Raw genomic sequence first — 56547 nt, forward strand, 5'->3', positions numbered from 1 at the left:
CGACGCCGACCGGTCGGCCGTCCTCGAGCACCACCAGGGCGCCGTGCGCGCGCTTGGGCAGCAGCGCCAGCGCGTCGGCGACGGAGTCGTCGGGACCGAGGGTGACGGGGGTGTCGGCGACCAGGTGCCGGCTCTTGACGAAGGTCACGATCTCGGCGACCGCCGCCGCGGGCACGTCCTGCGGGATCACCGTGAGGCCGCCGCGGCGCGCGACGGTCTCGGCCATCCGCCGGCCCGCGACCGCGGTCATGTTGGCCACCACCAGCGGAATGGTGGTACCGGACCCGTCGGCGCTCGCCAGGTCCACGTCGAACCGCGAGGTGACGTCGGTGCGGCTGGGCACCAGGAAGACGTCGTCGTAGGTCAGGTCGTACGGGGGCTGCCGATCTTCGAGGAATCGCACCTTCAGGACGCTACCGGGTCCGGGGTGACCGCGCCCTCGGACGCGCGGGCCTGCGAGCGGGACAGCGCGACGGTGGTGACCAGCATGACCGCGACCGCGACGGCGATCACCACCAGGCCCGGGCCCGCCACCCGCAGTCGCTCGCCGAGCACCGCGAAACCGAGGTAGGCGGCGACCAGCGGCTCGGCGATGGTGATCGCGGGCAGCGAGGCCGCCAGCGACCCGGCGTGGAAGGCCCGCTGCTGCAGGTAGAAGCCGGTGACGCCGGCCGCCGCCAGCGCCCACAGCGGCCAGTTCGAGAGCACTGCCGCGGGGCCGCGGTCCAGCAGCCCGAGGACCGGCTTGGTCAGCGCGACGGCGACGCCGTACATCGCGCCGCTGGCGAAGCCGAGCAGCAGCGCGCGCGGGCCGGGCGAGGCGGTGACCGCGGCCGCCGCGACGGCCCCGACGCACGACCCGACGACCAGCGCCAGCGGGACCAGCCAGTGCCCGAACGTGGCGTCCTCGAAGCCCTCGGTCGGGTTGCCGACGGTCAGGAAGACCACCAACGACAGTGCGAGCAGGCCCGCGGTCGCCCAGGTGCGGGCGGTCATCCGGGTGCCCGAGTACCGGGCCGAGAGCGGCAGCGCGAACAACAGGGTGGTCACGATCAGCGGCTGCACCACCAGCACCGAACCGAGCCCCAGTGCGATCACCTGGAAGGCGTAGCCGCCGAGGTCGCCGAGCAGGCCTGCCCACCAGCGGGGGCTGCGGGCCAGTTCCCGTAGCAGCGCGTCCTCGTCGGCGACGTCGGCCGCGGCCCGTTGCTGCGCCACCGACCCGACCGCGAACAGCAGCGCCCCGATCAGCGCGCAGACGACGGACAGCAGCGGCAGGTCGGTCATGACCGTCAGCGTGCGCCGCGGCGCCGGTGTCCGGGGGTCGCCACGCCGGAGCTCCGCCGGGAACCTCCGCGGACGGTGGTCGCGCCGGGTCGCTGCCTGCGGTCCCGCCCGCCGCCGGCCTTGGCCGCCGTCGGCGCGGTGGTCACCGGCTCCGGTGCGGGGACCGGGACCCCGCTCGGGGCGCTCGCGCCGGTGAGGGCGACGAGCTCGCGGTCCCCGGGCCGGACCTCGACGCCGACCGGTTCGACGCCGGCCTTGCGGGTCAGCCGGGCGACGGCGTCGCGCTCGTCCTCGGTCACCAGGGTCACGACGGTGCCGGACTCGCCGGCGCGGCCGGTGCGGCCCGCGCGGTGCAGGTAGTCCTTGGCCTCCGACGGCGGGTCGACGTGCACCACCAGGGAGATGTCGTCGACGTGGATGCCGCGGGCGGCGACGTCGGTGGCCACCAGCACCGGTGTCTGGCCGTCGGCGAAGGCGGCCAGCGTGCGGGTGCGCAGGTTCTGGGTCTTGCCGCCGTGCAGCGCGCCGGCGACCACGCCCACGGACCGCAACTGCTCGACCACCGCGTCGACGCCCTCCTTGGTGCGCACGAACATGATCGTGCGGCCGGTGCGGGAGGCGATCTCCGCGACGACGGCGGCCTTGTCCGCGCCGGTGACGAAGAGCAGGTGGTGCTCGGTGGTCGCGACCGGGGCGACCGCCGACGCCGTCGCGTGGGTGGCGGGATCGCGCAGGTACCGGTGGACCAGTTCGTCCACCTGGCCGTCGAGGGTGGCCGAGAACAGCAGCCGCTGACCGTCCTTCGGGGTCCGGTCCAGCAGGGTGGTGACCTGCGGGAGGAATCCGATCGCGGCCATGTGGTCGGCCTCGTCGATGGTGGTGACCCGCACGTCCTCGAGCGAGACGGCGCCCTGGTCGAGCAGGTCGGCGAGCCGGCCGGGAGTGGCCACCAGCAGGTCCACGCCGCGGGCCAGGCGTTCGGCCTGCTTCTTGGTCGGCACGCCACCGAACACGCAGGCCAGGCGCAGCCCCAGCGAGAGCGCCGACTCGTCGAGCGCCCGCTCGATCTGTGCGGCCAGCTCCCGGGTCGGGGCCAGGATCAACGCGCGGGGGCGTTTCGGCTTGCTGGGCGCTCCGGTCAGCCGGACCAGCATGGGCAGCCCGAACGCCAGTGTCTTGCCGGAGCCGGTGGGGCCGCGGCCGAGCACGTCGCGGCCGGCGAGCACGTCGGGGATGGCGGCGGTCTGGATCGGGAACGGGGCGGTGATCTTCTCCCGGTTCAGCGACTGCACCAACATCGGGGGGAGGCCGAGGTCGGCGAAGGTGGGCCCGGTCGTGGCGGGGGTGGACATGTGGCGGTGGCCTCCGATGATCTACCCGCTCCGCGGCGCCGCACGTCGTCCGTGCGGCACCCGCTCGGCGTATGCAGTGAGGCTACCGCCCGTCCGGGGCCGACACGGCATCCGCCGTGGCCGGTCGGGTGCCGGCCACGGCGGATGCGTGGTGCTTCGTGGGTCGGGGAGAGCGCCGTCAGTCGGCGATCCGCGGCAGCGTCACGACCTGTCCCGCGTAGGCGAGGCCGGCGCCGAATCCCATCAGGAGGGCGGTGTCGCCGGGCTTGGCGGCACCGGAGCGGAGCACCTGCTCCATCGCGAGCGGGATCGAGGCGGCCGACGTGTTGCCGGTCTCGACGATGTCCTCGGCGACGACGATGCCTGCCGGCATCTTCAGCGCGCGGGTCAGCGCCTGGGTGATCCGGATGTTGGCCTGGTGCGGGATGAAGACGTCGAGGTCCTCCATCGCGACGCCGGACTTGTCGATCGCGGCGCGGCAGGCCTTCTCGATGAACGTGGCCGCCCACCGGAAGACCGCGGTGCCCTGCATGCGGATGTACGGCCGGACGGACGTGCCGCCGGTGGCCTCGGCCTTGGCGACCTCGGCGAAGTAGGCCTGGAAGTCCTTGTCCTGCTGGATCGCGGCGGTCTGGCTGCCGTCCGATCCCCACGCGACCGGGCCGATGCCCTCGACGTCGGACGGGCCCACCACGGCCGCGCCTGCGCCGTCGGCGAAGATGAAGGCGGTGGACCGGTCGGCGGGATCGAGGAGGTCGCTCAGTCGCTCGACGCCGACGACCAGGACGTACTGCGCGGTGCCGGCCCGGACCATGTCCGAGGCCGTCGCGAGGGCGTGGCAGAAGCCCGCGCAGCCGGCGGACACGTCGAACGCGGGGCAGTCGGTCATGCCCAGCTCCGATGCGACCACGGCGCCGGCGGACGGTCCGAGCACCATCATCGACGACGTCGCGAGGACCACGGCGCTGATCTGGTCCGTGCTGATGTCCGCCGCCGCGAGTGCCTTTCGGCTGGCCTCGACGCTCATGCTGACGATCGTCTCGTCGTCGCTCGCGAACCGCCTGTTCTTGATGCCCGACCGGGTCTGGATCCACTCGTCGCTCGAGTCGATCGGCCCGATGATCTCCGAGTTCGGGACGACGCGTCGCGGCCGGTATGCGCCGATGCCGAGGATCTGGGTGTGGGCGGCGCCGACTGCGGTGCGAATGCGTGCGGGCATGTGTGGCTCCCTTTGTTTCGTGGCGTTTCTTGTCTTCGTCGTGCTTCCAGCATGGCCCGGCGTCGGGCTGCGTGGATGTCGGGCTGCCTGGAATGGGGACTGCCAGGTCCGGTGACCGGCGGTGGTGCGGCCAGATCACGGGGCCGGGCCGTGGGCCCGAGCGGTGCGTGGGTACCGCTAGGGCGCGACGTCGCTCCGACCGGCAACCGGCGTCGGCCGGTCCGGCATTCGGGAGTCCGGCGGGGCGGAGGACGTTCGCGTCGAGATCACTCCTGAACGCTCCAAGTAGGGCATGTCGCGAGACTACCGCGCGGGCGTGGCTGCGCCGGGCGAATGGCGCCACCGCGCGCGGGCAGCGTGGCGCGGACAGTCGCCCCCGGGTGATCGGTCGGATGCCGAGGCGGCGGTGCCGCCGCCCGGCAGAGCTGATTCCAATCGGAAACGGTCGTGGTCACGGCGCTCCGGGCGGCGCCGCCCCGCCCGGCGCATCGTGTCGGACGTGACTTGTCGGTGGCCCGGTGCATGATGGCTATCGAACATATCTTCGACCATTTCGGGAGGGACGATCATGTGCGACATCTGCAACGGAAAGACGCCGCGACAGGCGCGGCGCGACCTCGAGCTCAGCATCGAGGAGTACGGCTGGGCGCTGCAGTACGTGGAGTCGGCGGTGGACGAGCGTGGGGTGCACCCGGCGTTCTGCTACACCGTCGGACTGACCGCGCTCGGGTGCGAGGAGCTCGTGATCACCGGTCGGGTGATGGAGCAGTCCGCCGAGGTGCTCAACACCCTGGCCGAAAGGATCTGGGACGGACGCGAGTTCACGGCGGGCGAGCGGGTCGACGCGGGCGGACTGGACCTGTGCATGGTCCCGGTCCGGGAATGCGAGGGCTGGCTGTTGACGGCGAAGCGCCTCTACGGCGCCGGCAACGTCCGGGCCGTGCAGGCGGTGTGGGCGGACTGCGACGGCCTGCTGCCGTGGGAGGGGGCGATCACCTCGACCATCGTCCAGCCGCTGCTGGGGTTGCCGCCGGGCGGGCGGATCGCGTCCTGACCACCCGGGTGCGGGAACAATCGCTCCCGCACCCGGGCGGCCGGGGCCGTGGGCCCTGGGGTCAGGCCTCGACCTCGGAGCGGTCACCGCTCCAGAGGGTGTGGAACTTGCCGGGGCGATCGGTGCGCTCGTAGGTGTGCGCACCGAAGAAGTCGCGCTGGCCCTGGGTCAGCGCGGCGGGCAGACGCTCGGCGCGCAGGCCGTCGTAGTACGACAGCGAGGAGGCGAAACCGGGGACCGGGATGCCCAGCATGGTCGCGGTCGCGACCACCCGACGCCAGCTGTCGATGCCGGTCTCGATGGCCTCGCGGAAGTACGGCGCCAGGATCAGGCTCGGCAGGGTGGGGTCGGCGTCGTACGCCTCCTTGATCCGGTTCAGGAACTGGGCCCGGATGATGCAGCCGCCGCGCCAGATGGTGGCCAGGTCGGCGGGCTTGAGGTCCCAGTTGTACTCGGCGCTGCCGGCGGCGATCTGGTCGAAGCCCTGGGCGTAGGCGACGATCTTCGACGCGTAGAGGGCGGCCCGGATGTCCTCGGTGAACTGGGCGACGTCGGTCGGCTTGTCGCCGAGCGTGCCGGCGGCCAGGCCCTGCGCCTGCGCGGCCGCCCGCTGGGTCCGCGAGCCGGACAGCGCGCGGGCGAAGACGGCCTCGGCGATGCCGGTGACGGGCACGCCGAGGTCGAGCGCGGACTTGACCGTCCAGCGGCCGGTGCCCTTCTGCTCCGCGGCGTCGACGATGACGTCGACGAGGGCCTGACCGGTCTTCGCGTCCTTCTGCTTGAGCACCTCGGCGGTGATCTCGATCAGGTAGGACTCGAGGGTGCCGGTGTTCCACTCGGTGAAGACGTCGGCGACCTGGCCCGCGTCCAGTCCCAGCGCGTCGCGGAACAGGTTGTAGGCCTCGCCGATCAGCTGCATGTCGGCGTACTCGATGCCGTTGTGCACCATCTTCACGAAGTGGCCGGCGCCGTCGGGCCCGATGTGGGTGCAGCACGGCGTGCCGTCGACGACGGCCGAGACCGACTCGAGCAGCGGGCCGAGGGACTCGTAGGACTCCTTCGGGCCGCCGGGCATGATCGACGGGCCGTTGAGTGCGCCCTCCTCGCCGCCGGAGATGCCGGCGCCGACGAAGTGCAGGCCGCGCTCGCGCAGCGACGCCTCACGGCGAATCGTGTCCGTGTACAGCGCGTTTCCGCCGTCGATGATGATGTCGCCGGTCTCCATGGCGGCGGCCAGCTCCTCGATCACGGCGTCGGTGGCCTCGCCGGCCTTGACCATGATCAGCACCCGGCGCGGCTTCTCCAACGCGGCGACGAACTCCTCGACGGTCTCGGTGCGGACGAAGTCGCCGTCACCGCCGTGTTCGGCGATCAGGGCGTCGGTCTTGGCGACGCTGCGGTTGTGCAGTGCCACCGTGTGGCCGTGGCGGGCGAAGTTCCGGGCGATGTTCGAACCCATCACCGCGAGTCCGGTGACGCCGATCTGGGCGCGGGCTGTCGAGTTGTTGTCGGTCATGGCCTACAGCTTTCCCTGCCGCCCTCACGAAAAAAAGTTGAGGTCTCGCCTCGTGGTCCGGAGCGGCGCGCAATTACCGGGCCGCACAACGGCAAACGCCGCCGCCTGCACGGGGCAGGCGGCGGCGTTCACTGTCGGTCAGTGGTGCTCGAGGAGGTCAGCTGTTGCGCTGCGGACCGTCGAAGCCGTCGTACGAGCGACGCTCGGTGCGGCTGCGGAACCCACCGGACTGGCCGGCACCGCTCGCGGCGCGCTGCGGGCGGTCGCCGTAGCTGCTGTTGCTGCTGCGGTTGTCGCTGTTGCCGCGGTAGCCGCCGCCCTCGGACGAGCGCTGGGGGCGGTCGCCGTAGCTGCTGCCGCCGTTGCTGTTGCCGCGGTAGCCACCCTCGGTGCGCTGCGGGCGGTCGCCGTAGCTGCTGCCGCCGCTGTTGCTGTTGCCGCGGTAGCCGCCGCCCTCGGACGAGCGCTGCGGGCGGTCGTTGTAGGACCGCTGCGGGCGGTCGCCGTAGCTGCTGCCGCCGCCGTTGCTGTTGCCGCGGTAGCCACCGCCCTCGGACGAGCGCTGCGGACGGTCGCTGCTGCCGCGGTAGCCGCCGCCCTCGGACGAGCGCTGGGGGCGGTCGCCGTAGCTGCTGCCGCCGTTGCTGTTGCCGCGGTAGCCACCCTCGGTGCGCTGGGGGCGGTCGCCGTAGCTGCTGCCGCCGTTGCTGTTGCCGCGGTAGCCACCCTCGGTGCGCTGGGGGCGGTCGCCGTAGCTGCTGCCGCCGTTGCTGTTGCCGCGGTAGCCACCCTCGGACCGCTGCGGGCGGTCGCCGAAGCTGCGCTGCGGGCGGTCGCCGCGGTAGCCGCCGCTGTCGTTGCTGCCGCGGTAGCCGCCGCCGTCACGACGCGGGCGGTCGCCGAACGAACGCTCACGGCGGTCGTTCTTGAAGGCGGGCTCGCGCACCGGCTCGCCGCTCGGTGCCTTCGCGCCGGTGATGCTGGCCAGCTCCTCCGAGCCCGGGGCGACGTTCACCGCGGTCGCGTCGACGCCTGCCATGCCGGTGAGCTTGCGGACCAGGCGACGCTGGTTCGGCAGCACGATCGCGACGACGGTGCCCTTCTCGCCGGCGCGCGCGGTGCGACCTGCGCGGTGCAGGTAGTCCTTGTGGTCGGCAGGCGGGTCGACGTGCACAACCAGGTCGATGCCGTCGACGTGGATGCCGCGGGCCGCGACGTCGGTGGCGACCAGCACCGGGGTGCGCCCGGTCTTGAACCGCTCGAGGACCCGGGTGCGCTGGTTCTGGGCCTTGCCGCCGTGCAGCGCCTCGGCCGGGATGCCAACGGCGCGAAGGCGATCGGTGATGCCCTCGCAGCCGAGCTTGGTCCGCGCGAACATGATGGTGCGTCCCTCGCGGGCGCCGATCTCGGCGAGGACGACGTCCTTCTGGCCGCGCTCGACCAGCAGCACGTAATGCTCCATGGTGTCGACGCTGGCCTTGCCGTCCTCGGTGGAGTGCGTGACGTGGTCGGACAGGAACTGCCGGACCAGCGACTGCACCTCACGGTCGAGGGTCGCCGAGAACAGCAGGCGCTGGCCGTCGGTGCGGGTGGCGTCGAGGATGGACCGGACCTCGGGCAGGAAGCCCATGTCGGCCATCTGGTCGGCCTCGTCGAGCGCGGTGATCTCGACGGCGTCGAGGATGCAGGTGCCCTGCCGCAGGTGGTCGCCGAGGCGGCCGGGGGTGGCGACGAGGATGTCGACGCCGCGGCGGAGCTGCTCGACCTGCTTGGTGAACGGCATACCGCCGACGGCGGCGCGCACGGTCAGGCCGACGGCCGACGCGTACGGATACAGCGAGTCGACGACCTGGATGGCGAGCTCGCGGGTGGGGACCAGGACCAGGGCGCGGGGGCGCTTGGCGGCGGGACGGTCCTCGTGCTGGGAGAGGCGGGCCAGCATGGGGAGGCCGAAGGCGAGGGTCTTGCCGGAACCGGTCTGCGCGCGGCCGAGCACGTTACGGCCCGCGATGGCGTCCGGAACGGCCATGGCCTGGATGGGGGACGGCACGGTGATGCCGCTCTTGGCCAGCGCGGCGACGACGGCGGCGGGCAGGCCGATCTCGGCGAAGGTGACGGTGGGGGCCTCGTCTGCGGCAGCCTCGGGGGCTACGACGACGGCCTCGTCGATGGTGGGAACTGCGGCCTCGTCAAGGGCAGCAGAAGACATTTGGACAGCGTTGGTCACGCGGATACCTCTCCGGACATCGGGCGCGTCGCGGAGCGCGAGCTGTCATGCAGCACGCAAAGAGACGAGCCTGGCACGTATGCCTGCCGAACCTGGCTGAAAATGCGGGGCTCGGCGTGGGTGGCGAAGTGCCTGAAAATTAACGGATTCGATGAATTTTCGAATCGGGCTACGTGTGCAGCCGTTGTCCACTGTACGGCAGGAACGGAAAAACTACACGTCAGAGCCGTTGTGACGTGGACTACTGCCGGGTCGGTGGGGTGTTCACGCGTTGAAAAGTCGGCTTACCTCGGTAAGCCACGGGGCTGCCACCGCGATGGTCGGAACCACCAGGATTGCCACCGAGGCGACGTACGCCGCGAGCGAGACAACGAGGGTCGGTTCGGTGTCGGAGAGCCGCTGGATCCGGGTGAGGGTGTGCGGTCCGCCGGCCGCCATCGCGCCCATCGGGGCGCTGGACCCCGCGCACGCGACCAGGGCGCGGGCCAGGGGAGTCGGGCCGGTGACCCGCACCGCGGAGTCGTCGGCGAGCATCTCCACCAGCAGCTGCACGGAGCCGAGCGCCGACTTGCTGCGCACCACCCGCGGGAAGGCCGTGTTCACGGCCGTGAAGGCCTCGAGGACCAGGTCGTGCCGGGCCCGCAGGTGCGAGCGCTCGTGCATAAGGATCGCCGTGACCTCGTCGTGGCTGAGGTTGGCCAGCGTGCCCTCGCTCAGCACCACCCGCTGCCGCAGGCCGGGCAGGCAGTACGCGATGGGTTCCGCGGAGTCGAGCACCCGCAGGTTCGAGGTGCGGCTGCGGTGCGGTTCCCGCCGGTCCAGCAGGTCGACCAGCATCCGGTGCCGGGCCCGGCGCCGTCGGGTGCGCACCGCCACCGAGGCGATCGAGAAGATCAGCCGGGCGCCGATGAACAGGGTGATCGCCAGGACCACCACGTATGCGACCCACAGCGGCAGACCGAGGGCGTCGATCTCGGCGAGCGGCGCGGTGGTCGGTCGACCGTCCGGCCCCGGGACCAGCAACTGCGTCGCGATCGCCAGTCCGGAGCTGAACGCGGACAGCACGGCCGCCAGTGCGATCGCCTGCCACAGCACCAGGGCGGCACGGGGTGCGCGGTGTGGCCAGGTGGCACGGGAGAGGACGGCGGGCACCGGTCCCGCCAGCAGCAGGGCCATCAGCGCAAACGCCAGCGCGGTGAGGTTCATGACCTACCCATCATCGGACACGGACGTCTAGCTCGCGCGCTTGGCGGCGTCCGTGGCCTCGAGAGCGGCAAGGGCCTGCCGCAGCGCGGCGGCCTCGTCGGCGTTGACCTGTCCGACGAAGCGCACCAGCGCCGCGGCGCGGCCCTGGGACTCGTCGGCCTGCTTGAGTGCGTCGACCATCAGGCTGGCGACCAGTTCGTCGCGGCCGTGGACGGGCAGGTACCGGTGTGCGCGGTCGTCGCGCTGCTGGGTGACCAGGTTCTTCTTCGCGAGACGCTGCAGCACCGTCATGATCGTCGTGTACGCCAGTTCGCGCCGGGCGGCGAGGGCCTCGTGCACCTGACGCACGGTCTGGGGTTCGGTGCTGGACCAGAGATGGTCCATCACTGCGCGTTCGAGTTCGCCAAGTCCAGCCATGGGATCAGTCTACGGACCGTCCGACGCGGGTGCGTACTACCCTCCGTCGTAGTCGTTGCGGTGTAAAGGTGGTTGCGGGGCGCCGGTCGCGGTGGGGTGCCATTATTTGCAGGTCATGCGCCGAAAAGGGGGCCGACAGGTGGACTGGTTGTGGCGCTGGTCACTGATCGACGGTCCCATACCGTGGGCGCTGACGGCGCTCGGCCTCGCGGGCGGGCTGTGGTTGCTGTTCGCGGGGACCGCCGACACCCGCGGCTATCGGCGGCGGGCGGTCCCGCTGTGCGCCGCCGGCGCACTGGTACTGACCGGCGTCGGCTGGGTGGTCGTGGAGAAGTGGTGGCGGCCCTTCCCGGACCCGATCGAGACGCGGATCTACGCCTGGATCGGCCTCGGTGTGTTCGCGGTGCTGCTGCTCGGGGTCCGGCTGGCCGCCGACCGGCGGGTGCGTCGGGGCCTGGTCTCGGCCCTGGCCGCCGTCGCGGTGGTCGCCGCCGCCGCGGCCCAGGTGAACCTCGTGTTCGACGCGTACCCGACTGTGCGGGACGTGCTGGGCCTGCCCGACCCCAGCCGGATCGCGTTCGCGGACGTGCCGCCCCCCACCGCCACCACGGTCACCGGGTCACCGCTGGAATCGGCGTGGCATCCGCCCGCGGAGCTGCCGGCGGGCGGCCGGGTCGCCACGGTCGCGATCCCCGGCACCGCCTCGGGTTTCGCGGCCCGCGACGCCGTCGTCTACCTGCCGCCGGCCTACTTCGCCGACCCCCGGCCCGAACTGCCGGTGCTGGTGCTGCTCGCCGGGCAGCCGGGATCGCCGCAGGACTGGCTCGGCGGGGGCAAGCTGGTCTCGACCATGGACGCCTTCGCCGCCACCCACGGGGGTCTCGCGCCGGTGGTGGTGGTGGCCGACGGCACCGGTTCCCAGTTCGCCAACCCGCTCTGTCTCGACTCGGCGCTGGGCAATGTCGCGACCTACCTCGCTCGGGACGTGCCGGACTGGGTCGTCGCCAACCTGCAGGTCGACGCGGATCCGCGCGCCTGGGCGATCGGCGGGCTGTCCTACGGCGGCACCTGCGCGCTGCAGATGGCCACCAACCACCCCGAGCGGTACCCGACCTTCCTCGACCTGTCCGGTCAGGAGGAACCCACCCTCGGCGACCGGACTCGCACCGTCGACGCCGCTTTCGGCGGCGACGAGGCGAGGTTCGTCGCGGTGAATCCGGCGGACCTGATGGCGGGCCGGCGGTACCCGGGCTCCGCGGGGGTGTTCGTGGTGGGCAAGGACGACCGGGACTTCAAGCCCGGCCAGCAGAAGATGTACGACGCGGCAGGAAAGGCCGGCATGGACGTGCGATACGTCGAGCTACCCGGAGGGCACAGCTTCTCCGTCTGGTCCGCCGGGCTCGAGGGTGAACTCGGCTGGCTCGCCCAGCGGCTGGGGCTGACGGCATGACCGCGGCGGCGTCCGAGGTCGGCCGGCAGACCCGGCGACTGGTCGACCTGGCTCGGTCCGGGGCGTCCGGCGCGCCGGTGAGCCTGGGCCTGCTCGTGGTGATCTGGGTGCTCGGCCTCGCCACGTCGAGCGTCCTGTCTGGGCCGTCGAAGTTCGTCGAGCGGCACTTCGCGGCGGGCGTGGTGCCGGTCGAGCACGGCCGGCTGTGGGTGGTGCTGACTTCAGGGCTGTGGGCGGGCGGCCTGGTCGGCTACCTGGTGGCAACGCTGCTGGTGGTGTTCGTGGCCGCGCCCGTGGAACACCGGATCGGGTCGCGGCGGTTCGCGGTGGCGGCCGCGGCCACCCAGCTGCTCGGCACGACGGCGGCGCTGATGGCGGCGGTGCTGGTGCGGGAGCTGGACTGGGGGTGGGGCTTCCGGCTGCACATCGGCGTCGCGGTGAGCCCGACCACCTGGGTGGTGGGCGCGGCGATGGTGGCCAGCTCGGCGATGGACACGCTGTGGCGGCGCCGGATCCGGGTCGGTGTGCTCGCGCTGTTGCTCACCCTGGCGCTGTTCAGCGGGCACCTCCAGGACCTGGTGGTGCTGGCTTCGGCGGTGGCGGGCCTTCTGCTCGGACCGTCGATCGTCGGGCGGTCCGCGCGCGGGGAGCACCTGGCCGGCAGTCGCCGTGAGGGCCGGGTGCTGGTGGCGCTGGTGGTCGCCGCCGCCGCGATCGGACCGGCACTGGCCGCGTTGTCCCCGAACGCGGTCGGGCCGCTGGCGGTGCTGCGGGACCTGTTCCGCGGGGCGGGCGTCTCGCCGGCGGAGGTCCGGGAGATCTGTGCGCAGTCCCGCGGCGCCGAGGACTGCCGCAGGGGGCTGCTGGCGCTGCGCCTCGGCGGGGTCGGTCCGACGGTGCTGATGCTCATGCCGTCGGTGCTGCTGCTGGTGCTCGCCGACGGCCTGCGCCGCGGCCGACGGTTCGCGTGGTGGGCCGCCGTGGTGGCGCAGGTGCTGCTGCTGGGGCTCTCGCTCGCCAACTTCGCCGTCCGCTACCTCGGCCTGGACGGGACGCAGTCGCTGTTCTACGGGCTGCACTCGCCGAACCTCTACCGGACGTTGGCGCCGTTCCTCACCCCGCTGGCCGTCCTGCTGGTGCTGCTGGCCACCCGGCGATTCTTCGACGTCGCCGCCCCCGCGGGCACCTATCGCCGCTGCGCCGCGGTGGTGCTGGGCACCGTCCTCGGGCTCGGCTCCGGGTACCTGGCCGTCGGCTACCTGGTGCGTGGTCAGTTCGACCGGGAGCCGACGGCGGCGGCGCTGCTCGCGGACTTCCCGCAGCGGCTGGTCCCGCCGGTGTACCTGCAGTGGCTCGACCCGCAGTTCCTGCCGGACAGTCGCGTCACCACCGCGCTGTACGAGTGGACCGGGGTGGTGTTCTGGCTGGTGCTGTGCGTCGCCGTGGCCGCGACCTTCCTCGCCGCGGACCGCGCCGCGACCGACGACACCGACCGGGCTCGCAGGCTGCTGACGGCCAGCGGCGGCAGCGCGCTGTCGTGGATGACCACCTGGGCCGGCAACCGGTACTGGTTCAGCCCCGACGGCACCGGCTACGTCGCCTACCGGGTGATCGGCGGCGTCGCCCTGACCACCGGCGACCCCGTCGGACCGCCGGAGACGGTGCGCGCGCACGTCACCGAGTTCGCCGAGTTCGCCTCCGCCAACGGCTGGACGCCGTGCTTCTACTCGGTGACCGGGGAACTGCGCGCGGTCACCGACGCGCTCGGCTGGGGCGGGTTCCAGGTCGCCGAGGAGACGGTGCTGCGCCTGGACGGGCTGGCCTTCACCGGCAAGCGGTTCCAGGACGTCCGCACCGCACTCAACCGCGCGAAGAAGTCGGGCATCCGCGCCGAGTGGATCGAGTTCCCGCACGCCCCGCTCGCGCTGACCGACCAGATCAACGCGATCTCCGAGGAGTGGGTGGCCGACAAGGGAATGCCGGAGATGGGCTTCACCCTCGGCGGCACCGATCAGCTCGACGACCCGCAGGTGCGCTGCCTGATCGCCGTCGACGACGACCGCACCGTGCACGGGGTCACCTCGTGGATGCCGGTGTACCGCGACGGCGAGGTGGTCGGCTGGACGCTGGACTTCATGCGCAGGCGCACCGAGGGCTTCCGGCCTGCGATGGAGTTCCTGATCGCCTCGGCGGCGCTGCTGCTGGCGGAGGAGGGCGCGGAGTTCGTCAGCCTGTCGGGGGCGCCGCTGGCGAAGGTCGAGGCGGCCGACGCGGACGACATCGACGAGACCGGGGACGACGACGAGGAGCGCTGGGAGCGTTCGGTGTTCGGCGCGGTGATGGACCGGGTGCTCGACGTGCTCGGGCGGACGCTGGAGCCGGTCTACGGGTTCCGGTCCCTGCTCGCGTTCAAGTCGAAGTTCCAGCCGGAGTACGTGCCGATGTACATGACCTTCCCGGACCCGGCGGCGCTGCCGAGCATCGGGAACGCGATCGGCCGGGCGTACCTGCCGGACGTCTCGCTGGGTCAGGGTCTCCGGTTGGTGCGCACCGTGATCGGGCGTGGGTAGGACCGAAAACCTCGGACCGCGGCCGCGGGAGGTGCTCCGTCGCTATGGTTGTTCCCATGCCCGACAACCCCATGGCGGACGAGCGGCTACTCCTTCGAAATGTCCGGGTGTTCGACGGAGTGCGGGATACCCTGACCGACGGCGACGTGCTGATCGAGGGCCGGAGAATCTCCGCGGTTTCTACGTCTCCGATCGGGGACGCGCCGGGTTGGCGAACCACCGTGATCGACGGCGGCGGGAGATTCCTGATGCCCGGCATGAGCGACGCCCACGTACACCTGGTGGGCAACGCCAACACCTTTGTCGACCTGCTGAGCGAATCGCAGAGCATGCTCGCGGCGAACACCCTGGCCGAGGCCGGCCGGATGCTGTTGCGCGGCTTCACCACCGTCCGCGACATGGCCGGCGACACCGCCGGGCTGAAGAAAGCCATCGACCGGGGAGACTTTCCCGGCCCGCGCATTTACCCGAGCCAGGCCGCCGTCTCGCAGACCGGAGGTCACGGTGACTTCGGTTTCGTGTACGACGCGCCGACCGCGCTGGGTGGCAACGAGTCCCGCGCCGAGACGATCGGCTTCATGCGGGTGGCCGACGGGCCGGAACGGATGCTCGCCGCCGTCCGGGAACAGCTCAAGAAGGGCGCGTCCCAGATCAAGCTGATGGTCGGCGGCGGGGCTGCGTCCATGTACGACCCGCTCTACACCCTGCAGTTCACGCCCGCCGAGCTGCGCGCCGCGACGGCCGCGGCCGAGGACTACGGCACGTACACGGCCGCGCACGTCTACAACGTCGCGGGGATCCGGCGGGCGGTGGAGGCCGGGGTCCGGTCGATCGAGCACGGTCACCTCGCCGACGAGGAGACCGTCGCGATGCTGGCCGAGCGGGGTGTCTGGCTGTCGATGCAGCCGTTCGCCGAGGCCGACCACCACTACCCGGACCCGGATCGCAGCGAGAAGAACCGGCAGATCTGCGGCGGGGTGGACCAGGTCTACGGCTGGGCCCGCAGTCACGGCGTGAACGTGGCGTTCGGCACCGACCTGCTGCTGGAGCCGCAGTTCGCGGCCCGGCAGAGCGAGATGGTGACGCGGCTCGGCGACTTCTACAGCAACGTCGAGTCCCTGAAGATGGTGACCTCGGGCAACGCGGCGCTGTTCCGCCTGGCCGGCGAACGTGACCCCTACCGGGACGCCGACCTGGGTGTGATCGCCGACGGCGCCTGGGCCGACGTGCTGCTCGTCGAGGGAAACCCCGTCGAGGACCTGACGGTGCTCGGTGACCCCGACCGGAATCTCGCCGTCATCGTCAAGGACGGCAGGGTCGTCAAGAACATCCTCTGAGCGTCAGGCAGATCAGTTGGCAGATCCGCGTGGGACGGCGTGGTCAAGGTGGACCCGATGGGTGACAATCAGGGGGTGAATCCTTCCGGTTCCAGCGGTGACGTGGCCTTTGATTCGGTGGCCGGGATGCTCGACTACCCGATGTTTGTCGTTACCGCCTCTGCGGGCGGGGAAATGGCGGGTTGTCTGGTCGGGTTCACCTCGCAGGTCAGCATCGATCCCCGGCGTTTTCTGGTGGCGTTGTCCACGCGCAACCACACGTTTCGTGTCGCCGAGCGGGCCGAGCATCTTGCAGTGCATCTACTTTCAGGCGTTGACCCCGAGCTGGCCCGACTGTTCGGCGAACACACCGGGGACCAGACCGACAAGTTCACGCACTGCGCGTGGCACGCCGACGAGTCGGGCGTTCCGATTCTCGATGCCGCCCCCGCCTGGTTCATCGGCCGCATCCTCGACCGCCTTCCGTTCGGCGATCACGTCGGCTTCGTTCTGCAACCCACCGCCGGTCAGGTTCGGACCGATCCACCCGCGATGATCACGTTCGCGGACGTCCGCGACCTCGAGGCCGGTCACGACGCCTGATCTCGTGGCTCAGGCCGTCTGGCGTCGTTCGCGGTCAGTCCGAGACGGACGCTGCCACGGCCGGTGCCGCCGCGGACCCGCCGACCGTGCCGTACACGTGCCTGGTCCCGACGGGGACGATCAGCGGCCGGTCCGCGACGGGGTCCTCGATCACCCGGGCGTCGAGATCGAACACGTCGAGCAGCAGTTCCGGGGAGATCACCTCGCTCGGGGTGCCGGACGCGACGATCGCGCCCTCCTTCATCACGATCAGGTGGTCGCTGTAGCGGGCGGCGAGGTTCAGGTCGTGCAGGACCATCACCACCGTCCGGCCCATCTCCTCGTGCAGGCGGTCCACCAGGTCCAGCACCTCGATCGAGTGCGCCAGGTCGAGGTAGGTGGTCGGCTCGTCGAGCAGCAGGATGTCGGTGCCCTGCGCGAGCGACATCGAGATCCACGCGCGTTGCCGCTGCCCGCCGGAGAGCTGGTCCACGGGCCGGTCCGCGAGCTCGGAGACCCCGGTCAGGGCCAGCGCCCGCGCGACCTCGGTCTCGTCGTCGGACGACCACTGCCGCAGCCACGACTGGTGCGGGTGCCGCCCGCGCGCGACCAGGTCGGCGACCGTCAGCCCCTCTGGGGCGACGGGGGCCTGCGGCAGCATGCCGAGGGTCCGGGCCACGTCCTTGGTCTTGAGGCTGGAGATCGCCTTGCCGTCGAGCAGCACCCGACCGGACTTGGGCTTGAGCAGCCGGCCCAGGGTGCGCAGCAGGGTGGACTTGCCGCAGCCGTTGGGCCCGATCACCGTCGTGACCACGCCTGCCGGGATCTCGAGGTCCAGTCCGTCGACGATCACCCGGTCGCCGTATCCGACGGTCAGGTTCTCGGCGACCAGCCGGGGGGCGGTGGGCGCGGCGTGCTCGCTCATGCGGACACCTTTCGGTTGGTGCGGACCAGCAGGTAGAGAAGGAACGGGCCGCCGAGCGCGGAGGTGACGATGCCGACGGGCAGCTCGACGGGCAGGATCGTGCGGGCGATGACGTCGCTGCCGACGACCAGGACCGCGCCGACCAGACCGGACGCCAGGATCGGCGGGCCCGCGGTGCGCAGCAGCCGCATCGCCAGCTGGGGTGCGGCCAACGCGACGAAGCCGATCGGCCCGACCGCGGCGGTCGCGATGGCGGCCAACGCAACCGCGGCGAGCAGCAGCGCGCCCTGGCCGGCCTGCAGCCGGACGCCGAGCACCCGGGCGTTGTCGTCGCCGAGGCGCAGCGCGCCGAGCGTGAACGAGGAGATCAGCGCCGCGGTGCCGACCACGCCGACGCCGATCGCGACCGGCCACACCTGCGACCAGTCGCTGCCGTTGAGCGAGCCGTTGAGCCACACCTGCGCCCGCGCCACGTCGTTGATGTCCGCGGAGATCAGCAGCCACTGGATGGCGGCGATCAGCGCGGCGTTGAACCCGATGCCGATCAGCACCACCCGGTAGCCCTGCACGCCGCCGCGCCAGGACAGCGCGTAGATCACCACCGCCGTCACGATGCCGCCGACCAGCGCGGCCAGCGGGACGCCGAGGACCGCGAGGGCGCCGACGAAGCTGCCGCCGCCTGCGACCACGATCAGGGTGACCGCGGCGGCGCTCGCCCCGGCGGTGATGCCCAGCAGGTCCGGGCTGGCCAGCGGGTTGCGCAGGATCGACTGGGTGATCGCGCCGGAGATGCCCAGCGCGACGCCGGTGAGCAGTGCGGTCAGTGCCCGCGGCAGTCGCACGTCCATCACGATGAACCGCTCGATGCGGGTGCCGCCGCCGAAGAGGATCTCCGCGACGGTCGGGATCGGGATGCTGAAGTCGCCGCGACCGATGTTCACGCACATCAGCAGGAACGCCAGCGCGAGCAGTCCGAGGGTGGCGACGGTCATCGTGGTGCGCCGGACCAGGGACACCCGGCCGACCCGGAACGCCGGGCGGGAGGGCACGGTGTCCGGGGCGGGCGTGGTCGGGGTCGCGTCGCCGGGGACGTCGATGTAGGTCAGGCTCACAGCGAGACCAGCTTCCTGCGCCGGACCAGCGCGACGAAGAACGGGGCGCCCATCAGCGCGAGGACGATGCCCACCTGCAGTTCGCCGGGCCGCACCACGACCCGGCCGATGACGTCCGCGAGCAGCACCATGATCCCGCCCAGCAGCCCGGCGTAGGGGACCAGCCAGCGGTAGTCGGGGCCGGTGATCACGCGAGCGACGTGCGGCACCACCAGGCCGACGAACGCGATCGGGCCGCAGGCCGCGGTGGCGGCGCCGGTGAGCAGGGTGATCGCGACGATGCCGACGGTGCGGCTGAGCACGATGTTGGTGCCGAGCCCGCGGGCCACCTCGTCGCCGAGGCTGAGCACGTTCAGGCTCGGGGTGCTGGCCAGCGCGATCAGGACACCCAGGACGATGAACGGCAGCACCTGCCAGAGCACCTCGGGTCCGCGTCCGGCGACCGACCCGACCACCCAGAACCGGTAGCCGTCGAGGCTGGTCTGGTCGAGGGTGATCACCGCCTGGGTCATCGCGCCGAGGAACATCGCGACCGCGGCGCCGGCGAGCGCCAGGCTCAGCGGGCTGGAGCGGCCGTTGCCGATCGACGAGATGCCGAACACGATCACGCTGGCGACCAGGGCGCCGGCGAACGCGAACCACAGGTACTGGCTGGGACCGGCAAGCCCGAACAGGTAGATCGAGAGCACCACGAAGAACGCCGCGCCGTTGTTGAGGCCGAGCAGGCCGGCGTCCGCGAGCGGGTTGCGGGTGTGGCCCTGGATCAGTGCGCCTGCGACACCGAGCGCGACGCCGACCGTCAGGGCCAGCGCGGTCCGGGGCACCCGGAGCGTGCGCACCACCAGGTCGGTGTCCAGGCCGGTCGGGGTGAACAGCGCGTGGAAGATGTCCGCGAAGTCCATCGGGCGGGCGCCGACGGCGATGCTAGCCGCGGCGGCGGCCGCGAGCAGGAGTATCAGCGCGGCCAGGCCGAGCAGGCGGCGGCGGCGGATCGCCGCGAGCGAGGAGTCGGCCGGGGTCGGGGTGAAGCCCTCCGCGGCGGCGGTCCGGGCCCACACCACCTCGGCACCGCTGCGGGGGAGCAGGGCCCGCCGGGTGCCGAGCGGGTGACCGGTGGCGGCGTCGCGGGCGACCAGTCCGAGCCAGCCCTTGCCGACGCTCTGGCCGGTGCGGCCCTCGCGGACGCCGTGGTTGAAGACCAGCAGGCCGAGGGCGACGGCCGCGGCGACGCCGCCGAACACCAGGCGGTCCATCTGGCCGCCGCCGTTGCCGTCGCTCAGCGAGCCGACGATGGCCCAGCCGATCAGCAACGGCACCGCAATGATCGCGAGGTCGACGGTGGCGGCGGCGAGTCGGCGTCCGAGGGGCGCGGGTCCGTGCGGGACGTCGGTCGTTCCGTAGTTCTCGGAGCGGTGTGTACGCGTGGTCGCCGCATCGGGTGCGGGGCTGAGGGTCACGGTCGGAGGACTCCTGACGGGCGATACGCGAGCTTTCAAAGTAATTAGGTTACGGAACCCTACGTCCCGGGATCCACCCGGTTCCCGCCCGGGGGCCTTTTGTGGTTAGGCTAACCTTCGTTGACGTTCCATCTTCCGACGACCGAGGAGTGTGCAGTGTTCGACATCGCCGTGACTGGAGCCCCCGCGACGGACGGACAGTGGGGCCGGGCCGGGCAGGCGGGAGTGTTGCCTGCCGAGTTGCCGGACTGTCCCGACACCGCGCTCGACATCGGCGCGGCGCTCGAGCAGTCCTCGGCCCGACTGCGGGCGATCTACCGCGACTATCCGCGGGTGTACGCGGTCGCGCTGATGGCGGAGCAGCCCCGTCGCCGCTGGTGGTCGCTGCGGCAGGGGATGCGCCAGGACCGACTGGACGTGATGGTCGACCGCGCCGCTGAGGAGCTCGGCAGTCGGGAGGCGGCGGGCGTGGCGGTGACGACCGCGCTGATCCATGCCGTGGTCGGCCGGGTGGCCGCGCTGGTGATGCTCGAGGGCCGGGCCTGGGACGCCCACCTGGACAATCTGTGGCTGCATCTGGACAGCGACGGTGGCGTCGACTGGGCCGGCGTGGTGGACCCGGTGCTGCGGGTGCTGCCGGGCGACCGCTGGGCGGGGACGCCGTCCGCGGTGACCCTGCCGTGTGAGGAGGCGCTGCTGGTGTGGACCGCGTGCCGGTGCCGTCAGGCGCTCACTGCCGTCTTCGACGCCCTCGACGAGGTGGTGCCGACCGACCGCGCCCGGGCCTGGGCGCTGGTCGGCGAGGCGGTGCTCGGCGCGGCGACGATGGTGCCCGCGCTCGGCGGCGTCGGCGAGTCGGTCGCGATGCGTCGCGGTCAGGGCCTGCTCGACGCGTTCGAGTCGGCGGGTCTGTCGGTCCGGATGCGTGCGAACCGGCAGCTGCCGCGCGGCGTGCGCGCGCCCGAGCCGACGGCCCAGGGTCTTGCGCATTAGGTAAGCCTGACCTACTGTCTATCTCGAACACGAACAACCGGACCGCGCCGACGTCCTGGGGCTGCAGAGACTCCCGGTCCATTCCACGACAGGCCCCGCACCGCACACGGTGCGGGGCCTGTCGGCATCGGTGCCGGCCCCTCGTGTAGCACTGACGGGTGAGGAGTGCGGCCGCCGAAGAGCCGTGGCCCCGGAGACGATGGAGCAGCACATGAGCGAGAACCCCGCAATCACCGAGTTGACGTCGTTGGACCCGGCGGAGGCGACGCCACACCTGAACAAGGGTTTCGGTGAGCTGCTCGGCCTCGAGTACCAGGAGCTGACCGCGGACCGGGTGCGGGCCACCTGGACCGTGCGCCCCGAGCTGTACCAGCCCGCAGGCCTAATGAACGGCGGCGTGCACTGTGCCGTCGTGGAGACCCTGGCCAGCATCGGCGGCAGCATCTGGCTCGGCGAGCGCGGCCACGTCGTCGGTGTCAACAACAACACCGACTTCCTGCGCGCCAGCCGCAGCGGCACCCTCTACGCCGAGGCGACGCCGATCCACCGCGGCCGGACGCAGCAGCTGTGGCAGGTCACGGTCCAGGACGAGGCCGACAAGCTGGTCGCCCGTGGGCAGGTCCGCCTCGCCAACGTCACCGACCCGGGCGTGCTCGGCCGCTGACCGGACCCGCGAGGACCGTGGGGTCCGGCACCGTGAGCGCACCGGACCCCGCGGGCGCCGGCTACCGGGGCTTGTCACCCCGCACGACGACCAACTCCTCGAAGGACTGACCGGCTGCGGCGAGCCCGTGAGAAGTCAGATACTCTGCGCGACCGCGCAACACGGGACCGAAGGGAATGCGCACCCGGGTGAGCACCCGTGCGGACAGGCCGGCGCCGCGCAGCTGCGACAGGGTCGTCTCCGAGTTCGCGAACTCGGACTGGACGATGAGGACGCGTCCGCCGGGGCGCAGGAGTTCTGCGGTGTGTTCGCAGAGCGGGTCGAGCACGGCCCGGCCGTCGGCGCCGGCATCCCACCGCCGGCATCCTCCGTCGGAACGGCGACCGTGTCCCGCCGGGCAGGGAACGTAGGGGGGATTGGCAAGCACCAGGTCGTAGGGACCGCCGGACACGGCGGCGGACAATCCGCCGCGCCGGACGCGGACCGGGAGGCGACGGATCCGCGCGTTCACCCACGCCGACGCGGTCGCTCGAACCGATACGTCCACCGCCGTCACCCGGGCAGCCCCGAGCCTCGCGGCGACCAGGGCGAGGGCCCCGCTCCCGGTGCAGTAGTCGAGTACGTCACAGCCGTCCAGCGGGGTGATCCGAGCCAGCACGGCGGCGAGCAGGCGCGTGTCCTCCTGCGGGCGGTAGACCCCGGGCGCGCGAACGACGGTGCCGAAGTCCCGCGCTCGTCGCGACGAGAGGTCGACCTGGGACGGAACGCCGAGCAGGGCCTCGTCGGTCGGCCGAGCGAGTCGCGCTCCTACTTCGACATTCTTCACGGCACCTCCGCGTCGCGGCCGTTCGGGTGACAGCGAGGGTTCTGGCCTCGCTCAGGTGGTTCTACCCACTCTCGGTCACCGGGAAACCGGCGCTGCCCCCTCGCCGGTGGCCCGATGCTGTTCGATCAGCGCGCGCGCCATCGACTTGGCCCGCCGTGCGGCCTCCGTGTCGCCCTCGACGGCGGAGATGATCGACCCCTTCATGAGGATGTGCCACGAGCGTGCGAAGCCGTCCGGGTTGCTCAGTCCGGCCCGCTCGGCCCGCTCGCGCACGACTCCGCGGATGGTCTCGAGGTGACCGATGCAGGCCTGCCCGGCGACGCTGTCGGGACCCATCTCGAGCAACACCGTGATGAAGGAGCAACCGTCGAATCGGGCGCGGTCGGCGAACAGGTCGTCGAAGACGTCGAAGATCGCGAGGAGTTGCTGTTCCGGGGTTTCTCCCCGGGCACGGGACTGCGCGTCGACGAGCGCGAACGTCCAGGTCGACTCGCGCTGCTCGAGAAAGGCCAGGACCAGCGCGTTCTTGGTGTGGAAATGCTGGTAGAGCGTTGCCTTGGCGACGCCGGAGGTCGCGATGATCTCGTTGATGCCGACATCCCGAATTCCCCGCCTGGAGAACAGGCGGTAGGCCGTGTCGAGGATGCGCTTTCGTGCACCGGTCGGCTCGGGCCGCGTGGGTTCGGCCAGCCCAGTCACGGCGCCCAGGGTACTCGGAAACGGCGGTGTACAGACCGGTCTGGCCGTGCTAGACAGGAGTTGGTTGAGAGCACAGCCGAACTATGTTCGCGCGAGTCACGACATGGCCGGATTTCAATGCCCCCCTTGCACATTCAGGGTTTGATCCTCTCTGTGGGCATCGCCTTGTGGGGGCATCGGATGGAGCGGACTGCAACTTCACCCTTGCCTCGGGAGGTTTGTCATGACCGCCACCACCCTGCAGCGCCGATTCACGGGTCCGCGCGCCGATCGTCCGCCGGATCCCGGCGGACGGTGCCACACGGCGGTGGTCACCGTTCGCGGGGATCTCGACGCGTCGAGCATCGACGACTTCGGGCGGGTACTCGACGACGCCTTCTCGACCTGCTGTCGCGGGGTCGTCATCGACCTCGCCGAGGCAGATTTCGTCAGTATCGGAGCGGCGACCAGGCTGGTCGATGCCGGGCGGCGTGCGTATCGGCTGCGCCTCCGATTCGCCCTGGTATCGGGGTCGCCGGCCCTCGACCATGTCCTGGTCGTCACCGGCATCCGACCGCTCTTCTCCTGTCACCGCACGCTTCGGTCAGCACTGGCCTGTACCGACGGGAGCGGGAAGGTCGGAGTCTGAGGGGCGGGTCGGCGAAGTCGGCCGGCCCACGTCAGGCGCCCGGTTCGAGGGGTTTGCGGTGGTGCCGGACCGGGTACTTCTACCGAGGTGCAACCCCGCGAGGCGATTGGAGCCCGTCGTGATCATTCTCGGAGTCATCTTGTTGATTGTCGGGTTCGTGTTCGCGATCCCGATTCTGTGGACCATCGGGATCGTCGTGCTCGTGGTCGGGCTGATCCTGATGCTGCTCGGTGCGTCCGGGCGTGCGGTCGGTGGTCGGCGCCACTACTACTGACCGGGCGAACGGGGACCTGGGTAGGTTGAGGATCCACGATCGACCACTCGATGGAGCGTCCATGCCAGAGACCCAGAGGTCGGAGACCGGTGCCGCGGAACTCCGCGCACCCGTCGAACTGCGGGTTGCTGCCGAGTTGACGCAGTTGCCGGTGCTACGTGCGATGGCGGAGACCATCACCCTGCTCAACGAGTTCAATCTCGACGAGATCTCAGACGTCAAGCTCGCGGTGGACCAGATCTGCTCGGAACTGATCGGCGACGCGGTCGACGGAGCGGAGCTGGTGTGCCGATTCCAGCTGGGCGGCAAGGTGTTGTGGGTGGCGATCTCGACGAGCACCCGCACCGCCGAGGCTCCTGACCGGCAGGGTTTCGGCTGGCATGTGCTGCGCACGCTGACCGATTCGATCGCGGTGGACCGGGAGCCACTGGACACCTCGACCGCGGGGTACCGCACCACCGTCGAGCTCACCAAGGTCAAGGGCGGCGCATAGTGCAGGTCGGCGATGCCGAACGCGACCGGCAGACGCGCGCTGCGACGGATGACTACGCCGACGTGGTCGGCCTCTTCGAGCGTGCCGCCGAGCTGACCCCGGGCGACGGCCGGGCCGCGCACGACGAGATCGTCACCCGCTGTCTTCCCCTGGCCGAGCACATCGCCCGCAGGTTCTGCGGCAGGGGCGAGCCCTACGACGACCTGGTGCAGGTCGCGAGGCTCGGACTGATCAACGCGGTGAACCGATTCGACGTCGGCCGCGGATCGGACTTCGTCTCCTTTGCGGTGCCGACCATCATGGGCGAGGTCCGCCGCCACTTCCGCGACACCGGGTGGGCCGTGCGCGTGCCCCGCCGGATGAAGGAAACCCATCTGCGGATCGCGGCGGCGGTGGCGACGCTGTCGCAACGGCTCGGGCGGGCACCCACCGCCGGCGAAATCGCCGCCGAGTTGGGGATCGGCGTCGAGGAGGTGTCCGAGGGGCTGATCGCGGGCAGTGCCTATCGGACGATCTCCTTCGACGCCACGGCCGGAGACAGGGAGCACGAACTCGCGTTGGTCGAGACGCTCGGCGTGGAGGACGACGCGCTGGAGACGGTCGAGGAACTCGCGGCAGTCGGCCCGGCCCTCGCGCGGCTTCCCGTGCGAGAGCGGACCGTCCTCGTGCTCAGGTTCTACGGCTCCATGACGCAGACTCAGATCGCCGAACGCCTCGGCATCTCCCAGATGCACGTCTCACGCATCCTGTCCAAGACGTTGAGCCGCCTGCGCGAGGACCTGGCTTCGGACTGAACCGGGTGCGGTGTTCGTCAGTCCTTGAACGCGTCCTTGACCTTCTCGCCCGCCTGCTTGAGATTTCCCTTCGCCTGGTCCTTGCGTCCCTCGGCCTCCGTGTCGGTGTCGCCGGTGACTTCACCGATCTTCTCCTTGGCCTTGCCTGCCAGCTCTTCGGCCTTGTTCTTGGCCTTGTCGACGGCTCCCATTGCATGCTCCTTTGATGTCTCGAACTGCGTGGTTGCGGCGTCTGCGAGTTGCGGTGTGTGTTGCTTCACCGACTGGCTCACAGATTGCCCCGCCGCGACGACGGCCTTGCGCGCGCGTCGACTCCCGTCGACGACGGCGCCAATGCCCGCGCCGGTGGCGGCTCCGATCACCATTCCGATCCACAGATTTCGCATGGCGTCGTACTACCCATTTGCCGGCATCCGGAAACAACTCGTTCCTCCGGGCGACGACGGACGAGGTTTCGAACCTGGGTGCCGTGGGTAGCCGGTACCGACCGACGATCGGTCCCCTCGGCCCGGCGGCCGGTCCGGAAGGGAGACGGTGGTCCCCGATGACGAGCATCGTGCGGCCCGGCGCATCGCACTGCGTCGACGGGTACCCGGAGTGGGACTCGCCGGACGTGCAGTGCCTGCATCGGATCAGGGGAGGTCCGGTGCTGGTTCGCGGACCGGTCCGCATAACTCTGCCGGACGGCCGCATCGTGACGTCGGACCGCTTCGTCGTCGCGGTGTGTATCTGCCGCCGCAGTGGAATCTATCCCCTGTGCGACACCAGCCACCGACGCAGCCGCGACGACCGTTCCGGGGGATGAGCGACCACGGTGGTCATCGACCGGAGGCGGCAGCGTCCTCGACGAGCGGTCTTCCGGTGGGAAGCAGGGAAGTTCGGCCGTGTGACCAGCTGTCGATCATGCGCTCGGAGACACGCGCCTCGAGCAGCTCACTCGACCGGATGCCGAAGACCACGTCGCCCGCGAGGTCCGGCTCGAGGTCGAGCAGACCCCCGACCACGTCGAGGCGCAGCACTTGCTCGTGCACGGCGTCGGCCTCCACGTGCTCGGCGTAGAAGCGGATGCACTCGGGCGGGGCATGAAGTCTCTCGAGGGTCTGGACCAGTCGGCGAGCGCTCGGAGGGGTGGTGGTCTCGGCAGCGGCGAAGAGGCCGACCAGGGCGCCGCGAAGCCCACGGTGCAGCCCGAACAGCGACATGAGGTTCACCGTCGCCAGGGTCAGCGGCGGAACCTGATCCAGATAGGCCAGGTAGCGCCAGTCCAGGTCGGCCGCGCGCATCAGGTCTTCGAACAGCAGGCTGTGCATGCGTTCGGGGATCCCGCCGCCGAACTCGTCGAACTCGACCGCGACGAGGGCGCACTTTGCCCGGCCCTGGAGACGGGGAATCACCCATGCATGCGGGTCGGCCTCCTTGAGTTGATAGATGGACCGGTGGACGAAGTACTCCCGCATCTGCTCCCACGTACCGTGCTCGAGCAGGTATCGCGAGGCTCCCGACCCGTCCGGTGGCTCCTCGGAGACCGTACGGAGGCTCGCGGTTGAGTCCGTGCCACCGTCGACGTCGGCGCGAAGTCGGGTGAGGAATCTGCGTTCCATCCGCCCACGGACCGCGAGCAGGGCAGGATCCCACTCCCACTCGGCGTCGACGCCGTCGAAACCGCGGTAGTGCAGCTCGTAGCAGATCGCGAGCGAGAGCTGCAGATCCCCGCCGAGGGGATCGGCATGCCGGAGCTCGGGTTCCTTCGTCAGTGAGCCGGCCGGACCCGTGGACAACGCCGAGAGGAGCGCGCACGAAATCGGACCTCGCGGGGTGGGGAGGCTGGGGGACATGGGGGTGGGGTACCGCGAAGGGGCGTTGGCGAAACCTCGCGCAGTCAGTCCCGTGAAGTCCGTCGTCAGCTGAGCTCGCCAGCGTGCTGTCCTGGCAGCGGTGGCTCTGTGGGCGAAATGGTCCCGGCGAAGGCGATGTGGCCGCCGAGTGCGCCCGCGGCTCCGGCCGCGACGAGTCCGAGCGCGCTCAGTGCGCCCGCACCCAGGCCCGGTGACGTCGTGCGGCGACGGTAGGACGCGAGCATCAGCACCACCGCGACGCAGGGTGTTCACCCATCAACGCCCGTTGCGTTCACCAATTGGACCCGCTGCCGGGTTTCCGAGACCGATTCCCCTCAACTGGACCTCGCTGGCCCGATTCAGCGGACCTCCGACCCGACTACGGCGCGATTCGCATCAAGACTGGGCCGAATGTCGCCCCCGAAGCAGCTGCGGACGGCCGATACCGTGATGTGGTCGAGGTCGAGCCGCGGATTCCATGGATTCCGCTGCCGGGGCGGGGTGTGACTCGCGGCGATAGATGGCGGTGTTCTCGCGCGGTTCTTTGGCGTTCAAGAGGGTTGCCTGGTGTGTCGGCGGGTGTTTCAGGCCCGGAATAGGTCCTTGAGGAATGGTGCGTCGGGGTAGGCGTTGCCGGGGTTGGCCAGGTGGGCGCTTACCCCGCTCGGCTGGTGGTCCCGCCACCTCCGCGCCGCTGAGCCTTGTCAGGGTTGATGCAGAGCCGAACATCCTTGTACACCACTGTGTACGGCACAGCGTCATCGTTGTCCGGGTCGCCGGAGTCCGCAGGATCGGGCAGTTCCGCGATCTGCTCGATGACGATCTGTGCTCGCGCTGCGCCGGGATCAAACATCTCCTGAAACGGCCCGACGAACGACCCCCCAAGCCCGCGGTGCTTCGCCCGAATAGCCGCCCACCCGAACAGCGAAATTGGGCCGATGGTGACGATCAGCAGTAACAAGTCCCCACCCATGCCCACGAGCGTACCGATGAGATCCTTCGCTCCGACTAGGAGAGAAAGGGCAGGCTTTCCGTCGGTCGACTGTCCGCATGGCCTCCGTCGCTCGGCTCGACGTGTCGCCGCCCAACTCAGCGCACGCGAATACTTGCCCGCGCTCGCCATCATCCGCTGGGATACGCGATGCCTCCGAAGGCCTGTCAGCTGATACGGGCTCTGCTCTCCAGCGACAACGCGTGTCCTGTTTGACGATGGTCAAAACACACACTCGCACCCGCAGAAGAGCGCTGGGGGCTTTGCGTCAAACGCAGGCTCCTTGTGCAACCTGAGTGGCGCCGACCTTCAGTTCATGGACCAGCACTTCAGCCTGAGATAATGTCAGGGACTGTCTGTCGGACGAGTTGAGATGCAGGTCATGTTGCCACTTACAGATGGCGACCAGCAGTCCGCGGTCTCAGCCCGAACGCCGGGTTTGACAGTGCAATTGCCGCGACGGGAGCTAGTAACGTTCTCTCTAGCGTGTCGAGGGTTCGTGAATTCGTTGCGGCGTCGCGAAATTTGTCGACGCTTTCGCGGACTGCGGACAGGTACCGGCCGATATCGGGCATGGTCTCGGCGTCGGCGATCACTTTCAGCGTCAACCCGCCGCCGACGGCGGCGACCAGAAAATGCCTGTACCCGTCACCGTCTACGGGTGGTTGGATAGCGAGGACAGCTGTACCGGGAGCGAGGTGCCAGCACCATCCTTCGGTGCGGGTGCGCTCACTCTGAACGAGACGCAGTCTCTCGAAACCGGGCCCCTGCGGCATACCGCAGGGGCCCGTCCGCAGGTGTGCAGACGAGCCCCTGGGATCGCCGGGTTAGCAGCCGAACGGGAGTGTTCAGATGTCGCCGAAGGCGCCCGCGTAGCGGATGACGCCACTGGGCAGGGGTTCGGCGCCCAGGCTCAGCATCATCAGCGCGTCGTCAGGAACGGACATCTTCATGGTGACGCCGTGGATGCTGGCTCGGGTGAACCCGAAACGCGGGTAGTACTCCGGATGTCCGAGGACGGTGACGAAACGCTCACCCCTAGCCTTGGCGGCCTCGAACGCCGCGCGGATCGCGGACGATCCGACGCCGGTTTTCTGGTACTGCGGCAGAACCGCGCACGGTCCCAGGCACAGTGCCGGGGTATCACCGATGTGTGCGCGGGTCAGCAGAACATAGCCGGCGAGGGCGCCGGCGTCGTCGAGAGTGACCAGCGACAGTGCGTCGATCCAGGCGGGGTCCCGGCGTAGTGCGTCGACGAGGTCGGCCTCCTCGGCGGTGTCGAACGCGGCGAGGAGAATTTCGCGGATCGCGACGATATCGGTGTCGGTCTCGGCGCGAGTGGTCCAGTCGGTACGAGAGTTCATGATTGTTGTCTTCCTATGATGAATGATGTTGTGATCCAAGGTGTCCAGCGCCTGCGCCCGGTTCCGGGTGGTGGCGTCTGGCGCGGCCTACGGGTTTCCCGCGGCGCGGGCAGACACATCGGTGTCAAAGCTGACGGTCGCGGAATCGGTAGGTCGCGCGCAGATCCCGCGTGATCGCCTTGACGGTCTTGCTGCGTTTGCCGCTCTGGCGGGCGTCACCGCGGGCGGCCGCCCACTGGCTTTCCCGGATCAGTTTGCGGTACCGATCAAGCCGTCCCAGGTCCAACTCGCCGGTTACGACCGCGTCCTGCACCGCGCACTCGGGTTCGCTGCGGTGTTCGCAGTCACCGAAGGCGCAGTTGCGGGCATAGGCCTCTATCTCGGCGAACACCTGCCCGACCCCATCGGCGACATCCTGAACGCCGATGCCCCGCAGGCCAGGAGTGTCGATGAGCACCCCACCGGCGGGCAACACCAACAACTCGCGATGGACGGTAGTGTGGCGGCCCTTGCCGTCGACGGCGCGAACGTCGTTGGTGTCCATGTGTTCTCGGCCCAGCAACGCGTTGGTCAGACTCGACTTGCCGGCCCCGGACGGACCCAGCATCACCGCGGTCCCGGTTACGGTTGCGGCGAGTCGCTCGAGGCCCACCCCGGTAGCGGCGCTGGTAGTGAGGATGTCAACGCCGGGAGCCAGCGCGGCCACCACAGCCTCGTCCGCGCCGGGGTGCACGGCCAGATCAGCCTTGGTTAACGCGATGACCGGCCGGGCGCCGCTGTCGAAGGCCAGCGCCAGCAACCGCTCGATGCGGCCCGCGTTGACCGGTGCCGCCAGAGAGACCGCGATGACGACGGTGTCGACATTGGCCGCGAGGACTTGTTGATGGGAGGTGCGGTCCGAGGACGCGCGAGTAATCGCGGTACGGCGAGGCAGCAACGCCACCACCAGTGGTTGCGGTCCTGGGCGGAGCGCGACCCAGTCGCCGGTGCACACCATGTGCTCACGGCCGACGCCGTGGAGCGCACTGCTATCGGCGCGCACCGTCCCCGAGGCGGTGAGGGTGTCACATCGGCCGCGGTCGACCCGCGTGACACGTGCCGGTATCAGCCCGTCGTCGGCGTGTTCAGCGAACATCGCTGCGAACGTCTCGTCCCAACCGAGCGCGGATAGCTCTGGTGACGACGACAAAGAAGTTGAAGAAGGGTGAGGTGAATCCATGATGAGACCCTTAGATGAAGGAGCCCCGTTCGAACACGACATCCACCAGAAGCAACCCTCGCGAGAACGGCTCGCGACGGTTACCGGCAACGGGTATCGGGTCTAGACCGGGGCCCGGGACGTGAGGATGGTCCGGGCGCTGCGCATCGCAGCGGTCTTCACCGCAAACATCAACTCACCTCCCATTCTCTCGCACTCCAGGTCAAACACGGACGACCCAAATTAGCACGCGGCCAACGATCCCCGCTACCAGATTGTGCACACCTTCATGTCAGAGGAAACTGCTACGGCCACGGCGTGCCAGCCGTACGACGTGTGCGGTGCCATCCAGGGCAAGCACAACATCGTCGGTGAGACTTCACCCGACCGAGTCAACCAGCGCATCAGCGGCGGTGGAGATTTCGACATGTACCAAGGTGCCCACGATGTCAATGGACGAGAAGAACAGACAGCTGCACGTAGGAGCGTTTTTGGGATCGTCCGGTATGACGATCGTCATACCGGACGATCGCGTACGGGGCTCTGAGAGCAGTTGACCCCGAGGTTTTTCCGGCTCGATCGTCCACTAAGAATGTCCACTGTCATTGTCCAGTTTCCCGTAGTCCAGCAGGCGCGGAGGGTCATGAAAATCGGATACGCACGATGCAGCACCGCCCGGCAGGACACCTCCGTCCAGATCGGACTGCTCGAGAAGATCGGCGTCGACCGCGACCGTGTGTACATCGACCACGGGGTGAGCGGCCGCCAGGCGAGCCGGCCCGGACTCGAGAACGCGATCAACGCCCGCCGCGAAGGCGACGAATTCTGTGTCACCAAACTCGACCGACTCTCCCGATCCGCTCGCGACCTCCACACGACGGTCGAACGTCTCGCCGCCCGCGGGGTGGCGTTGTCGATCGACGGCAAGGTGTACGACCCGACCGATCCGATGGGGAAGATGTTCATCGGGATGTTGGGGTTGATGGCCGAGTTCGAGTCGGACCTGATCTACAACAACATCACCATCGCACGCGCCGAACGAGACGCTCGCGTCAGCACCGGGGATGACAGGTAGGCCGTGCACAGCACTTCTGACATCTGTGAACTCGACTTCTGAAACTGACACCCAACCTCGACCAGAGGGCGGCGCAGGCGTCCCGGAACCCCGTCCTGCATCCCTATCCGGGAGAGCTGGCTCATCCCGGACGCGAACGCACCGGACCGACAGGACTTGGAACTCTTCCAGACTTGTGTGATCCGGCGTCCTCCTTAAGTGTGACTACCGACCGGTAGGTCAATCCAATCCGCATGCAGCCCAGAACGAACCGCTATTGGTGAACACCCCTCCAAGTACTCCATCCTCTCCATCTCTCTCCTCTCATATATCCCGATGACCGGCCGCGGGCACCGTTTCGGTGGGTGGGCGCCGCGCTTCTAGGGGACTTGGAAGAGGCCGACGCCCACAGTGATCGGCGCTTGAGGCCAGGCGCTGGAAGTGGCTGGGTGGGCGGACGCGTAGACGTCGGCGGTCGCGGCGACCGTGCCGCTGCCCGTGGTCACAGTCGCGGGGACGTATCGGCACAACTCGCCAGGCCGGGTGGGATACGGGCCGCTGCCGCGCCACGGCACGGCCTGGATCACGACGTCGTCGGCAGCGCCGGTCGTCAGGTTCCGCCAGTTGATCGAGACATCGATGCAGTCGGCCAGGGTGGGGTTGACCATCGGCGAGGGCGCGGCCGAGAAAGTCACCACGCCGGGCGTACTGCTCGTCGCGGCTGGTGTCACCGTGGCCACTTGGTACGGCACCCAGCAAACGAACCCGGCATTGCTGCAGTAAGAGACGTACGTGACCGGAACTTGGAACGCCGTCATCACGGCGGTTGGTGCCGGCGGGTTCGCGTTCGCAGCAGCGGGTGAACCGAGTGCGAGCGTCAGCGCGGCGATGGCCACCACGGCACTGGTCAGCGATCGATGAGTGGCGATACCGCGCATGGCGCGACCTCCAGCCAGGACTTCCCCAACCCCTGCGGATGTGTCAGTTTACGCGCCTCGTACTGGCCGGACCCCGCAGTCTGATCCGGTTGCCGCGTACCGCTCAGTTCGGTGCGGCATCCGACTGCTGACCGATCTCTGCCTCGTCCTCGCCAACGGTTTCCAGCAGCGATTGGTGGTGCTGTCGGAGTGGGTCGGCGTGGTGTCCACCTGTATGTGGGGCGGACGGTAGGAGTGGGCTGATCCAGGTGTTGCAGCTCCAGCCGCCCGTTCCGTACTGGTACTTACTCCAAGTCCACCATCCACGCCTCCATGTCGCCGAGCAGGCCCGGCCGGCCTCGCTCCATTCCAGGACCCCACACGCACGTCCGGTCCGTCCCCGCCCCCCGCCCGCCGCCCGCCGCCCGCCGCGGGCCGCGCTCACGCCGCGCCGCTGACGTAGCCGAAGCGGTCGGCGAGCCCTCCCAGGTTGATTACCCGCTAGCCCGGATCAGTCGACGCTCGAACTCCGCGCACCGTACCTGCAGCACCACCGGCACGAAGTACAGGCCGAGTGAGCGACCCTCGCGGGCCAGCTAGCTCCGCCCTACGACTTCAGCAATCACAGATCGGGCAGCAGTGGCCAGCTGCGTCAGTCCGGGTTCCTCGATCGGGAAGTGCCCGCAGTTCTCGAGGAGGACCGACTGTGTGGGCGCGGCGATGCGGTCAAGGAACCGCTGACTGGGTTGCGGCGGAGTCCATCGGTCCGCTGCGGGGTGAAGAAGCGTGACCGGGGCGGCGGTGAACTGCTCAGGTTCGGTGTGCGGGTAGGTGAACCAGTCGGCGAGGAATCCGAGAGGGATCCGGACCCCACCTCCTCGCGGGTCAGAACTGCACAGGCGTGACAGGTCGGGGTTGTTGCTCATCTGGTTCATGCGTACGAGCCACTTGATCGGTAGTCGCAGATTGCCGGCAACCCGCGCAACAGGCGGCAGGAGTGTGGGTGCAGCCTTGCCCGCGAGACTCCATCGGGCTGCGGCCGCCCGGGCTTCAGGATCGGCGGTGTCGAGCAGGCAGGTCGCCAGCACTGCAGCGACTTGTCCTGTGCGAGCAGCGACCTCGTACGCCATCATCCCGCCCATACTCGCCCCGAAAAGCACCAGCGGACGTGGGTCGTTGGCCCGCTCGGCATCGACCAAGTCGCAGAGCAGGTCAATCCAATCTCGGTAACGAACCTGCGCTGGCCGAGGTTCGACGGTGAGTCCGTAGATCGGCATGTCGGGGAACAGGATATCGACGCCTTCGTCCGCGGCGAGGGATGCAAAGGGCCAGAGAGCCATTGCGTGGCCACCGGCGCCGTGAATTCCCATGACACGGACGGGGGCATCGGGGCGACTAGCACGCGCGATGTGGACTTGGCGACCGCGCCACTGCCACCACGTCGACTCCGGTTCGCTGCTAGCCGATCGGTAGCTTTCCGGAAGGAAACCGGCATATCGCGCTGTGTCCATCATTTGAATCTCCCCCTGTTGCTGCCCGCACCCACCTCACCCCGTTGAACCGGCTTGGCGGGTGTCATCGCCAGATGGCGATACATCTACCAAACACGCTATCATCGCCATATGGCGATTGATAGCGACAAGTGCCTGGCCGCGGGCACCGGCTCGAATCTGGATGCGGCGGTGGCGTTGTTCCACAGCCTTTCCGACGGAACCCGACTGGCGATCGTGCGCCGACTGGCCGATGGCGAGGCACGGGTGGCGGACCTGGTCAACGAGCTCGGATTGGCACAGTCCACGGTGTCCGCGCACGTGGCGTGCCTGCGTGATTGTGGATTGGTGCAGGGGCGACCAGAGGGACGGCAGGTGTTCTACTCGCTGGCGCCGCCGGAACTGCTCGACCTGTTGTCCGCGGCCGAGACCCTGCTCGCGGCAACGGGATCGGCGGTCGCGTTGTGCCCGAACTACGGCACCGACACATACGCAGAGGTGACGGGATGAGTGACGTGTGCGGTTGCGGGCACGACGAACCCACCCCGAATCGGGAGAAGCCCGCCAACCAGAGCAAAGGTGACGGGTCACCGACGTACGGACCGCTGCCGACGCGGGCACGCCGGTGCACGAGGCCGGCGCGATTGCCGTGACCTCGATGCCCGCGGACATCCGATCCGCCTATACCGCAGAAATGGCCGCGGCCGACACCCACAACTCAGATTCGGGGCGCTGGGAGCATCTCGAGCGCGCGCACATCCTCTCTCAGCCGTACCCGTGGCTGCACACCCGCAACCACTTCGCCATGCTCGCCCTCGCTTTGCGTCAGCGCGACCGCCGCAAGGCCCTCGGGCGGATAGTGAGGGTCATCGTCGCTGCACCAGGCTCCGCACTCGGCCGATTCCCAGAGGGCAACACCGGCCGCACCGCCGCCGGGCTGACTACACCGATGCAGGTCCCGGACGATCTGGCCCAAATTCTGGCCGACAGGGCCTGAACCGCTATGGATCCGGCAAGTTCGGCCGGTTTGGAGCCCTGAACCCTCGGTCCACCCACCCGCCTCCGCCGGGCCCCGAACTACGGCAACGACACCGACGCGGAGCCGATTCCGGCGACTGTTCCCCATGGCATATCGAGCTTCGGTGATTGAATTCCGAGCATGGAACTGATCGATACCGGACGAATCCAGCTCGGGGTGGAACGCCGCGGCGAAGGGCCGCCAGTCATCCTGGTCGGCGGGACGGGGATGCCTCCCATCGCCTGGGAGGTTTCCGGGCTGACAGCCGCCCTTGCCGACAATGGTTTTGATGTCATCGGATACGCGTCTCGAGGCGTTGTCCCCAGCGACGCTCCGTCACCCCAGTGCACCGTCGCGGACCTCGCCGAGGACCTCATATCCCTCATCGACACACTGGCACTCGATCAGCCGCCGGCGCTGGTCGGCTACTCCCTCGGCAGCTTCACCATCGAACACCTCCTGTCGACATGCCCGAACATGTTCTCAGCCGGAGTCCTCATCGCAGGTCCCGGACCGACGACACCCCTGCTTCACTCAGTCGTGAACTGTGAAGCTGCACTGATAGATCGCCTCGGCGCGCTACCTGCCGAAGTGATGACGATGCAAACCCTTCTCACCGCACTGCCGCCGACGGCCCTGGCCACAGCAGACCCACTTGTCGACCAATGGGTGAGCATGTGCGCCTACCAGAGCGACCAGTGGACATCGAGTGACGGCGAGGTAGCTCAAGCACGTGCATCCCATGCCTGGCTCCGAGATGCGGAGCGCATGGATCGACTCCAACACATCGAGGTACCGGTCCTGGCGGTCGCGTTCGAGTTCGACCCGCTCCTCGGGCCAGCCCAAGCGCAGTCGGCCGTGGACCAAATTCCAGGCGCTGAGCTCTGCGTGATCCCCGAAGCTGGGCATGGTGGCGTGGTGACACATGCTCAGCATGTCGTTTCCCGAGTCGTGGAGTTTCTCGTCAAGCATCACAGCTGAAGAACCGAATCAACAGCAGACACCCACCAGTTGCACCCAGGAACGCGTCCAGATCTGTGTGATCTGAAGCCCTCCTCAAGTGCGACTACCGACCGGTGGGCCTATCCAATCCGTATGCAGCCCACCACGCTCCGTCATTGGTGAACCACCCCCGATTGGACGTCGCGGGGCGGGAGGTACGTCGATAGGCGTCGCCCGGCTCTCCGGGTTAGTCCGTACCTAGCTCGCGCTCCCTCAGTCGCCCAATGCGATTCGCGTCCGATCAACGACCGATTGATGGACTGTCGAAGGTGCAGTTGACAGGACGACGGGCGGCTGGCTGGCCCTTGCTCAGTTCTCGATCCCGACCGGCAATCGTCGAGGCCTCCTGGACGTCTTATGTGAGTTGTTCACGCTTGTCCGTTGTCCGACTGCACGCCGACTCCCGATGCACCGTCGAGTCTGCATACATCTCGAGGCCGCGGCGCCCGGCCTGCACGATTCAGTCGGGACTGCGCGCGAACCAAGGAACGCGGGTCACCACCGGGCGAGACCCTGAAGATCGCCGAAGCTCATCTCGTCGACGACTGACAACAACATCTCCTGCATCGCGCGAGCGGCGCGGGTCGGCGCAACATCGGCCCGCTTCGCAAGCGAGATGGTGCGGTAGAGCTGGGGCTCATCCAGCCGCACCGCGCGCAGTCCGGGTTTGTGGAACACGACGAGCGAGGGGACCACCGCAACACCGAGCCCGCACTCGACAAACCGCAAAACCGCGTCCATCTCGGCTCCCTCGACGACGATCCGTGGCACCAACCCTGCCTGCCGGAACGCGGCGTCGGTGGCGGCACGCAGGTCGTATCCTCGGTGGAACATCACCAAGGGGTGGTCTGCAAGCTCTGCCAGGGAAAGTGTTCGACGCCGCGTGAGTGGCTCTCCGGCGGCCGCGGACACCACGACGAGGTCCTCTCGGAGCAGCGGCGTGACCTCGAGCGACGACTCGCCGCGATCCTCGTTCGAGACGATCAGCGCAGCGTCGAGCGAGCCCCCCGTCAACGCATCGACCAGACCATGGGAGCCGCACTCCGTCAGGTGCAGCTCGATCCCCGGATACGCGGCGAGATAGCGTCCGAGGAGGTCCGCGACGAGACTGACGCACAGGCTCGGCGGCGCGCCGAAGCGAACCCGGCCGCGCCGCAACCCGGTCAACTCGGCGACCTCCCGGTGCGCGAGTTCCTCGTCCGCGAGCATTCTCGTCGCAAGGGGCAGCAGCGCCTCACCTGCCGCGGTCAGCGCAATGTTCCCGCGGGCGCGGTGAAACAGGTTGGCGCCCAGGCTCTTCTCCAGCGCGAGGATCTGCCGGCTCAACGACGGCTGGGCCAGGTGGACCTCGCGGGCCGCCTTTGTGAAATGCCCGGTACGCGCGACGGCGAGAAAGCATGCCAGCTGGGTCAACGTCACATCCATAGCCTAAACACATCGAAACAAGCTGAACAATGCATTGGAGTAATCGAGAGCCACTCCATAGCGTCGAGGTCATGACTGATTCCGTATCTGTGATCGGCGGGGGACTGGCCGGGCTCACTGCTGCGATCGCCTGCGCGGAGGCGGGAGCGCTGGTCACCCTGCACGAGGCGCATGCGACGCTCGGCGGCAGGGCTCGCGCGACGACGGGCCCATACCTGGCCCACGACGGCGCACATGTCTTCTACGCAGACGGCCCGCACTGGCGCTGGCTCGACCGACACCATTTCGTCGACAACCTGTGCCTGCCGCCGCTCCGCGCCCTCGGCCTCCTCGGATTTCGACACGGCGACGCGTTCCGCCGGATTCCACCGGCGGGAATGCTGCGAGCCCAGCTCATGCCATGGACCACCGCGCCCATCGACAAAGATTTTCATTCATGGGCCACACAGCATTTCGGACACACAGCCGCGACCGCCATGGCCAACTCGGTCGGTGTCGCCACCTACGACGCGGACACCGGCAGGCTGTCGGCCGCGTTCGTCTGGAATCTGTTCCGCAGGATCTACGGCCCGAAAGTCCCGGGGGTGCGCTACGTGACCGGCGGTTGGCAGACAGTCACCAACCGCATGGCGGACCATGCTCGCAACCTCGGGGTCCGGATCGAACTCGGCTCCCGTATCGACACGCTCCCCTCGATGCCGACGATCGTTGCGACCGAGTTGGCCTCCGCTCGCGCCCTCCTCGGCGACTCGTCGCTGCACTGGCAGAGCGGCCACTGCGTGATGCTCGACCTCGCCGTCCGCGACAGGCGGGGCGACCTGTTCACCGTCGCGGACCTCGACGAGGGAGGTTTCCACGAGTGCTACTCGATGCAGGACAGATCGGTTGCACCGCGTGGCGAGTCCCTGTTCCAGATCGACATGCCGGTACGCGCAGACGAATCGATCGACAAGGCCCGCACCCGCCTGTTCCACTTCGCCGATCTCTCGGTTCCCGACTGGCGCGACCGCGTCACCTGGCAACGGACCGCGACGGCCAAAGGACGGACTGGCGCCATAGACCTGCCCGGCGAGACCTGGCGCGATCGACCCGCGATCGATCGCGGCTCGGGGGTGTACCTCGCCGGCGACATGGTCGCGGCTCCCGGGATGCGCGGCGAGATCGCGATCAACAGTGCCCTGCAGGCTGCTGCGGCTGTGGTGGCCGGACTGAAGTTGTCCGGCGGAGCGCAGTACCGCGGCCCACGCTGAGACCACGGCCCTGCCTGCGCGATTCGGGCCGGGGGTCGCCCCCCGTGACAGGCTGGACGGACAGCGTGCTGTGCCAGGACGCCGACGGCTGCTGGTGGACAGTGCGGCCGTTCTCCGGGCCAGTTGGTGCGCGGCCTCTAGATCAGGATCGCGGACAGAGACACGCCCGACGTCCCAGGACGATCGAACACGGAAGGGGACATGTCATCGTCCCAGTTCGCAGCCAAAAAGAGGTGTTTCTGTCGGTGCGCTCGGCACCAACCGGTAGCGAACCGGCGGACTCAACTCACCCAGACACCCAAGGAAATCCCTGATACTCAGGACATGCCAACTTCACACAAGTCTGCTTCGGCCGCACTAACCGGACTCATCAGCGCTGCAATGTTCGTTGCCGCGCCAGGGGCAGCTGGTGCCACCGAGGCAACCGGCCCTTGTCAGCTCGGAACCAGCAACACAGAACCACGATCGTGCGCCCAGGCAGAACTCGGATACAACCGGGTGTTGACTCTGGGAAACGGCATCTGCGCCGGATTGATGAGCGTCTCCGGGACTGCGTTCGACGGCCCCCTGTGGGACTACTCCGAGGGCCGAGGGGCTGTACATTCCGTCGAACTGCGAATCTCGCAGGGCTTCTCACCGCTGGGCAACTGGGGATCGACCACCCTGGCCTGCGACGTCACTGCGATCATCGATTGGCAGAACCTCGACACCGGTCACAGCGGCACAGCGAGTCGGCCCATACCCGCCGGCAACACCAGCTCCCAACCGATGCTCATGCATGTGGGTACGGGCCCGGGACGGGTTCGGCTCACCATGCGAACCGACCACCCGAGCATTCCGGTTTCCGCGGACGTGGTCGTCCCCTGACGCAGGTCACCGCACAGCACGACAGCTCGGCGACTTCTCGTACCCACAGGGCGTGAGGTCGCCTGGCAACGCGCCTGCTGATAGCGCCTCTTAGGTCAGTATTTCCGATACCCACAAGACTTGGAACTCATCCAGATTTGTGTGATCCGGAGTCGTCCTCAAGCGCGATTACAGACCGGTAGACCTGTCCAATCCGCATGCAGCCCACCACCCTCCGTCATTGGTGAACACCCCTGAATCAATCAATACATCCATCCGTTACTGGCACGGTGACGGTGTATCTTCCGACCCTTCCGGGGCGAAGCGCGCCGGGAGAAGTCGCTGCGTATGCTCGGCCGATGTTGATTAGCACCATGAATGACCTGCCCGGCTACGCCGTCGACGAGGTGCTAGGCGAAGTGTTCGGGCTCACCGTCCGCTCCCGCCACATCGGCTCGCAGATCGGCGCGTCGCTGAAGTCCATCGTCGGTGGCGAGCTCAAGGGCATGACCAAGATGCTCGCCGAGGGCCGCCAGGACGCGCAGGAGCGGCTGGTCGAGGAGGCCGCCGCCAAGGGTGCCAACGCGGTGCTTGCTTTCCGGTTCGACACGTCCGAGCTCGGCTCGACATGGACCGAGATCTGCGCCTACGGCACGGCGGTCAAGGTCTCGCGCACGGCCTGACGGCGACCTGGAACGAGGTCCGCCGGATCGCCGCTTCACCTGCCCGAGACCGACGAGGGCACGGCGGGTGCGGCAAGCGGCCCCGGCGCGTGAAGGAGATGAACTTCGTCTGGGAGCACCCACTGCGGCGCGGTGATCTCGAGGAGCGGCGGCACCCGGCGCGACAAAAGAAGGGGCCGCCACCGCCGCTGTCGAGAAATGGTGGCGACCGCCTCCGGCGAGCCTCCCGCGGGACGACGACCCAGCCGCTGATGCCCTTGTTCATGCAGGACAGGTCGCAACCGATTGACCGGAGTGAATGAGCGACGATGAGGGACAGTCGCGAGGGCGGGTGGCACGGTGAGCAGGCTGAAGCCGATCATCCTGCGCGCCGCGACGTGATCGCGGAACACGAGGTCCAGTACGAGTGAACTCGTCCAGGCGTCGAGCGGGACGGTGACCGTCATCGGGTGCACGGGATGTCCGAGCCAGGTGCCGCGGAGGATGCCGGCCACCGGTCGGTCGGCTAGCCCACGCAGGATGCGGGTCTGCATGGCGTCGCCGACGGTGTCGAGGGCGGACACGGTTTCGGCGCGGCCCAGCATGTCTCGAATGCTCATGTTTCCGGCGTACCCGATTCGGAGCCGGGTGAAACGCGTGCACGCCCGAACGGGTGCCGGGTGGCATGGACTAGGGGACCGGGAACACTCCGACGCCCGGGGTGATCGTGATCAGGTAGCCGCCGGGCATGTCGACGGTGGCGGTCGCGGTGACCGTGCCGCTGCCGGTGGCTGCCGTGGCGGAGGCGTAGCGGCACCAGTCCTCGGGCGCGACGGGCCGACTGTGGTCGGGTGTCACGCGCCGGAGCACGGTGGTGCCGGCGGCGCCCGAGGTCAGGTTCAGCCACCGCACCGACACGTCGAGGCACCACACCCCGGGCGGTGGGGGCTCCGTCGCGAAGGTCACCTCGCCGGGTGCGTTCGGTGCTGCTGTCGGCGTCACCGTCGTCAGTTGCGGCACGCAGGTCCACACGGCCAACCCGCATCCCGCGACGTACCTCACCGGGACCTGGAACAACGTGCTCGTCGCCGGATTCGTGTTCGCGGTTGCCGCGGCGGCCGAGACAGGAGGTAGGGCCAGGACGGCTGCGGACGCGACGGCTCCGGCAAGGACCGAACGACGAATTCCGGTGGCGCGCATGGCGTGACCTCCGCGTGGGACCTGGCCCGACCCTGCTGTGGTGCAACGGTACGCGCGCTGAGGGACCGGCGTCGATGTGTTCGGGCAGAACAGCCCGTACAGCGAGCCGGTTCCGGCCTCCGTGGGAGCCGGCCACGCCCACCGATGCAGGCGTGCGGGGCCGCGGCGCACATCCTGAAGTGGGACTCGCTCTCGCCTGAACATCGCATCACGGGACCGGGAAATCTCAGGACCCGGATTGACCGGCATCTGAGGTCGGAGGCGGCTTGCCTGCGTCACGGCTCGGAACGCGGCGGTGCCGGTGGTCCCCGGAACGGCATTTTCGGTTCCGCTCCGCCGCGCTGTCCAGTGGCGCGACGTCGTTGTCGAGGGTGCGGACGACTTCCGGCGCAGAACTCATCCCGTTGGTGTGATGTGGACGGTCGGCAGGTGGTCCACAGTGTCGGTGTAGCTCACCGATTCCGAAGGTCCTGACAGGAGTGAAATGCCGATGCCCTCCACTCGCAGCGTGACTGCCACACAGCCGCTGCCACCAGCGCCCGTGTTGCCCTTCCCCCAGACTCCGAGCGGCAGCGTCGCCGGCATCACGATGCAACAGTCCACCTATTCACGGGCACCGGTCGAACCCCGCCTCCCTGCTGATGCCCCGAACATCCTGATAGTCCTGATCGACGATGCCGGCCCGGCCCTGCCGTCGACGTTCGGCGGTGAGATCAGCACCCCGACGCTGGACCGGGTGTACGGGCAGGGCATCGGATTCAACCGATTTCACACCACCGCGATGTGCTCACCGACACGAGCCTCGCTGTTGACCGGCCGCAACCACCATCGCGTCGGCGCCGGGCAGATCGCCGAGTTCGCGAACGACTGGGACGGATACTCCGGCCGCATTCCCCGCGAGGCCTCGACTCTGCCGGAAACCTTGAAGCACTACGGCTATGCGACGAGCGCCTTCGGCAAGTGGCACAACACGCCGCCGAACGAGACGTCGGCGGCGGGCCCGTTCGAGAACTGGCCGACCGGACTCGGCTTCGAATACTTCTACGGATTCCTGGCCGGAGAGGCATCCCAGTACGAGCCGAACCTGGTGCGCAACACGACCAGCGTGCTACCTCCGAAAACCGCGGAGGAGGGCTACCACCTCTCGGAAGACCTGGCTGACGACGCGATCACCTGGCTGCAGAGGCACAAGACCCTACGGCAGGATTCACCGTTCTTCATGTACTGGGCCAGCGGCGCCATCCACGGCCCGCACCACGTACCGAAGGAATGGGCGGACAAGTACTCCGGAAAGTTCGACGACGGCTGGGACGCCTACCGCGAACGGGCACACCGGCGCGCGATCGAGAAGGGATGGATCCCGGAGGGCACCGTTCTTACCGAGCGCGACGAGGCCCTGGCCGCATGGGACGACATCCCCGACGACGAGAAGCCGTTCCAGCGCCGACTGATGGAGGTGGCGGCCGGCTACGCCGACCACGTCGACCACCAGGTCGGGCGGCTCCTCGACGAGGTCGAGGACCTCGGGTACGGCGACAACACCCTCGTGTTCTACATCTGGGGTGACAACGGCTCGTCCGCGGAAGGTCAGGGCGGCACGGTCAGTGAACTGTTGGCGCAGAACGGGATTCCCAGTACCACGCGGCAGCACATCGATGTGCTCGAGGAGTTGGGCGGGCTCGACGTGCTCGGCAGCCCGCTGACCGACAACATGTACCACGCCGGGTGGGCGTGGGCCGGATCCGCTCCGTACAAGGGCATGAAACTGCTGCCGTCGCATCTGGGCGGCACCAGGAACCCGATGGCCATTCGCTGGCCCGAGCGAATCAAGCCCGACGACAGGCCGAGAACGCAGTTCCACCACTGCAACGACATCGCGCCGACCGTGCTGGAGATCCTGGGCATCACCCCGCCCACACAGGTCAACGGGGTGACGCAGAAGCCGATGGACGGCACCAGCTTCGCCTACGCCATCGACGACCCCGACGCCGTGGGACGACTGCGAACCCAGTACTTCGAGATCATGGGCAGCCGGGCGATCTACCACGACGGCTGGATGGCGAGCGCGCGCGGCCCGCGCCTGCCGTGGATGCCCGGACTCCCGCCGGGAATCCAGAAGTGGACTCCCGACGAGGACGTGTGGGAGCTCTACAACCTGGACGAGGACTGGTCCCAGGCACACGACCTGGTCGAACAGCATCCCGACAAGCTCCGGCAGCTCCAAGACCTGTTCCTGGTCGAGTCGGCGAAGAACGATGCGCTCCCCGTCGGCGGTGGACTGTGGGTCATGGTGTTGCACCCCGAGGACCGTCCGCAGTCGCCCTATCGCGAGTGGGAGATGTTCGCTTCCACCCTCCGCGTCCCGGAAAGCAGCGCACCGACTCTCGGCAACCGGTCCAACATGGTGACCATCGAGGCAGAGCTACCCGAACGTGCATCGGGTGTGCTCTACAAACTCGGTCAGGGGTCGGGCGGGCTGACGCTGTTCCTCGACGAGGGCGTGCTCCGTTACGAGTACAACCTGTTCATGATCAACCGTACCAAGATCACCTCCGACCGGATTCTGGCCGCAGGACCGGCCAAGATCACTGTCAGGACGGTTCGGCAAAGCCCCGCACCGGACTCCGGACTCGATATCGAACTTGCCGTCGACGGTGAAACAGTCGGCGTCGGCACGGTCCCGCTGTTGGCCGGCATCGGGTTCTCCGCCAACGACGGACTCGACATCGGGCGGTCCCTCGGCTCGCCGGTGTCCCTGGACTACCGCGACCGTGCGCCGTTCCCGTTCAACGGTTCGATCGGGCGCGTTCACATCGCCTACACCGACTAGTCACTGTCAGCGGTGGCGTTGGGCGTTCGCGTCTCTGCCGTTGTCGGGTGGCTTGTTTCGAGTCACCCGGCAACGGGCGGTGCACCCGCGAAATGCTCACGACAACTTTGCACGACATTGGGCAGCCCATGCGATCACAGCGCGATCCGCATTGCCTCCCGGCGACTGTCCACGCCAAGCTTGCGATAGATCGTGCGTTGGTGCGATTTGACGGTGTTGATCGAGAGATTCAGCGTCTTCGCGATCTCGGGACCTGTCAGAGGGGTGCGCAGGTAGGTCAGGATCTCGCGTTCGCGTTTGGTCAGCGTCGGGCCGGTGTCGAGGTCCCGCCAGTCGTCCCCGCCCGCGATCCGTGCGGCCAGGAAATCGCCGTGCCGGGTGCCTGCGGTCGCATGGGCGACAAGCAGTCGGTGGAGCGTCGAGTCGGAGGAGGAGAACGGCCGCGCCACCCCTTCCGGTTCGGCGAGGTCGAGCGCGGCCTCGAGCAGACGGTGCGCGTCGCCGCGGTTGCCGCCATCCCATCGCAGCGCGGCCTCCGTGACGAGCGAACTCACCCGGGTGTACTGCGGGACCGCGGCGGGAAGCGTCCGGAGCAGCGCACGCGCCTGGTCCGGCTGACCCAGTCTCCGGTACAGCTCGGCCACCAGCGCCGTCGCGACCGGGACATGGGAGGCCTGCCCGATCAGGCGGGCCATCGCGAGTGCCGTCGCGTGGTCGCCACGTGCTTCGGCAAGCTTGGCGCGCGCGAGAAGCTTGTACGTCGGCCAGGGCATCCCATGCTCCGGGGTGTCGGGGATCCGCGCCGCCTCGGCCTCTGCCTCACTCAACAGGGAGAGTCGCCCCGTCGACGCCGCCACCAGAGCGAGGTACACGCGTGCCAGCGCGCGATAGCTGGCCGAGGTGGTGGGCGCGGCCACGACTGCCCGGAGCGTTGTCAGTGCGTCCGCCAGGTTGGCCTGCCAGTAGTCGATGAACCCGGCGGCGAACATCTCAATACCGCCGTCGTAGGTCTGCCACTGTTGTGACTCATGCCCGGCCGGCGACGTCAACTCGTCGAGGGACCCGCGGGCGGCGGTGAAATCGCCCCGGAACGCCAACGCGAAGGCAAGATTGACGCCGCAGTTCCGGGCGAGGAAATGTTGCCCGGCAGCCTCGCATTCGGTCATCGCGGACCGCAGCAACTGCGCTGCGCGAGCGGGATCACGGCGCAGGCGCATCTCCGTCCAGCCCAGCATGAACAGGGCGGACGCGTAGAGGGAGGGGGGCACGTCCCGCGCCGATCCCAGAGCGGAGTGCACCTGGTCGCATGCCTGTAGCAGCGTGGCGTGCGCATCGGCGACCATCAGTGTCGCCAATGCCAAAACCAGTGTCACCGAGGCGCCGGAGTCGTCCGTCGCCGTGTTCGCGCGGCCCGTCAGCAGTGCCGCCGCGGTCCGGTCGCCGAGTACGTCCTGGCAGCACGCGCGAATGTGGAGTATCTGGGCGTGTCCGGACCACGGCTCGGGAAGGTCGCGGCACGCACGGTCGAGCAGGTCGGCGCGAGACTGCAACACCAGTGACAGCCACTGCTCGCCGATGATGCGAACGGCCATCGCGGGATCGTCACCACGCAGTGCGTGGTCCACCGCCTCCAGCGGGTTGCGTCCGGACAGCTCGTTTGCCGCGAGTCGCTCGACGCTGTGTGCCTGTTCGTGATCTCGGCGCGCCAGGATCACCCTGCAGTGGCGGGCGAACACCGAATGCCATCGGTACCCCACCCCGGCTCCGGGCTCTGGGATCAGGCGGTCGAGAAACAGTCCTCGGCGCACGCATTCGTCGAGTAGTGCGGCGCTGTCGTCTCTGCCGCTGACTGCGGCCGCCAGTGCCGCATCGATGTCCGTGGCACAGGTCGTGGCGAGGACGAAGGACGCCAGGGCCGTAGGCAGTTGGTCCACGATCTGGGTCTCGATGTAGTCCGTGAGGAGCGGATCGGAGTCAACCCGTAGCCGCGGTACGGCCACTTCCTGCCCCACCGAATGCGGAGGTGCCATCAGCGACAGCCGGACCGCGGAGGCCCATCCGTCCGTGCTCCGCCGTAGGTCCTCCGCCGCGGTCGGCGAGACCTCGCGATCCAGAGCGGCAGCTGCCTGGCGAATTTCGGACTCGGTGAAAGCGAAATCCGAAGCCTCGATGATGCTCACCTGCCCGGACACGAGCGCCCTGCTGAGAACCGCCGCAGGAATCACCCTCCCGGCCAGTACGATCCGCAGTGTCGGCGGTCCGACGTCGATCAGGGTCGCGAGAACCGACTCCGCCAGTGCCTGCTCCGGCCAGTGGACATCGTCCACGACGAGGGTGACCGGTTCGGCAAACGCGTTGCACGCATCGAGCAACGCGCGGTGCGCGTCGTCGATCGAGGGCGACTTGGCGTCCGCGACAACGGATGCTTCGTCCCAACGAGGCCCGGAGTTTGCTGTGAGCTGTCCCAGCGCGGTCAGAACACCGCAGAGGATGTGTCGTGCACTGATGTCGAACCGCGTCAGCGACAGCCAGGCCACCGATGTCGCGGCCGGACGGGTGCGCGCCCAGTGGCTGAGCGCAACGGTCTTGCCGGAACCGGCAGGAGCGCTGATCGCCGTAATTCGGTGTCTGGTCACGGAATCGTCGATCATGGCGGTGACCCGGTCCCGTTCGACGGTCACGCCATCGCACTCAGGCGGTGTGACCAGGAACCATGGTGCCGGGGTGACCATCACCGCGCTTTTGTGATCCATGACAGTGAGTCTATGGAGGCGACGTACCGGGCAGTGCACCGGAGGGCGTGTCGATGCGCGACGAGGGGGTCCGGATTCTCTTGTAGCTGTCCGGTTGCTGCTGGATCTGGTGCCGGACGGTCTCGCGCGTTCGTCGCCCGTCGGCACCACCGTGGGGTCGCCGATCAACCCCGACTGCCGCGCTCGCTGGCTGCCCTCCGCATGCGGAGCGCGGCAGTGATGGTGCCGGACAACGCGAGGCCCCCGCCGAGGTAGCCGACGAGCATGGGGGAGAAGACCTCCGGTTCGTTCCCGTGGCGCAACCACCAGAAGTACCCGAACCCGGCTGCCGCCAACCCCAATGCGACGGAGGTGATCTGGACTCCGAGTCCGCGCCGCGACAGGAGCCGGGTGAAGCCGGCGGCGACCGCGGCGAAGATGCACACGAATATCGAACTGACGAGCCATGTCCCGGCTCGGAACTGCGCCGCCAGCAGCGCCGAGACGAAACCCGCACCCAGCATCACCAACTCGGGCGACGGGGTGCGGGTTCGGCCGGATCGACTCACGGCCGTGCTCGTTCCGGGGCGGACTATCCCGCGCGTTCCTCGCCCGTGAACACCACCGACGGGTCCCCGATCAACCCCGCGTGCCTCGCCCGCTCGTAGTCCTGCAGGTCCTCGATCGCGACGCGGGCGAAGACCTGCTGCTCGGTCGAGGCCATCTGCGCGCGCCCGCGGCCGAGGAAGGTCACCGCCCACGACAACATGGTGGAGAACTTGCTGCGGAACCCGACCAGGTACATCAGGTGGATGCCGAGCCAGGCGACCCAGCCGATGAAGCCGGTGATCTCGAGCTTGCCCACCTTGGCCACCGCGCTGAACCGCGAGATCGTCGCCATCGAGCCCTTGTCGAAGTACTTGAACGGCTGCCGGGTCGCCGGGTCGTCCCCGGCGAGGTTCGCCTTGATCTGCTTGGCGGAGTACTTGCCGCCCTGCATGGCGACCTGGGCCAGACCGGGCAGGCCGTCCAGGGCCATCATGTCGCCGACGACGAACACCTCGGGATGGCCGGGCAGGGTGAGGTCCGGCAGCACGTGGACGCGTCCGGCGCGGTCCACCTCGGCGCCGGACTGCTCGCCCAGCTGCTTGCCAAGCGGGCTGGCCTGCACGCCGGCCGACCACACCTTGCACTGCGACTCGATGCGCCGCTCCGAGCCGTCCTTGTCCTTGACCACCAGGCCCTCCGCGTCGACGCCGGTGACCATGGCGTTCGGCTGGATCTCCACGCCCATCTTCTCGAGCCGGGCGGCCGCGTTCGCGCTGAGCTTGCCGCCGTACACCGGCAGCACCACCGGCGCGCCGTCGAGCAGGATCACCCGGGCGCTGCCGGGGTCGATGCTGCGGAACGCGCCCTTGAGGGTGCGGTGGGCGAGTTCGGCGATCTGACCGGCCAGCTCCACGCCGGTGGGACCGGCGCCCACGACGACGAAGGTGAGCAGCCGGGCCACCTCCTCCGGGTCCTGCGAGAGCTCGGCCTGCTCGAACGCACCCAGGATGCGGCCGCGCAGCTCGAGGGCGTCGTCGATGGTCTTCATGCCGGGTGCGAACTTGGCGAAGTGGTCGTTGCCGAAGTACGACTGCCCGGCGCCTGCCGCGACGATCAGGCTGTCGTACTCGGTGACCGTGGTGCGGTCGAGCAGCCGCGAGGTGACGGTCTTCGCCTCCAGGTCGATCGTCTCGACGTCGCCGAGCAGCACGTGCGCGTTGCGTTGCTTGCGCAGCACCAGGCGGGTGGCCGGGGCGATGTCGCCGACCGACAGGATCCCGGTGGCCACCTGGTAGAGCAGCGGCTGGAAGAGGTGGTGCGTGGTGCGGGCGACGATCGTGACCTCGACATCGGCCCGCTTGAGCGCCTGGGCGCCGAACAGTCCACCGAATCCGGACCCGATGACCACGACGCGATGGCGGGGCGTGTCCGCCGACTGGATGCTCATGAGGCGTTCCTCCGCAGGTGTAGACGACCTGTCACACGGTAGTCGCAACCCCCATTTCGGGGGGGCTCTCGACACGGTCCGCCCGCGGTCGTGTCGACCCCACGCCCACGGGCTCGTTTCCGCCAGCTGACCGGTGCCGTTGCCGTCAGGTGAAAGATTTCTCACTGCCCTATTCCTATCGGTGTGAGTTGGGGGTGTGATTGCCTGTAGTTTCAGGTGCCATGAGTTTCAGGTTTCAGGTAAATCGAGTAGGAGGGATGCTGCAGTGAGTGGGCAGGTCCGAGCACAGGTCGACAAGTACTTCGAGGACGTCGCGCGTCGTAACGCCGGCGAACCCGAGTTCCACCAGGCCGTTACCGAGGTCTTCGAGTCACTGACGGTGGTGCTCGAGCGCAACCCGAAGTACGCCGACTTCGGTTTGATCGAGCGGCTCTGCGAGCCCGAGCGGCAGATCATCTTCCGGGTGCCGTGGGTCGACGACCAGGGCAACGTGCACGTCAACCGCGGTTTCCGCGTGCAGTACAACAGCGCACTCGGCCCGTACAAGGGCGGCCTGCGTTTCCACCCGAGCGTCAACCTCGGCATCGTGAAGTTCCTCGGCTTCGAGCAGATCTTCAAGAACTCCCTCACCGGCCTGCCCATCGGCGGCGGCAAGGGCGGCTCGGACTTCGACCCCAAGGGCAAGTCCGAGGGCGAGATCATGCGCTTCTGCCAGTCGTTCATGACTGAGCTGCACCGCCACATCGGCGAGTACACCGACGTCCCCGCGGGTGACATCGGCGTCGGCGGCCGCGAGATCGGCTACCTGTTCGGCCAGTACAAGCGGCTCACCAACACCTACGAGTCGGGCGTGCTCACTGGTAAGGGCATCACCTGGGGCGGTTCGCGGGTCCGCACCGAGGCCACCGGCTACGGCGTCGCGTACTTCGTCGCCGAGATGTTCAAGGCCAAGGGCGAGAGCCTCGAGGGCAAGAACGTCGTCATCTCGGGCTCCGGCAACGTCGCGATCTACGCCATCCAGAAGATCCACCAGCTCGGCGGCACCGCCATCGCGTGCTCCGACTCCTCGGGCTACATCGTGGACAAGAAGGGCCTCGACCTCGACCTCCTCAAGGAGATCAAGGAGGTCCGTCGCGGCCGCATCAGCGAGTACGCCGACGCGGTCCCGCACGCCGAGTTCATCGCCGGCGGCTGCATCTGGGACGTGCCGTGCGACGTCGCGCTGCCGTGTGCCACGCAGAACGAGCTCGACGAGGACGCGGCCAAGACCCTGATCGCCAACGGCGTCCAGGCAGTGGCCGAGGGCGCGAACATGCCCACCACCCCCGGCGCGCTGCAGGCGTTCCGCGGCGCGGGCGTCGCCTTCGCTCCGGGCAAGGCCGCCAACGCCGGTGGCGTTGCGACCTCCGCACTCGAGATGCAGCAGAACGCCTCGCGCGACTCCTGGAGCTTCGAGTACACCGACGAGCGGCTGGCCGGCATCATGCGCGGCATCCACTCGCGGACCATCGAGACGGCCGCCGAGTACGGCAAGCCGGGCGACTACGTGCACGGCGCCAACATCGCCGGCTTCGTCAAGGTCGCCGACGCCATGTTCGCCCTGGGTGTCATCTGATTCGCTGCACCACAGCTACTGACGCTCCGCTGAGCCGACGCCCACGCGGGTGACCGGACCGGACGGAACTTGATCTCGGTCCAATGACGTACCGAGATCAATGTCAATCGAAAGTGCTTGACCCGCAAGAATTCTCCACCTGCAGCCGAGTGCCGACAACGGCGTCGTGCGCTCGCTGAAGTGGGGGATCCGCCCCGACAGCGTGGGCGTCAGCGGTCCCAGCTCGTCACCGAACGCCTCGATCGCCATCCGGCGACCGCGGCGTTCTTCTCGTTTCCGGGGTCAGTCGAAGGCGTCGTCGGGCAGCCAGTCCGCGTCGAACAGCGCCGCGAGGCTGCGGAACGTGCTCAGGTCGCCGTCGACGGACGCCGACGTCACCAGCAGCCGCTGCACCATGGTCTGGCCTGCGGACTCCTCGACGGTGTCCGTGCTGTAGAGCAGCCACCACGGGCACACCTGGTAGTCGCGGTGCGCGCGGCCGATGGTCTGACGGGCGGCGATGCCCGAGTACCGCGGCTGGTGGAAGAACCCGACCCGCGGCGTGGCCGTCGCGGTGGTCCCGTCCGCGAGCTGCTCGTTCGCGTGCAGGCTGATCGAGCTGGTGGTGTTGAACACGCAGACCCGGCTCTCGCCGCGCTGGAAACGCAGCCGCTCTTCCTCCGCGTCGGCGCGGCCGCCGAAGATCCGCGACACCGCGATGCCGCGTTCCTCGAGTTGGTCCGCGATCGGCGCGGCGGCCGTGGAGACCATCTCCGTGGCCACCAGCACCTGGTAGCCGCGCTCGACGTGCGCGGCCACGAGCTCGACGGTGTGCGGCACCCGGATCATCCCGGCCTTCTGCCGGAACCGCACCAGCGCGGCCCGGCCGCGGGCGGTGTCCGACCCGGTGCGGGCGATCTTCATCTCGCGCCGGTAGGCACCCCACTCCATCTCGTAGGCGAGCACCTCGGCCGGCGTCAGGTCGACACCGAGACCGTCGATCGGGGCGGGTCCCCAGGGCGCGTCGCGGTGCAGCATCAGCGGCGGGGTGGCCGCGGTCAGCCAGGTGCGGACGGTCTCGACCGCCCGGGCCTGCAGGGCCGTCGAGGCCTTCGCCTCCGGCGACCACTGCCAGCGGCCCAGGTACCGCTCCAGCGGCAGCCCGGCGTCGGCGAGCCGGGCGCCGAGGTCGTCCCAGTGCTCCGGCGGTTCGTCGTGGATCTGCGCGAACAGCGACGACAGGTACAGCCACTCGCCCGGGTGGTGGCCGGGGGTCGCCGTCATCGAGATGACGAACGGCGCCTTCTCCGCCGGGTCCAGCAGCCGGTTGATCCGCCGCTGGTACCCGGTGCGCTGGGACCGGTGCCGGAAGTTGTGCGCCTCGTCGTTGACGACGACGTCGAACCGACGCGGCCGACCGTTGCCGGCGATCAGCTTCTTGAGCTGGTCGGGCGAGATGATCAGCCAGCGGTAGCCGCCGTCGCCGACGGCGGCGATGCTGGCCCGCCAGTGCGGGACGGTGATCGAGGCCGGGCGGTCGACGGTGACCAGGATCGTCGTCCCGCCGCGCAGGGCGGCGACGGCCTTCGCGGCGACGACGGCGGAGAGCGTCTTGCCCATCCCGGGGTCGTCGAAGAGCGCGAACCCCCGCGCCGCGTGCCGGGCGGCCAGTTCGATGGCGTCGGCGGCCTCGAGCTGCTCGGGGCGCGGTGTCTTGGGCGCCGCCGTCGGGGGCGGGCCGGGCTCGGAGTTCAGGTCGTCCTCGACCCAGCGCGGGTAGGTGTACGGCTTGGTGGCGAAGGGACGCAGTTCGTCGGGCAGGGTCGGGCCGACGTAGGCGTGCACCCGCGGCTTCGGGTACCACCGGGACCCGGGTGCGGGGGTGCGGAACGGGACGTCGAGGATCCAGATCCGCTCGCCGGGACCGGCGACGGGCAGGTCCGCGGGGGCGGCGGCGCGAGGGTTCTTGCGGCGGGTCCGCGGGCGTGGGGGCACCGGGCCGAGCCTAGCGGTCGGGGGAGTCGTGGCCGGTCAGAGCACGTGTGCGCGTCGGCGGCCGCGGTCGTCGAGGGCTCGAATTGGGGGCAGATTTTATGCCGTCCAATCGCTAGTCTAGTGGATGATCCTGACGGTCTACGACCTGTTCGGGGCCGTCTTCCTACTCACGGAGGAGCCCCCCAAGATGAAACTTCAAAGAGCCGCGGCGATGTCCGTGGCAGTTGTGGCGACAGTGGGGATGGTCGGGGCTGGTACTGCATACGCCAGCCCGCCACCGACACCGGACGCGACGGTGCAGCACCTGCCCGACACCGCCGGCGTGGTGCCCCAGGACGTCTACAGCCAGCCCGCGTACCAGAACATGATCACCCAGATCGAGAAGGGCTGGTTCAACGGCGGCGCCCAGGTGGCCGGCATCGGTGCGGGCGTCGGCGCGGTGGTCGGCTGCGTGCTGTTCCTGTTCGTCGGCTGCATCCCCGGCGCCGCGATCGGCGCGGCCATCGGAGCTGCCAACGGGGTGACCAATGCGAACCCCGATGCCGCTCCGGCGGTGTTCGACTTCGTCAAGACACTCCCGTAGGAAGGCGTCAGCCGATCTCGTCGGTGGCGGACGCGGCGCCGAGCACCCGCGCGGCGCCGCGCGCACCCCTGCCGACGAGGTCGTAGGCGGGGTTGAGCGCGGCCGCGTCCCGCACCGCGCCGCCCGCCCCCACCGTGTACCGCTGGGTGGTGGTCATCGACTCGTGCCCCAGCATGCGCATCAGCGTGTAGATGCTCACGTTCTGGTCCGCCATCGCAGTCGCGAAGGTGTGCCGGAGCTGGTGCACCAGTGCGCCTTTCGCGCGGTCCCCGTTGATGCCGGCCCGCCGGTAGGCGCGTTCGACGCGGTACTGGAGCGTGCCGCGGGTGATCCGGCTGCCGTCGCCCCCGACGAACATCGGGTCCGCGGGCCGGAAACGCTCCCACGGGTCGGCGTCCGGCGACAGCCGGCCCTTCGCGGTGTCCGGGAACCGCTCGGAGCGACTGAGCAGGTAGTGGCCGAGCACGTCGACCACCGCCGGCTCCACGGTGACGACGCGCTCCTTGTTGCCCTTGCCGTGGACGTGGATCACCTTCGCCGCGCCCGCACCGCCGTCGGTGGTGTCGCGCAGGTCGCCCAGGTCGACGGCGATCAGTTCGGCCATCCGCATGCCGGTCAGCAGCCCGGTGAGGATCAGGGCCAGGTCGCGTTCGGGCCAGGCCCGCGAACCACTGTCGTCGGACGACTGCAGCGTCGTGACCAGTCGCTCGATCGAGTCCGCCTGGAATGCCTTCGGCAGCGTCTTGGGGGCCTTCGGTCGCAGGACCGCGGACATCGGGTTGGCGACGATGGCGTCGAGCGAGAACAGGTAGTCGCACAGCATGTTCCAGGTGGACCAGCAGCGGCGGATCGAGGCGGGCTGGTGGGTGCGAGCGTAGCGGGCGAAGGCGGCCCGCATCGTGGACTTGTCGACGGCGTCGAGCGCGAGTTCGTCGGCGGCCGTGCCGGTGACCGCGGCCAGCGCGTCGGCGATGACCTGGTAGTCCTGCCGGTAGGCCTTGAGGGTGTTCGGTGAGGGTTTGGCGGTGCTCCGGTGGACGAGGAAGTCCTCGAACCACGATGTGAGCCGTTGCTGTCCTGCCATGGGTAGATCTTGCCCGATCGGACGCGGCGAAAGCCAACGGCGACAATCGGATCCGAGTAGACGATGACGCATGCAGTCGAGCGTCCAGGCCATGGAGGGTCTGGACGCGGGCCGGTTGACTACTCCCATGACGACGACACTGGTACTCGGCGGGACAGGCAAGACCGGCAGCAGGGTGGCGGCGCGGCTGCGTGACCTCGGCGCGAACGTGCGCATCGGCTCGCGTGCCGCCGAGGTGCCCTTCGACTGGGACGACGACGGCAGCTGGGCGCCGGCGCTGGACGGCGTCGACGCGGTGTACATCTCCTACTACCCCGACGTCTCGTTCCCCGGTGCGGCGGAGCGGGTCGGCGCGTTCGCCCGCGCGGCCGTGACCAGCGGCGCGCGCCGGCTGGTGCTGCTGTCCGGACGCGGCGAGCCGGACGCCGTGCCGACCGAGGACGCGGTGCGCGGCGCAGGCGCCGAGTGGACGGTGCTGCGCTGCGCCTGGTTCGCGCAGAACTTCAGCGAGCACTTCCTGCTCCAGCCGGTGCTCGACGGCGTGATCGCGCTGCCCGCGGGCGATGTCGCCGAGCCGTTCCTCGACGCCGAGGACGTCGCCGACGTGGCGGTCGCGGCGCTCACCCGGGACGGCCACGCCGGGCGGACCTACGAGCTCACCGGGCCCCGCCTGGTCACCTTCGCCGACGCCACCGGCGAGCTGGCCCGGGCGACCGGCCGCGGCATGCGCTACCTGCCGATCACCGTCGAGCAGTATGCCGACGCGGCCGAACGGGCAGGCGTCCCGGCCGAGGAGGTCGAGCCTCTGTGCGAGCTGTTCGACCGCGTGCTCGACGGGCACAACGCGCACCTGACCGACGACGTCGAGCGGGTCCTGGGTCGGCGTCCCCGCGACTTCGCCGACTACGCGCGGGACGCCGCGGCCACCGGCGTCTGGTCGGCGGATCCGGTCTCGGTCGACTGACTCCGGAGGGCGGACGGGGAGCGACGATGCCGGCCGCCGACCGGGCCCACCCGGTCATGCGTGGGGCGCGGAGGGCGGCTGCGAACCTCCGCGTCCGACGGACAGCCCTCCGGGCGGCGGCATGCCACGTACCGTGGAGACATCGGGACAGTCGACGGAAGTGACGCTTCGATGACGCTCGCCGCACCGGGCATGGTCGGGAACCTGCCCATCGCCTTGACCAGTTTCGTCGGCCGTCGTCGTGAGTTGAGCGAGGCACGGCGGCTGCTGGCCACTGCGCGTCTGGTGACGCTGACCGGGATCGGCGGGGTCGGCAAGACCAGGCTCGCGTTGAAGGTCGCCGAGGACTCTCGACGGGCCTTCGGTGACGGCATCCGGCTGGTCGAGCTCGCCGAGGTCCACGACCCGGAGTCCCTGAAGGACGCGGTCGCGATTGCCGTCGGACTCCGCGTCCGCGCCGCGCGTCCTCCGCTGGACATGTTGGTGGAGTACCTCGCACCGCGCCGGCTGCTGCTCGTGCTGGACAACTGCGAGCACCTGGTCGAGACGGTCGCGCCACTGTGCGAGGTGCTGTTGCGCAGGTGCCCCGAGGTGCGAATTCTGGCATCGAGCCGCGAGCCGCTGGGCATCGACGGGGAGGCGGTCCTACGGGTTCCGCCGTTGTCCCTCCCGGATCCGCGGCACGCATCGCAGTTGGATGGACTTCCGCAGTACGAGGCGGTCACGTTGTTCGTCGAGCGTGCCACGGCAGCCGTGCCCGAGTTCGCGCTCACCGAAGAGAACCAGGACGCCGTCGTCGGGATCTGTCGCCAGTTGGACGGTCTGCCGTTGCCGATCGAACTGGCGGCGGCACGGTTGCGGGCGATGTCCCCGGAACAGATACGGGACCGACTGAGCGACCGCTATCGGTTGCTGAGCAGGGGAAGTCGTTCCGCCCCGACGCGACAGCAGTCGCTTCGTGCGTGCGTCGACTGGAGTCACGACCTGTGCACGGAGCAGGAACAGAAGCTGTGGCATCGGCTGGCGGTCTTTGCGGGCAGCTTCGAACTGGATGCAGCCGAGGGCGTCTGCTCCGAGGGCTCGGCCGACGGCGACCTGTTGGACGGGGTGGCCTCCCTGATCGACAAGTCGATCCTGATCCGCGAGGAGCCGGGTCGTGCCGTGCGGTACCGGATGTTGGAGACGATCCGCGACTACGGCGAGGAAAAGCTCCGTGAGTCCGGCGAGCACGCGGCGTTCCTCCGGAGGTACCGCGACTGGTACGAGCGGCTGGCGCTGCAGGCCGAGGGCGAGTGGATCAGCCCTCAGCAGGTGACGTGGATCGCCCGCCTCGAACGTGAGCAGGCGAATCTGCGCGACGCGCTGACGATCAGCCTCACCGGGGACGGGGAGGACGCGGCCGTCGGGCTGCGGATGGCCACCGCGTTGTATCCGTTCTGGCTCTCCCGCGGCCGTC

51 protein-coding genes (2 of these 51 cut by a window edge) are annotated in these 56547 nt (G+C 69.1%); 23 read left to right on the top strand and 28 right to left on the bottom strand.

Annotated features, from left to right (window positions below; genetic code table 11):
• The 4 genes from guaB1 to ACFO6S_RS11565 all read right to left on the bottom strand — a co-directional run.
• On the bottom strand, window positions 1-403 hold the 5' end (the start) of the coding sequence (guaB1, locus tag ACFO6S_RS11550) for a GMP reductase (RefSeq protein ID WP_378417049.1). The gene continues 1034 nt to the left of window position 1, outside the view; the window shows 403 of its 1437 coding nt (coding positions 1-403); the start codon lies at window positions 401-403; its stop codon lies beyond the left edge, outside the window.
• Between the two features lie 2 nt (window positions 404-405).
• The gene (locus ACFO6S_RS11555) at window positions 406-1287 is read right to left on the bottom strand and encodes a DMT family transporter (protein WP_378417051.1); all 882 of its coding nucleotides are present in this window, start codon (window positions 1285-1287) and stop codon (window positions 406-408) included.
• A 5-nt stretch (window positions 1288-1292) separates the two neighbouring features.
• Window positions 1293-2639, bottom strand: a complete 1347-nt coding sequence (locus ACFO6S_RS11560) for a DEAD/DEAH box helicase (protein ID WP_378417053.1) — start codon at window positions 2637-2639, stop codon at window positions 1293-1295.
• A gap of 178 nt (window positions 2640-2817) precedes the next feature.
• A complete protein-coding gene (locus ACFO6S_RS11565; protein ID WP_378417055.1) occupies window positions 2818-3858 on the bottom strand; it encodes a beta-ketoacyl-ACP synthase III in 1041 nt (346 codons plus the stop codon).
• Between the two features lie 568 nt (window positions 3859-4426).
• Here ACFO6S_RS11565 and ACFO6S_RS11570 point away from each other — a divergent pair.
• The gene (locus ACFO6S_RS11570; RefSeq protein WP_378417057.1) at window positions 4427-4912 is read left to right on the top strand and encodes a DUF4262 domain-containing protein; all 486 of its coding nucleotides are present in this window, start codon (window positions 4427-4429) and stop codon (window positions 4910-4912) included.
• A gap of 61 nt (window positions 4913-4973) precedes the next feature.
• On the opposite strand, the gene gndA is transcribed toward ACFO6S_RS11570, so the two are convergent.
• From gndA to ACFO6S_RS11590, 4 genes are all read right to left on the bottom strand, one after another.
• The gene (gndA, locus tag ACFO6S_RS11575) at window positions 4974-6428 is read right to left on the bottom strand and encodes an NADP-dependent phosphogluconate dehydrogenase (RefSeq protein WP_378417059.1); all 1455 of its coding nucleotides are present in this window, start codon (window positions 6426-6428) and stop codon (window positions 4974-4976) included.
• Window positions 6429-6585: 157 nt separating this feature from the next.
• Window positions 6586-8655: a DEAD/DEAH box helicase gene (locus ACFO6S_RS11580; RefSeq protein ID WP_378417061.1), complete on the bottom strand. Its 2070-nt coding sequence runs from the start codon at window positions 8653-8655 to the stop codon at window positions 6586-6588.
• Window positions 8656-8919: 264 nt separating this feature from the next.
• Window positions 8920-9861: a M56 family metallopeptidase gene (locus ACFO6S_RS11585; RefSeq protein WP_378417063.1), complete on the bottom strand. Its 942-nt coding sequence runs from the start codon at window positions 9859-9861 to the stop codon at window positions 8920-8922.
• Between the two features lie 27 nt (window positions 9862-9888).
• Complete coding sequence (locus ACFO6S_RS11590) at window positions 9889-10278, bottom strand: BlaI/MecI/CopY family transcriptional regulator (RefSeq protein WP_378417065.1); 390 nt, start codon at window positions 10276-10278, stop codon at window positions 9889-9891.
• 139 nt (window positions 10279-10417) lie between these two features.
• On the opposite strand from ACFO6S_RS11590, the gene ACFO6S_RS11595 reads away from it, so the two are divergent.
• Genes ACFO6S_RS11595 through ACFO6S_RS11610 form a run of 4 tightly spaced genes read left to right on the top strand, consistent with a single transcriptional unit; the run spans window position 10418 to window position 16217 of the window.
• Window positions 10418-11728, top strand: coding sequence for an alpha/beta hydrolase (locus tag ACFO6S_RS11595; RefSeq protein ID WP_378417066.1), 1311 nt, complete (start codon window positions 10418-10420; stop codon window positions 11726-11728).
• A complete protein-coding gene (locus ACFO6S_RS11600) occupies window positions 11725-14298 on the top strand; it encodes a bifunctional lysylphosphatidylglycerol flippase/synthetase MprF (RefSeq protein ID WP_378417068.1) in 2574 nt (857 codons plus the stop codon). Before ACFO6S_RS11595 ends, ACFO6S_RS11600 begins: the two co-directional genes overlap by 4 nt.
• Before the next feature lie 56 nt (window positions 14299-14354).
• Window positions 14355-15635: a metal-dependent hydrolase family protein gene (locus ACFO6S_RS11605; RefSeq protein ID WP_378417069.1), complete on the top strand. Its 1281-nt coding sequence runs from the start codon at window positions 14355-14357 to the stop codon at window positions 15633-15635.
• A 57-nt stretch (window positions 15636-15692) separates the two neighbouring features.
• On the top strand, window positions 15693-16217 hold the full coding sequence (locus ACFO6S_RS11610) for a flavin reductase family protein (protein WP_378417070.1): 525 nt from the start codon (window positions 15693-15695) through the stop codon (window positions 16215-16217).
• A 34-nt stretch (window positions 16218-16251) separates the two neighbouring features.
• On the opposite strand, the gene ACFO6S_RS11615 is transcribed toward ACFO6S_RS11610, so the two are convergent.
• Genes ACFO6S_RS11615 through ACFO6S_RS11625 form a run of 3 tightly spaced genes read right to left on the bottom strand, consistent with a single transcriptional unit; the run spans window position 16252 to window position 19690 of the window.
• On the bottom strand, window positions 16252-17121 hold the full coding sequence (locus tag ACFO6S_RS11615; RefSeq protein WP_378417072.1) for an ABC transporter ATP-binding protein: 870 nt from the start codon (window positions 17119-17121) through the stop codon (window positions 16252-16254).
• Window positions 17118-18227, bottom strand: coding sequence for a FecCD family ABC transporter permease (locus ACFO6S_RS11620; protein WP_378417663.1), 1110 nt, complete (start codon window positions 18225-18227; stop codon window positions 17118-17120). The genes ACFO6S_RS11615 and ACFO6S_RS11620 overlap by 4 nt, the downstream gene beginning before the upstream one ends.
• Window positions 18228-18229: 2 nt before the next feature.
• Entirely contained in the window at window positions 18230-19690 is a 1461-nt protein-coding gene (locus tag ACFO6S_RS11625; RefSeq protein ID WP_378417073.1) for an iron chelate uptake ABC transporter family permease subunit, read from the bottom strand.
• Between the two features lie 156 nt (window positions 19691-19846).
• Here ACFO6S_RS11625 and ACFO6S_RS11630 point away from each other — a divergent pair, with 156 nt between their 5' ends.
• Both ACFO6S_RS11630 and ACFO6S_RS11635 read left to right on the top strand, forming a co-directional pair.
• The gene (locus tag ACFO6S_RS11630) at window positions 19847-20683 is read left to right on the top strand and encodes a hypothetical protein (protein ID WP_378417075.1); all 837 of its coding nucleotides are present in this window, start codon (window positions 19847-19849) and stop codon (window positions 20681-20683) included.
• A gap of 211 nt (window positions 20684-20894) precedes the next feature.
• On the top strand, window positions 20895-21347 hold the full coding sequence (locus ACFO6S_RS11635) for a PaaI family thioesterase (RefSeq protein ID WP_378417076.1): 453 nt from the start codon (window positions 20895-20897) through the stop codon (window positions 21345-21347).
• 61 nt (window positions 21348-21408) lie between these two features.
• On the opposite strand, the gene ACFO6S_RS11640 is transcribed toward ACFO6S_RS11635, so the two are convergent.
• Window positions 21409-22173 carry a HemK2/MTQ2 family protein methyltransferase gene (locus tag ACFO6S_RS11640; protein ID WP_378417077.1) on the bottom strand — a complete coding sequence of 255 codons (765 nt, stop codon included), beginning with the start codon at window positions 22171-22173 and terminating at the stop codon, window positions 21409-21411.
• A 75-nt stretch (window positions 22174-22248) separates the two neighbouring features.
• Entirely contained in the window at window positions 22249-22863 is a 615-nt protein-coding gene (locus tag ACFO6S_RS11645) for a TetR/AcrR family transcriptional regulator (RefSeq protein WP_378417665.1), read from the bottom strand.
• A 232-nt stretch (window positions 22864-23095) separates the two neighbouring features.
• Between ACFO6S_RS11645 and ACFO6S_RS11650 the strand changes: the two genes are divergently transcribed.
• The 4 genes from ACFO6S_RS11650 to ACFO6S_RS11665 all read left to right on the top strand — a co-directional run bounded on the left by ACFO6S_RS11650 (window position 23096) and on the right by ACFO6S_RS11665 (window position 25061).
• Window positions 23096-23500 (top strand): STAS domain-containing protein, encoded by a 405-nt coding sequence (locus tag ACFO6S_RS11650; protein ID WP_378417079.1) that lies wholly within the window; start codon window positions 23096-23098, stop codon window positions 23498-23500.
• Between the two features lie 118 nt (window positions 23501-23618).
• Complete coding sequence (locus tag ACFO6S_RS11655; RefSeq protein ID WP_378417080.1) at window positions 23619-23774, top strand: DUF6131 family protein; 156 nt, start codon at window positions 23619-23621, stop codon at window positions 23772-23774.
• A 61-nt stretch (window positions 23775-23835) separates the two neighbouring features.
• Window positions 23836-24267: an ATP-binding protein gene (locus tag ACFO6S_RS11660; RefSeq protein ID WP_378417081.1), complete on the top strand. Its 432-nt coding sequence runs from the start codon at window positions 23836-23838 to the stop codon at window positions 24265-24267.
• Window positions 24267-25061: a SigB/SigF/SigG family RNA polymerase sigma factor gene (locus tag ACFO6S_RS11665; RefSeq protein ID WP_378417083.1), complete on the top strand. Its 795-nt coding sequence runs from the start codon at window positions 24267-24269 to the stop codon at window positions 25059-25061. Before ACFO6S_RS11660 ends, ACFO6S_RS11665 begins: the two co-directional genes overlap by 1 nt.
• A 17-nt stretch (window positions 25062-25078) precedes the next feature.
• Here the strand turns inward: ACFO6S_RS11665 and ACFO6S_RS11670 are convergent, their stop codons facing one another.
• The gene (locus ACFO6S_RS11670) at window positions 25079-25252 is read right to left on the bottom strand and encodes a CsbD family protein (RefSeq protein WP_378417667.1); all 174 of its coding nucleotides are present in this window, start codon (window positions 25250-25252) and stop codon (window positions 25079-25081) included.
• Between the two features lie 353 nt (window positions 25253-25605).
• Between ACFO6S_RS11670 and ACFO6S_RS11675 the strand changes: the two genes are divergently transcribed.
• Complete coding sequence (locus tag ACFO6S_RS11675; protein ID WP_378417085.1) at window positions 25606-25866, top strand: CDGSH iron-sulfur domain-containing protein; 261 nt, start codon at window positions 25606-25608, stop codon at window positions 25864-25866.
• 13 nt (window positions 25867-25879) lie between these two features.
• On the opposite strand, the gene ACFO6S_RS11680 is transcribed toward ACFO6S_RS11675, so the two are convergent.
• The 4 genes from ACFO6S_RS11680 to rsgA form a co-directional block, all read right to left on the bottom strand.
• Entirely contained in the window at window positions 25880-26896 is a 1017-nt protein-coding gene (locus ACFO6S_RS11680) for an iron-containing redox enzyme family protein (RefSeq protein ID WP_378417087.1), read from the bottom strand.
• 655 nt (window positions 26897-27551) lie between these two features.
• Window positions 27552-27869 carry a hypothetical protein gene (locus tag ACFO6S_RS11685; RefSeq protein ID WP_378417089.1) on the bottom strand — a complete coding sequence of 106 codons (318 nt, stop codon included), beginning with the start codon at window positions 27867-27869 and terminating at the stop codon, window positions 27552-27554.
• 866 nt (window positions 27870-28735) lie between these two features.
• On the bottom strand, window positions 28736-29251 hold the full coding sequence (locus tag ACFO6S_RS11690; protein ID WP_378417091.1) for a GNAT family N-acetyltransferase: 516 nt from the start codon (window positions 29249-29251) through the stop codon (window positions 28736-28738).
• Between the two features lie 124 nt (window positions 29252-29375).
• Entirely contained in the window at window positions 29376-30470 is a 1095-nt protein-coding gene (gene rsgA / locus ACFO6S_RS11695; protein ID WP_378417094.1) for a ribosome small subunit-dependent GTPase A, read from the bottom strand.
• 622 nt (window positions 30471-31092) lie between these two features.
• Between rsgA and ACFO6S_RS11700 the strand changes: the two genes are divergently transcribed.
• Window positions 31093-31524: a recombinase family protein gene (locus ACFO6S_RS11700; RefSeq protein WP_378417096.1), complete on the top strand. Its 432-nt coding sequence runs from the start codon at window positions 31093-31095 to the stop codon at window positions 31522-31524.
• A gap of 359 nt (window positions 31525-31883) precedes the next feature.
• Here ACFO6S_RS11700 and ACFO6S_RS11705 read toward each other — a convergent pair whose 3' ends face one another.
• Both ACFO6S_RS11705 and ACFO6S_RS11710 read right to left on the bottom strand, forming a co-directional pair.
• Window positions 31884-32441, bottom strand: a complete 558-nt coding sequence (locus ACFO6S_RS11705) for a hypothetical protein (RefSeq protein ID WP_378417098.1) — start codon at window positions 32439-32441, stop codon at window positions 31884-31886.
• A gap of 575 nt (window positions 32442-33016) precedes the next feature.
• On the bottom strand, window positions 33017-33931 hold the full coding sequence (locus ACFO6S_RS11710; protein ID WP_378417669.1) for an alpha/beta hydrolase: 915 nt from the start codon (window positions 33929-33931) through the stop codon (window positions 33017-33019).
• 111 nt (window positions 33932-34042) lie between these two features.
• Here ACFO6S_RS11710 and ACFO6S_RS11715 point away from each other — a divergent pair, with 111 nt between their 5' ends.
• The 3 genes from ACFO6S_RS11715 to ACFO6S_RS11725 all read left to right on the top strand — a co-directional run bounded on the left by ACFO6S_RS11715 (window position 34043) and on the right by ACFO6S_RS11725 (window position 35909).
• Window positions 34043-34420 carry an ArsR/SmtB family transcription factor gene (locus ACFO6S_RS11715; protein ID WP_378417100.1) on the top strand — a complete coding sequence of 126 codons (378 nt, stop codon included), beginning with the start codon at window positions 34043-34045 and terminating at the stop codon, window positions 34418-34420.
• Window positions 34421-34568: 148 nt separating this feature from the next.
• Window positions 34569-34907, top strand: coding sequence for a DUF3703 domain-containing protein (locus ACFO6S_RS11720; RefSeq protein ID WP_378417102.1), 339 nt, complete (start codon window positions 34569-34571; stop codon window positions 34905-34907).
• A gap of 162 nt (window positions 34908-35069) precedes the next feature.
• Window positions 35070-35909, top strand: coding sequence for an alpha/beta fold hydrolase (locus tag ACFO6S_RS11725; protein ID WP_378417104.1), 840 nt, complete (start codon window positions 35070-35072; stop codon window positions 35907-35909).
• 516 nt (window positions 35910-36425) lie between these two features.
• On the opposite strand, the gene ACFO6S_RS11730 is transcribed toward ACFO6S_RS11725, so the two are convergent.
• A complete protein-coding gene (locus ACFO6S_RS11730; RefSeq protein WP_378417106.1) occupies window positions 36426-37355 on the bottom strand; it encodes a LysR family transcriptional regulator in 930 nt (309 codons plus the stop codon).
• A gap of 71 nt (window positions 37356-37426) precedes the next feature.
• Between ACFO6S_RS11730 and ACFO6S_RS11735 the strand changes: the two genes are divergently transcribed.
• The gene (locus ACFO6S_RS11735) at window positions 37427-38605 is read left to right on the top strand and encodes an FAD-dependent oxidoreductase (RefSeq protein ID WP_378417108.1); all 1179 of its coding nucleotides are present in this window, start codon (window positions 37427-37429) and stop codon (window positions 38603-38605) included.
• A gap of 1205 nt (window positions 38606-39810) precedes the next feature.
• On the top strand, window positions 39811-40134 hold the full coding sequence (locus ACFO6S_RS11740; protein WP_378417110.1) for a YbjQ family protein: 324 nt from the start codon (window positions 39811-39813) through the stop codon (window positions 40132-40134).
• Between the two features lie 35 nt (window positions 40135-40169).
• Here the strand turns inward: ACFO6S_RS11740 and ACFO6S_RS11745 are convergent, their stop codons facing one another.
• Together ACFO6S_RS11745 and ACFO6S_RS11750 are read right to left on the bottom strand one after the other, a co-directional pair.
• Window positions 40170-40733, bottom strand: coding sequence for a hypothetical protein (locus ACFO6S_RS11745; RefSeq protein ID WP_378417112.1), 564 nt, complete (start codon window positions 40731-40733; stop codon window positions 40170-40172).
• Window positions 40734-40803: 70 nt separating this feature from the next.
• The gene (locus tag ACFO6S_RS11750; RefSeq protein ID WP_378417114.1) at window positions 40804-41313 is read right to left on the bottom strand and encodes a hypothetical protein; all 510 of its coding nucleotides are present in this window, start codon (window positions 41311-41313) and stop codon (window positions 40804-40806) included.
• 490 nt (window positions 41314-41803) lie between these two features.
• Here ACFO6S_RS11750 and ACFO6S_RS11755 point away from each other — a divergent pair, with 490 nt between their 5' ends.
• Window positions 41804-44143, top strand: coding sequence for an arylsulfatase (locus ACFO6S_RS11755; RefSeq protein ID WP_378417115.1), 2340 nt, complete (start codon window positions 41804-41806; stop codon window positions 44141-44143).
• A gap of 134 nt (window positions 44144-44277) precedes the next feature.
• On the opposite strand, the gene ACFO6S_RS11760 is transcribed toward ACFO6S_RS11755, so the two are convergent.
• From ACFO6S_RS11760 to ACFO6S_RS11770, 3 genes are all read right to left on the bottom strand, one after another.
• Complete coding sequence (locus tag ACFO6S_RS11760; protein WP_378417117.1) at window positions 44278-46896, bottom strand: winged helix-turn-helix domain-containing protein; 2619 nt, start codon at window positions 46894-46896, stop codon at window positions 44278-44280.
• A 164-nt stretch (window positions 46897-47060) separates the two neighbouring features.
• Window positions 47061-47444: a hypothetical protein gene (locus ACFO6S_RS11765; RefSeq protein ID WP_378417119.1), complete on the bottom strand. Its 384-nt coding sequence runs from the start codon at window positions 47442-47444 to the stop codon at window positions 47061-47063.
• A gap of 23 nt (window positions 47445-47467) precedes the next feature.
• Entirely contained in the window at window positions 47468-48871 is a 1404-nt protein-coding gene (locus ACFO6S_RS11770; RefSeq protein WP_378417121.1) for an NAD(P)/FAD-dependent oxidoreductase, read from the bottom strand.
• 265 nt (window positions 48872-49136) lie between these two features.
• Here ACFO6S_RS11770 and gdhA point away from each other — a divergent pair, with 265 nt between their 5' ends.
• Window positions 49137-50486, top strand: a complete 1350-nt coding sequence (gene gdhA, locus ACFO6S_RS11775; RefSeq protein WP_378417123.1) for an NADP-specific glutamate dehydrogenase — start codon at window positions 49137-49139, stop codon at window positions 50484-50486.
• 282 nt (window positions 50487-50768) lie between these two features.
• Here gdhA and ACFO6S_RS11780 read toward each other — a convergent pair whose 3' ends face one another.
• Entirely contained in the window at window positions 50769-52460 is a 1692-nt protein-coding gene (locus ACFO6S_RS11780; protein ID WP_378417125.1) for a DEAD/DEAH box helicase family protein, read from the bottom strand.
• A 187-nt stretch (window positions 52461-52647) separates the two neighbouring features.
• Here ACFO6S_RS11780 and ACFO6S_RS11785 point away from each other — a divergent pair, with 187 nt between their 5' ends.
• Entirely contained in the window at window positions 52648-53043 is a 396-nt protein-coding gene (locus tag ACFO6S_RS11785; RefSeq protein ID WP_378417127.1) for a hypothetical protein, read from the top strand.
• Window positions 53044-53050: 7 nt separating this feature from the next.
• Here the strand turns inward: ACFO6S_RS11785 and ACFO6S_RS11790 are convergent, their stop codons facing one another.
• Window positions 53051-54127: a tyrosine-type recombinase/integrase gene (locus tag ACFO6S_RS11790; protein WP_378417129.1), complete on the bottom strand. Its 1077-nt coding sequence runs from the start codon at window positions 54125-54127 to the stop codon at window positions 53051-53053.
• 70 nt (window positions 54128-54197) lie between these two features.
• Between ACFO6S_RS11790 and ACFO6S_RS11795 the strand changes: the two genes are divergently transcribed.
• Both ACFO6S_RS11795 and ACFO6S_RS11800 read left to right on the top strand, forming a co-directional pair.
• Window positions 54198-55091, top strand: coding sequence for a Rossmann-fold NAD(P)-binding domain-containing protein (locus tag ACFO6S_RS11795; protein WP_378417131.1), 894 nt, complete (start codon window positions 54198-54200; stop codon window positions 55089-55091).
• Window positions 55092-55262: 171 nt separating this feature from the next.
• Window positions 55263-56547 carry the 5' portion of an ATP-binding protein gene (locus tag ACFO6S_RS11800; protein ID WP_378417133.1) on the top strand. It continues 1037 nt past the right edge of the window, so only the first 1285 of its 2322 coding nucleotides appear in the window; the start codon lies at window positions 55263-55265; the stop codon falls past the right edge of the window.

The organism is Rhodococcus kronopolitis, assembly GCF_042654025.1.
GTDB classification, from domain to species: domain Bacteria; phylum Actinomycetota; class Actinomycetes; order Mycobacteriales; family Mycobacteriaceae; genus Rhodococcus_G; species Rhodococcus_G kronopolitis.

Excerpts from the sequence above, each read along its gene's own strand:
- ACFO6S_RS11635 (WP_378417076.1), top strand. The coding sequence starts at position 20,895 with ATGAGCGAGAACCCCGCAATCACCGAGTTGACGTCGTTGGACCCGGCG.
- ACFO6S_RS11650 (WP_378417079.1), top strand. The coding sequence starts at position 23,096 with ATGACCGCCACCACCCTGCAGCGCCGATTCACGGGTCCGCGCGCCGAT.
- gndA (WP_378417059.1), bottom strand. The coding sequence starts at position 6,428 with ATGACCGACAACAACTCGACAGCCCGCGCCCAGATCGGCGTCACCGGA.
- ACFO6S_RS11585 (WP_378417063.1), bottom strand. The coding sequence starts at position 9,861 with ATGAACCTCACCGCGCTGGCGTTTGCGCTGATGGCCCTGCTGCTGGCG.
- ACFO6S_RS11570 (WP_378417057.1), top strand. The coding sequence starts at position 4,427 with ATGTGCGACATCTGCAACGGAAAGACGCCGCGACAGGCGCGGCGCGAC.
- ACFO6S_RS11740 (WP_378417110.1), top strand. The coding sequence starts at position 39,811 with ATGTTGATTAGCACCATGAATGACCTGCCCGGCTACGCCGTCGACGAG.
- ACFO6S_RS11605 (WP_378417069.1), top strand. The coding sequence starts at position 14,355 with ATGCCCGACAACCCCATGGCGGACGAGCGGCTACTCCTTCGAAATGTC.
- ACFO6S_RS11565 (WP_378417055.1), bottom strand. The coding sequence starts at position 3,858 with ATGCCCGCACGCATTCGCACCGCAGTCGGCGCCGCCCACACCCAGATC.
- ACFO6S_RS11720 (WP_378417102.1), top strand. The coding sequence starts at position 34,569 with ATGCCCGCGGACATCCGATCCGCCTATACCGCAGAAATGGCCGCGGCC.
- ACFO6S_RS11755 (WP_378417115.1), top strand. The coding sequence starts at position 41,804 with ATGCCCTCCACTCGCAGCGTGACTGCCACACAGCCGCTGCCACCAGCG.
- ACFO6S_RS11555 (WP_378417051.1), bottom strand. The coding sequence starts at position 1,287 with ATGACCGACCTGCCGCTGCTGTCCGTCGTCTGCGCGCTGATCGGGGCG.
- ACFO6S_RS11770 (WP_378417121.1), bottom strand. The coding sequence starts at position 48,871 with ATGAGCATCCAGTCGGCGGACACGCCCCGCCATCGCGTCGTGGTCATC.
- rsgA (WP_378417094.1), bottom strand. The coding sequence starts at position 30,470 with ATGGATTCACCTCACCCTTCTTCAACTTCTTTGTCGTCGTCACCAGAG.
- ACFO6S_RS11735 (WP_378417108.1), top strand. The coding sequence starts at position 37,427 with ATGACTGATTCCGTATCTGTGATCGGCGGGGGACTGGCCGGGCTCACT.
- ACFO6S_RS11705 (WP_378417098.1), bottom strand. The coding sequence starts at position 32,441 with ATGCGCGGTATCGCCACTCATCGATCGCTGACCAGTGCCGTGGTGGCC.
- ACFO6S_RS11680 (WP_378417087.1), bottom strand. The coding sequence starts at position 26,896 with ATGTCCCCCAGCCTCCCCACCCCGCGAGGTCCGATTTCGTGCGCGCTC.
- ACFO6S_RS11750 (WP_378417114.1), bottom strand. The coding sequence starts at position 41,313 with ATGCGCGCCACCGGAATTCGTCGTTCGGTCCTTGCCGGAGCCGTCGCG.
- ACFO6S_RS11785 (WP_378417127.1), top strand. The coding sequence starts at position 52,648 with ATGAAACTTCAAAGAGCCGCGGCGATGTCCGTGGCAGTTGTGGCGACA.
- ACFO6S_RS11685 (WP_378417089.1), bottom strand. The coding sequence starts at position 27,869 with ATGGGTGGGGACTTGTTACTGCTGATCGTCACCATCGGCCCAATTTCG.
- ACFO6S_RS11690 (WP_378417091.1), bottom strand. The coding sequence starts at position 29,251 with ATGAACTCTCGTACCGACTGGACCACTCGCGCCGAGACCGACACCGAT.
- ACFO6S_RS11795 (WP_378417131.1), top strand. The coding sequence starts at position 54,198 with ATGCAGTCGAGCGTCCAGGCCATGGAGGGTCTGGACGCGGGCCGGTTG.
- ACFO6S_RS11700 (WP_378417096.1), top strand. The coding sequence starts at position 31,093 with ATGAAAATCGGATACGCACGATGCAGCACCGCCCGGCAGGACACCTCC.
- ACFO6S_RS11560 (WP_378417053.1), bottom strand. The coding sequence starts at position 2,639 with ATGTCCACCCCCGCCACGACCGGGCCCACCTTCGCCGACCTCGGCCTC.
- ACFO6S_RS11610 (WP_378417070.1), top strand. The coding sequence starts at position 15,693 with ATGGGTGACAATCAGGGGGTGAATCCTTCCGGTTCCAGCGGTGACGTG.
- ACFO6S_RS11715 (WP_378417100.1), top strand. The coding sequence starts at position 34,043 with ATGGCGATTGATAGCGACAAGTGCCTGGCCGCGGGCACCGGCTCGAAT.
- ACFO6S_RS11760 (WP_378417117.1), bottom strand. The coding sequence starts at position 46,896 with ATGGATCACAAAAGCGCGGTGATGGTCACCCCGGCACCATGGTTCCTG.
- ACFO6S_RS11670 (WP_378417667.1), bottom strand. The coding sequence starts at position 25,252 with ATGGGAGCCGTCGACAAGGCCAAGAACAAGGCCGAAGAGCTGGCAGGC.
- ACFO6S_RS11710 (WP_378417669.1), bottom strand. The coding sequence starts at position 33,931 with ATGGACACAGCGCGATATGCCGGTTTCCTTCCGGAAAGCTACCGATCG.
- ACFO6S_RS11725 (WP_378417104.1), top strand. The coding sequence starts at position 35,070 with ATGGAACTGATCGATACCGGACGAATCCAGCTCGGGGTGGAACGCCGC.
- ACFO6S_RS11590 (WP_378417065.1), bottom strand. The coding sequence starts at position 10,278 with ATGGCTGGACTTGGCGAACTCGAACGCGCAGTGATGGACCATCTCTGG.
- ACFO6S_RS11790 (WP_378417129.1), bottom strand. The coding sequence starts at position 54,127 with ATGGCAGGACAGCAACGGCTCACATCGTGGTTCGAGGACTTCCTCGTC.
- ACFO6S_RS11730 (WP_378417106.1), bottom strand. The coding sequence starts at position 37,355 with ATGGATGTGACGTTGACCCAGCTGGCATGCTTTCTCGCCGTCGCGCGT.
- ACFO6S_RS11615 (WP_378417072.1), bottom strand. The coding sequence starts at position 17,121 with ATGAGCGAGCACGCCGCGCCCACCGCCCCCCGGCTGGTCGCCGAGAAC.
- ACFO6S_RS11745 (WP_378417112.1), bottom strand. The coding sequence starts at position 40,733 with ATGAGCATTCGAGACATGCTGGGCCGCGCCGAAACCGTGTCCGCCCTC.
- ACFO6S_RS11600 (WP_378417068.1), top strand. The coding sequence starts at position 11,725 with ATGACCGCGGCGGCGTCCGAGGTCGGCCGGCAGACCCGGCGACTGGTC.
- ACFO6S_RS11660 (WP_378417081.1), top strand. The coding sequence starts at position 23,836 with ATGCCAGAGACCCAGAGGTCGGAGACCGGTGCCGCGGAACTCCGCGCA.
- ACFO6S_RS11675 (WP_378417085.1), top strand. The coding sequence starts at position 25,606 with ATGACGAGCATCGTGCGGCCCGGCGCATCGCACTGCGTCGACGGGTAC.